Annotated in this window: 53 protein-coding genes, 2 tRNA genes, 5 pseudogenes and 1 other annotated feature (2 of these 61 running past the window's edge); of the genes and pseudogenes, 18 read left to right on the plus strand and 42 right to left on the minus strand. The window is 38.2% G+C overall.

The window, feature by feature from the left end; genetic code table 11:
* The 6 genes from ICI50_RS09645 to glpK form a co-directional block, all read right to left on the minus strand.
* A protein-coding gene (locus ICI50_RS09645; protein ID WP_188891623.1) for a glycoside hydrolase family 13 protein crosses the window boundary here: on the minus strand, nucleotides 1-1,261 show its 5' portion. 461 nt of this gene lie to the left of the window's left edge; the window shows 1,261 of its 1,722 coding nt (coding positions 1-1,261); it begins with the start codon at nucleotides 1,259-1,261; the stop codon falls past the left edge of the window.
* A 3-nt stretch (nucleotides 1,262-1,264) separates the two neighbouring features.
* Nucleotides 1,265-2,923 (minus strand): alpha-glucosidase, encoded by a 1,659-nt coding sequence (locus ICI50_RS09650; protein ID WP_056940966.1) that lies wholly within the window; start codon nucleotides 2,921-2,923, stop codon nucleotides 1,265-1,267.
* A 117-nt stretch (nucleotides 2,924-3,040) separates the two neighbouring features.
* On the minus strand, nucleotides 3,041-4,219 hold the full coding sequence (locus ICI50_RS09655; protein WP_056940965.1) for an acetate/propionate family kinase: 1,179 nt from the start codon (nucleotides 4,217-4,219) through the stop codon (nucleotides 3,041-3,043).
* A gap of 91 nt (nucleotides 4,220-4,310) precedes the next feature.
* Nucleotides 4,311-5,261 carry a LacI family DNA-binding transcriptional regulator gene (locus ICI50_RS09660; RefSeq protein WP_013854859.1) on the minus strand — a complete coding sequence of 317 codons (951 nt, stop codon included), beginning with the start codon at nucleotides 5,259-5,261 and terminating at the stop codon, nucleotides 4,311-4,313.
* A 7-nt stretch (nucleotides 5,262-5,268) separates the two neighbouring features.
* Nucleotides 5,269-6,042, minus strand: a complete 774-nt coding sequence (locus ICI50_RS09665; RefSeq protein ID WP_013854860.1) for a tyrosine-protein phosphatase — start codon at nucleotides 6,040-6,042, stop codon at nucleotides 5,269-5,271.
* Between the two features lie 87 nt (nucleotides 6,043-6,129).
* Entirely contained in the window at nucleotides 6,130-7,632 is a 1,503-nt protein-coding gene (gene glpK, locus ICI50_RS09670; protein ID WP_013854861.1) for a glycerol kinase GlpK, read from the minus strand.
* Nucleotides 7,633-7,756: 124 nt separating this feature from the next.
* On the opposite strand from glpK, the gene thiD reads away from it, so the two are divergent.
* The 3 genes from thiD (at nucleotide 7,757) to ICI50_RS09680 (ending at nucleotide 9,758) form a co-directional block, all read left to right on the plus strand.
* Complete coding sequence (gene thiD / locus ICI50_RS09675; RefSeq protein WP_013854862.1) at nucleotides 7,757-8,569, plus strand: bifunctional hydroxymethylpyrimidine kinase/phosphomethylpyrimidine kinase; 813 nt, start codon at nucleotides 7,757-7,759, stop codon at nucleotides 8,567-8,569.
* Between the two features lie 287 nt (nucleotides 8,570-8,856).
* On the plus strand, nucleotides 8,857-8,979 hold the full coding sequence (locus tag ICI50_RS10975; RefSeq protein ID WP_013854863.1) for a hypothetical protein: 123 nt from the start codon (nucleotides 8,857-8,859) through the stop codon (nucleotides 8,977-8,979).
* A gap of 95 nt (nucleotides 8,980-9,074) precedes the next feature.
* Complete coding sequence (locus tag ICI50_RS09680) at nucleotides 9,075-9,758, plus strand: type 1 glutamine amidotransferase (protein ID WP_013854864.1); 684 nt, start codon at nucleotides 9,075-9,077, stop codon at nucleotides 9,756-9,758.
* A 51-nt stretch (nucleotides 9,759-9,809) separates the two neighbouring features.
* On the opposite strand, the gene ICI50_RS09685 is transcribed toward ICI50_RS09680, so the two are convergent.
* On the minus strand, nucleotides 9,810-10,295 hold the full coding sequence (locus tag ICI50_RS09685) for a C40 family peptidase (protein ID WP_054640325.1): 486 nt from the start codon (nucleotides 10,293-10,295) through the stop codon (nucleotides 9,810-9,812).
* A gap of 408 nt (nucleotides 10,296-10,703) precedes the next feature.
* Between ICI50_RS09685 and ICI50_RS09690 the strand changes: the two genes are divergently transcribed.
* The 4 genes and pseudogenes from ICI50_RS09690 (at nucleotide 10,704) to ICI50_RS09705 (ending at nucleotide 14,701) form a co-directional block, all read left to right on the plus strand.
* Nucleotides 10,704-11,579: a helix-turn-helix domain-containing protein gene (locus ICI50_RS09690; RefSeq protein WP_013854867.1), complete on the plus strand. Its 876-nt coding sequence runs from the start codon at nucleotides 10,704-10,706 to the stop codon at nucleotides 11,577-11,579.
* A gap of 99 nt (nucleotides 11,580-11,678) precedes the next feature.
* A complete protein-coding gene (locus tag ICI50_RS09695; protein ID WP_188891624.1) occupies nucleotides 11,679-12,311 on the plus strand; it encodes a hypothetical protein in 633 nt (210 codons plus the stop codon).
* A gap of 125 nt (nucleotides 12,312-12,436) precedes the next feature.
* Nucleotides 12,437-13,737 (plus strand): annotated as a pseudogene (locus ICI50_RS09700) (UPF0236 family transposase-like protein).
* Nucleotides 13,738-14,509: 772 nt separating this feature from the next.
* A complete protein-coding gene (locus ICI50_RS09705) occupies nucleotides 14,510-14,701 on the plus strand; it encodes a hypothetical protein (RefSeq protein ID WP_054640608.1) in 192 nt (63 codons plus the stop codon).
* Nucleotides 14,702-14,723: 22 nt separating this feature from the next.
* Here ICI50_RS09705 and ICI50_RS09710 read toward each other — a convergent pair whose 3' ends face one another.
* The 5 genes from ICI50_RS09710 to ICI50_RS09730 all read right to left on the minus strand — a co-directional run bounded on the left by ICI50_RS09710 (nucleotide 14,724) and on the right by ICI50_RS09730 (nucleotide 18,378).
* Nucleotides 14,724-15,653: an EamA family transporter gene (locus ICI50_RS09710; protein WP_013854871.1), complete on the minus strand. Its 930-nt coding sequence runs from the start codon at nucleotides 15,651-15,653 to the stop codon at nucleotides 14,724-14,726.
* Between the two features lie 12 nt (nucleotides 15,654-15,665).
* Entirely contained in the window at nucleotides 15,666-16,586 is a 921-nt protein-coding gene (locus tag ICI50_RS09715; RefSeq protein ID WP_013854872.1) for an EamA family transporter, read from the minus strand.
* Nucleotides 16,587-16,676: 90 nt separating this feature from the next.
* Entirely contained in the window at nucleotides 16,677-17,321 is a 645-nt protein-coding gene (locus tag ICI50_RS09720; protein ID WP_013854873.1) for a hypothetical protein, read from the minus strand.
* Nucleotides 17,322-17,430: 109 nt separating this feature from the next.
* Entirely contained in the window at nucleotides 17,431-17,961 is a 531-nt protein-coding gene (locus ICI50_RS09725; protein WP_013854874.1) for a hypothetical protein, read from the minus strand.
* Nucleotides 17,962-18,048: 87 nt separating this feature from the next.
* Nucleotides 18,049-18,378, minus strand: coding sequence for a hypothetical protein (locus ICI50_RS09730; protein ID WP_143445831.1), 330 nt, complete (start codon nucleotides 18,376-18,378; stop codon nucleotides 18,049-18,051).
* Nucleotides 18,379-18,508: 130 nt separating this feature from the next.
* On the opposite strand from ICI50_RS09730, the pseudogene ICI50_RS09735 reads away from it, so the two are divergent.
* Nucleotides 18,509-19,540 (plus strand): annotated as a pseudogene (locus ICI50_RS09735) (YdcF family protein).
* Nucleotides 19,541-19,613: 73 nt separating this feature from the next.
* Here the strand turns inward: ICI50_RS09735 and ICI50_RS09740 are convergent.
* From ICI50_RS09740 to ICI50_RS09765, 6 genes are all read right to left on the minus strand, one after another.
* Complete coding sequence (locus ICI50_RS09740; RefSeq protein ID WP_013854877.1) at nucleotides 19,614-20,093, minus strand: hypothetical protein; 480 nt, start codon at nucleotides 20,091-20,093, stop codon at nucleotides 19,614-19,616.
* Between the two features lie 92 nt (nucleotides 20,094-20,185).
* Entirely contained in the window at nucleotides 20,186-20,545 is a 360-nt protein-coding gene (locus tag ICI50_RS09745; RefSeq protein ID WP_013854878.1) for a hypothetical protein, read from the minus strand.
* A 72-nt stretch (nucleotides 20,546-20,617) separates the two neighbouring features.
* Nucleotides 20,618-20,959, minus strand: coding sequence for a type II toxin-antitoxin system HicB family antitoxin (locus ICI50_RS09750; RefSeq protein ID WP_013854879.1), 342 nt, complete (start codon nucleotides 20,957-20,959; stop codon nucleotides 20,618-20,620).
* Nucleotides 20,946-21,206 (minus strand): type II toxin-antitoxin system HicA family toxin, encoded by a 261-nt coding sequence (locus tag ICI50_RS09755; RefSeq protein ID WP_013854880.1) that lies wholly within the window; start codon nucleotides 21,204-21,206, stop codon nucleotides 20,946-20,948. Before ICI50_RS09755 ends, ICI50_RS09750 begins: the two co-directional genes overlap by 14 nt.
* Before the next feature lie 128 nt (nucleotides 21,207-21,334).
* Complete coding sequence (purB, locus tag ICI50_RS09760; protein ID WP_095342143.1) at nucleotides 21,335-22,633, minus strand: adenylosuccinate lyase; 1,299 nt, start codon at nucleotides 22,631-22,633, stop codon at nucleotides 21,335-21,337.
* A 3-nt stretch (nucleotides 22,634-22,636) separates the two neighbouring features.
* Nucleotides 22,637-23,926, minus strand: a complete 1,290-nt coding sequence (locus ICI50_RS09765) for an adenylosuccinate synthase (protein WP_095342142.1) — start codon at nucleotides 23,924-23,926, stop codon at nucleotides 22,637-22,639.
* Nucleotides 23,927-24,124: 198 nt separating this feature from the next.
* Between ICI50_RS09765 and ICI50_RS09770 the strand changes: the two genes are divergently transcribed.
* The 4 genes from ICI50_RS09770 (at nucleotide 24,125) to ICI50_RS09785 (ending at nucleotide 26,129) form a co-directional block, all read left to right on the plus strand.
* On the plus strand, nucleotides 24,125-25,117 hold the full coding sequence (locus ICI50_RS09770) for a GMP reductase (protein WP_013854883.1): 993 nt from the start codon (nucleotides 24,125-24,127) through the stop codon (nucleotides 25,115-25,117).
* 362 nt (nucleotides 25,118-25,479) lie between these two features.
* On the plus strand, nucleotides 25,480-25,833 hold the full coding sequence (locus ICI50_RS09775) for a hypothetical protein (RefSeq protein ID WP_013855023.1): 354 nt from the start codon (nucleotides 25,480-25,482) through the stop codon (nucleotides 25,831-25,833).
* Nucleotides 25,834-25,973: 140 nt separating this feature from the next.
* Nucleotides 25,974-26,047: transfer RNA gene (locus tag ICI50_RS09780), tRNA-Arg, on the plus strand.
* Nucleotides 26,048-26,055: 8 nt separating this feature from the next.
* Nucleotides 26,056-26,129: transfer RNA gene (locus ICI50_RS09785), tRNA-Pro, on the plus strand.
* Nucleotides 26,130-26,229: 100 nt separating this feature from the next.
* On the opposite strand, the gene ICI50_RS09790 is transcribed toward ICI50_RS09785, so the two are convergent.
* A complete protein-coding gene (locus ICI50_RS09790; protein WP_013855065.1) occupies nucleotides 26,230-27,288 on the minus strand; it encodes a DUF871 domain-containing protein in 1,059 nt (352 codons plus the stop codon).
* A gap of 122 nt (nucleotides 27,289-27,410) precedes the next feature.
* Nucleotides 27,411-27,656, plus strand: a binding site (T-box leader).
* A 71-nt stretch (nucleotides 27,657-27,727) separates the two neighbouring features.
* On the opposite strand from ICI50_RS09790, the gene asnA reads away from it, so the two are divergent.
* Nucleotides 27,728-28,741, plus strand: a complete 1,014-nt coding sequence (gene asnA, locus ICI50_RS09795; protein ID WP_013855064.1) for an aspartate--ammonia ligase — start codon at nucleotides 27,728-27,730, stop codon at nucleotides 28,739-28,741.
* 44 nt (nucleotides 28,742-28,785) lie between these two features.
* Here the strand turns inward: asnA and ICI50_RS09800 are convergent, their stop codons facing one another.
* The 16 genes from ICI50_RS09800 to ICI50_RS09875 form a co-directional block, all read right to left on the minus strand.
* A complete protein-coding gene (locus tag ICI50_RS09800) occupies nucleotides 28,786-30,180 on the minus strand; it encodes an APC family permease (protein ID WP_095342233.1) in 1,395 nt (464 codons plus the stop codon).
* Between the two features lie 16 nt (nucleotides 30,181-30,196).
* On the minus strand, nucleotides 30,197-30,925 hold the full coding sequence (locus ICI50_RS09805) for a gamma-glutamyl-gamma-aminobutyrate hydrolase family protein (protein ID WP_054640435.1): 729 nt from the start codon (nucleotides 30,923-30,925) through the stop codon (nucleotides 30,197-30,199).
* Nucleotides 30,926-31,074: 149 nt separating this feature from the next.
* Complete coding sequence (locus ICI50_RS09810) at nucleotides 31,075-31,446, minus strand: PTS glucitol/sorbitol transporter subunit IIA (RefSeq protein WP_013855061.1); 372 nt, start codon at nucleotides 31,444-31,446, stop codon at nucleotides 31,075-31,077.
* A 16-nt stretch (nucleotides 31,447-31,462) separates the two neighbouring features.
* Nucleotides 31,463-32,476, minus strand: a complete 1,014-nt coding sequence (gene srlE / locus ICI50_RS09815; protein ID WP_095342234.1) for a PTS glucitol/sorbitol transporter subunit IIB — start codon at nucleotides 32,474-32,476, stop codon at nucleotides 31,463-31,465.
* 15 nt (nucleotides 32,477-32,491) lie between these two features.
* Complete coding sequence (gene srlA / locus ICI50_RS09820; RefSeq protein WP_013855059.1) at nucleotides 32,492-33,043, minus strand: PTS glucitol/sorbitol transporter subunit IIC; 552 nt, start codon at nucleotides 33,041-33,043, stop codon at nucleotides 32,492-32,494.
* Complete coding sequence (locus ICI50_RS09825) at nucleotides 33,027-33,560, minus strand: transcriptional regulator GutM (RefSeq protein ID WP_095342235.1); 534 nt, start codon at nucleotides 33,558-33,560, stop codon at nucleotides 33,027-33,029. The genes srlA and ICI50_RS09825 overlap by 17 nt, the downstream gene beginning before the upstream one ends.
* Nucleotide 33,561: 1 nt before the next feature.
* Complete coding sequence (locus tag ICI50_RS09830; protein WP_056941140.1) at nucleotides 33,562-33,990, minus strand: PTS sugar transporter subunit IIA; 429 nt, start codon at nucleotides 33,988-33,990, stop codon at nucleotides 33,562-33,564.
* Nucleotides 33,987-35,189, minus strand: coding sequence for a PRD domain-containing protein (locus ICI50_RS09835; protein WP_025084180.1), 1,203 nt, complete (start codon nucleotides 35,187-35,189; stop codon nucleotides 33,987-33,989). The genes ICI50_RS09830 and ICI50_RS09835 overlap by 4 nt, the downstream gene beginning before the upstream one ends.
* Nucleotides 35,190-35,426: 237 nt before the next feature.
* The gene (locus tag ICI50_RS09840; protein ID WP_054640442.1) at nucleotides 35,427-36,227 is read right to left on the minus strand and encodes an SDR family oxidoreductase; all 801 of its coding nucleotides are present in this window, start codon (nucleotides 36,225-36,227) and stop codon (nucleotides 35,427-35,429) included.
* Nucleotides 36,228-36,379: 152 nt separating this feature from the next.
* Nucleotides 36,380-37,489: an ATP-binding protein gene (locus ICI50_RS09845; protein ID WP_056941141.1), complete on the minus strand. Its 1,110-nt coding sequence runs from the start codon at nucleotides 37,487-37,489 to the stop codon at nucleotides 36,380-36,382.
* 111 nt (nucleotides 37,490-37,600) lie between these two features.
* Entirely contained in the window at nucleotides 37,601-38,974 is a 1,374-nt protein-coding gene (locus tag ICI50_RS09850; RefSeq protein ID WP_013855055.1) for an amino acid permease, read from the minus strand.
* 77 nt (nucleotides 38,975-39,051) lie between these two features.
* Nucleotides 39,052-40,341 (minus strand): amino acid permease, encoded by a 1,290-nt coding sequence (locus ICI50_RS09855; protein ID WP_013855054.1) that lies wholly within the window; start codon nucleotides 40,339-40,341, stop codon nucleotides 39,052-39,054.
* 163 nt (nucleotides 40,342-40,504) lie between these two features.
* The gene (locus ICI50_RS09860; RefSeq protein WP_013855053.1) at nucleotides 40,505-41,239 is read right to left on the minus strand and encodes a hypothetical protein; all 735 of its coding nucleotides are present in this window, start codon (nucleotides 41,237-41,239) and stop codon (nucleotides 40,505-40,507) included.
* A 109-nt stretch (nucleotides 41,240-41,348) separates the two neighbouring features.
* The gene (locus tag ICI50_RS09865; RefSeq protein ID WP_013855052.1) at nucleotides 41,349-43,469 is read right to left on the minus strand and encodes an ATP-dependent Clp protease ATP-binding subunit; all 2,121 of its coding nucleotides are present in this window, start codon (nucleotides 43,467-43,469) and stop codon (nucleotides 41,349-41,351) included.
* 280 nt (nucleotides 43,470-43,749) lie between these two features.
* Nucleotides 43,750-44,667: an alpha/beta hydrolase gene (locus tag ICI50_RS09870; RefSeq protein ID WP_095342236.1), complete on the minus strand. Its 918-nt coding sequence runs from the start codon at nucleotides 44,665-44,667 to the stop codon at nucleotides 43,750-43,752.
* Nucleotides 44,648-45,958 carry a PTS sugar transporter subunit IIC gene (locus ICI50_RS09875; protein ID WP_188891626.1) on the minus strand — a complete coding sequence of 437 codons (1,311 nt, stop codon included), beginning with the start codon at nucleotides 45,956-45,958 and terminating at the stop codon, nucleotides 44,648-44,650. The genes ICI50_RS09870 and ICI50_RS09875 overlap by 20 nt, the downstream gene beginning before the upstream one ends.
* Before the next feature lie 83 nt (nucleotides 45,959-46,041).
* Here ICI50_RS09875 and ICI50_RS09880 point away from each other — a divergent pair.
* The 3 genes and pseudogenes from ICI50_RS09880 (at nucleotide 46,042) to ICI50_RS09890 (ending at nucleotide 49,553) form a co-directional block, all read left to right on the plus strand.
* Nucleotides 46,042-46,681 (plus strand): annotated as a pseudogene (locus ICI50_RS09880) (ABC transporter ATP-binding protein).
* A gap of 9 nt (nucleotides 46,682-46,690) precedes the next feature.
* Nucleotides 46,691-49,270, plus strand: coding sequence for an ABC transporter permease (locus ICI50_RS09885; RefSeq protein ID WP_188891628.1), 2,580 nt, complete (start codon nucleotides 46,691-46,693; stop codon nucleotides 49,268-49,270).
* 46 nt (nucleotides 49,271-49,316) lie between these two features.
* The gene (locus ICI50_RS09890) at nucleotides 49,317-49,553 is read left to right on the plus strand and encodes a hypothetical protein (protein ID WP_013855048.1); all 237 of its coding nucleotides are present in this window, start codon (nucleotides 49,317-49,319) and stop codon (nucleotides 49,551-49,553) included.
* A gap of 42 nt (nucleotides 49,554-49,595) precedes the next feature.
* Here the strand turns inward: ICI50_RS09890 and ICI50_RS09895 are convergent, their stop codons facing one another.
* Nucleotides 49,596-51,212 carry a putative polysaccharide biosynthesis protein gene (locus ICI50_RS09895; RefSeq protein ID WP_082599020.1) on the minus strand — a complete coding sequence of 539 codons (1,617 nt, stop codon included), beginning with the start codon at nucleotides 51,210-51,212 and terminating at the stop codon, nucleotides 49,596-49,598.
* A 253-nt stretch (nucleotides 51,213-51,465) separates the two neighbouring features.
* On the opposite strand from ICI50_RS09895, the gene ICI50_RS09900 reads away from it, so the two are divergent.
* Nucleotides 51,466-52,434, plus strand: coding sequence for a GH25 family lysozyme (locus ICI50_RS09900; protein ID WP_013855046.1), 969 nt, complete (start codon nucleotides 51,466-51,468; stop codon nucleotides 52,432-52,434).
* A 68-nt stretch (nucleotides 52,435-52,502) separates the two neighbouring features.
* Here the strand turns inward: ICI50_RS09900 and ICI50_RS09905 are convergent, their stop codons facing one another.
* The 3 genes and pseudogenes from ICI50_RS09905 to ICI50_RS09915 all read right to left on the minus strand — a co-directional run bounded on the left by ICI50_RS09905 (nucleotide 52,503) and on the right by ICI50_RS09915 (nucleotide 54,796).
* The gene (locus tag ICI50_RS09905; RefSeq protein WP_013855045.1) at nucleotides 52,503-53,174 is read right to left on the minus strand and encodes a DUF975 family protein; all 672 of its coding nucleotides are present in this window, start codon (nucleotides 53,172-53,174) and stop codon (nucleotides 52,503-52,505) included.
* Between the two features lie 268 nt (nucleotides 53,175-53,442).
* The gene (locus ICI50_RS09910; protein ID WP_188891630.1) at nucleotides 53,443-53,841 is read right to left on the minus strand and encodes a hypothetical protein; all 399 of its coding nucleotides are present in this window, start codon (nucleotides 53,839-53,841) and stop codon (nucleotides 53,443-53,445) included.
* A gap of 101 nt (nucleotides 53,842-53,942) precedes the next feature.
* A pseudogene (locus tag ICI50_RS09915) lies at nucleotides 53,943-54,796 on the minus strand (IS982 family transposase).
* 626 nt (nucleotides 54,797-55,422) lie between these two features.
* Between ICI50_RS09915 and ICI50_RS09920 the strand changes: the two are divergent.
* Nucleotides 55,423-56,046 carry an Rgg family transcriptional regulator gene (locus ICI50_RS09920; RefSeq protein WP_280530476.1) on the plus strand — a complete coding sequence of 208 codons (624 nt, stop codon included), beginning with the start codon at nucleotides 55,423-55,425 and terminating at the stop codon, nucleotides 56,044-56,046.
* Nucleotides 56,047-56,106: 60 nt separating this feature from the next.
* Here ICI50_RS09920 and ICI50_RS09925 read toward each other — a convergent pair.
* From ICI50_RS09925 to dltD, 3 genes and pseudogenes are all read right to left on the minus strand, one after another.
* A pseudogene (locus ICI50_RS09925) lies at nucleotides 56,107-56,427 on the minus strand (DUF898 family protein).
* Nucleotides 56,428-56,521: 94 nt separating this feature from the next.
* Nucleotides 56,522-57,466: a serine hydrolase domain-containing protein gene (locus ICI50_RS09930; RefSeq protein WP_013855042.1), complete on the minus strand. Its 945-nt coding sequence runs from the start codon at nucleotides 57,464-57,466 to the stop codon at nucleotides 56,522-56,524.
* Nucleotides 57,466-57,671: the 3' portion of a D-alanyl-lipoteichoic acid biosynthesis protein DltD gene (gene dltD, locus ICI50_RS09935; RefSeq protein ID WP_013855041.1), read on the minus strand. The gene runs 1,081 nt beyond the window's last position; only the last 206 of its 1,287 coding nucleotides appear in the window; its start codon lies beyond the right edge, outside the window — the gene reads right to left on this strand; its stop codon occupies nucleotides 57,466-57,468. The genes ICI50_RS09930 and dltD overlap by 1 nt, the downstream gene beginning before the upstream one ends.

A 57,671-nucleotide genomic window follows, 5' to 3' on the forward strand; every position in this document is an offset into this window, starting at 1 on the left:
TGGTTGAATCACGATATTTCATTAACTGGTCGGTTAATCGTCTAGTCATTTGCAAAGCGGTTAACTTATGCTTGAAGAAATGATCTTCAATCTGCAAAGTATAAGGATAATTCATGACTCCAGTGAACTCATCGCCATTCAGCCATGGCCGAGCCGAGTGCCAGACTTCGCCGACGATGTAGAAGTCAGGCTTGATATCTGTGACAGCCTTGTGGAATCTCTTCCAGAAATGATGGTCTACCTCATTAGCTACATCCAAGCGCCATGCATCGATATCAAAATATTTTACCCAGTAGGTAGCAATCTCTAATAAGAAGTCTTGCACTTCTGGATTAGCAGTATTCAGTTTAGGCATATGCTTTTCAAAGGCAAAAGTGTCAAATTGCGGATTACCTTCGCCCTTCGCAGGGTTGCGATATGGCTCAACTGGATATTCATTAATATGGAACCAACTAGCAAAGCGCGAACTTGGTCCATTTTTAACCACATCCTGCCATTGCATTGAATGGTCACCTAAGTGATTAAAGACAGCATCCAACATGACTTTCATCCCGCGGGCATGTGCTTCATTAACAACTTTGGCAAACAAGTCTTTGTCACCAAAATCGGGATCCACTTGAAGGTAGTCGATCGTATCGTATTTATGATTAGAATGCGCCTTAAAAATAGGACAGAAATAAATACCGTTGACGCCTAATTTCTTTAAGTAATCTAAATGATCTAATACCCCTTGCAAGTCGCCACCATAAAAGTCCTCGCGACCCGGATGATCACTAGAATTCCAAGGCTTGGTACCCTTAGGATCATTGGATTTATCCCCATTAGCAAAACGTTCTGGGAAGATCTGATACCACACGGTATGCCTTACCCATTCTGGGGTCTTAGCCATATCAATGTCGTGGCAGTACGGCACCTTAAAGTAAGAACCGTCTTCCATCAAGGCCGACTCAACATCACTGCTAATTGCACGATCACCATAAACTACGCTAGTCCCATCTCTACCAATCACCTCAAAAGAATATTTCAAGCGGTGATATGGTGCTGTCAACGTTGCGCCCCAATGATCTTCAACTTGGCCTTCACCAATCTTATCCATCACGATGGTTTGCGCCTCAGTTAATGGCAAGTAATTGTCACAGTAGTGCACAATTACTTTTTCTACATCATTCTTAGCGCTATGGAAGCGAACGCGTACATGAGTAGGATCAATTACAAAACTATCTTCGCTTTCAGTTCGGTGCTTTAAAGCTGCTAATTGCATCTGTTAGTTCTCCTTTTTCAACACAACGCCTGCATAAGGCATCAAAGTTAACTTCCCATCAGTTAACTGATATTCTCCCGCTTTTAATTTTTCCTCGGTATATTTCCCGGGAACTGTAATCACTGTCTTTTGATTGCTCAATGATACGGCTACAATCGCGCTCTCATCGCCTAAGTCACGCTGATAGACATAACTATTTTTATCCGTTGCAATCATATAATAAGTACCATTTTGGAATAGCTTCTCTTTTTTCAAAGTCAGCATCTGCTTATAAAAGCTGTACATGCTGCCAGCAACATTCATCTCACTAGCAACTGTAGCATCGTTTTGACTAATGCCTGTTAACCATGGCGTGCCATCAGTGAAGCCGTGATTCTTCGTATCGTCCCAGCACATCGGACCCCGTGCCGGCAATTTATGATTATCGCTAAGCATTGCCATAGCATCTTTTTTGCTTAAAAATTGCTCCGCATCCTTTAGCCACGGCTTAACCGTTTGATCTTCAAACTGCTCTGCATGCGTAAAATGCAGGTTTTTCATTCCTAATTCTTCACCATAATAGATAATCGGAATACCGCGCTGCAAATACATCAACATCGCTAGACTCTTAGCCTGAGTTTGCGTCTTGGCAACTCGAGTCGCAATTCTAGCCATATCATGGTTATTCCAATACAAAGTTGGCTGCGACACCCCCGCTAAAGTCTGCTGCCAGACAACCTGGTTTTGCTTAAAGGCGGTGAGATCTAAATCCTTAGGTTGATATTGTTCTGAAAAACGTGGATCGATCTTAGACTCATCATCAGTAAAGTAGCGGAACGTGATAACGCTATCCATCAAATGATTACGCCGATTAGTGTAGTCAACGGCCAAATTAACGCTGGCACTAGCGGCTTCACCTAATAACAATGCATCTGGATAGTCCTGCTTGATTTGCTCGCAAAACGGCCGCATCCATTCTTGAACTTGGGGCAAATTAGCAAAAAATGGTTCCGCGATTACTGGCTGATCATCGTCAGTTTTAGTAGGATAATTTTGCCTTAAATCTGCCTTGCCAATATGAATAAAAGCATCTAGCCGTAAGCCATCAATGCCTTTTTTGAGCCAATATTCCGCTACTTCTAGCATGGCGTGGCGAACCTCTGGATTTTTCCAATTCAAGTCAGGCATGCGCTTGTCAAACAAGTGGAAATATGATTGCCCCGTTCCTGCTGGATCAGGATCCCAAACGCTACCGCCAAAGAAGCTGCCCCAGTTGTTTGGCCGCTTGCCATCATGTCCAGCAAAGATGTAGTAGTCACGGTAAATGCTATTAGGATTCTTGATTGCATCTTGAAACCAAGGATGTTGATCAGAAGTATGGTTTAAAACAAAATCCATGATGAGATGAATTCCTGCTTGATGCAGGTCCTTAATTAAGTTTTCCATATCTTCCATCGTTCCCATATGTGGATCAATGGCGAAGTAATTTGAAACATCATAGCCATTATCTACTTGAGGGGAAACGAAGACTGGGTTTAGCCAAACCGCATTGACGCCTAGATTTTGCAAATAGGGAATACGCTGGCGAATCCCATTAAGATCACCGATGCCATCACCGTTGCTATCTTGAAAAGACTTAGGATAAATTTGATAAATAATTGCATGATCGTACCAATGTGCCATAATTTTTTCCTCCATCCATAGTTTAGTTGAATAAAGAAACCGGTTTCAATACAATCTTGCCTGTTAGCGGTATCAAAAAAAGCATCCCCTTTAGGGATGCCTTTAAAAATAATCTTTTTATCGCGTTAAACGAATAACTTCACGTGCAATTATCAGCTCTTCATTCGTTGGCACAATCAAGGCTTTCACCTTAGAACGTGGTTTAGAAATAAACTTTTCACCATCAGTTCGGTTAGCCTTAAAGTCAGGATCAAGACCTAAGAATCTCAATGAAGCCATAATTCCCGCACGAATGCCAGGATCATGTTCGCCAACTCCAGCCGTGAAGACGATTCCATCAACACCATCCATCTCGGCCGCATAGGCACCAACATACCGAACGACTCGGTTAATAAAGATCCGGCGGGCCAACTTAGCGGACTTCTTCTTGCTTTCAATCAAGTCACGCATATCAGATGAAACGCCAGAGATGCCTAGTAATCCAGAATCATGGTTTAGCATATCGACAACTTCGTCAATTGACATGCCAGTTTTCTTCATCAGACGCTGAACAGCTGACGGATCAAAGTCTCCGCTACGAGTACCCATCGTTACCCCAGTTAATGGACTGAAGCCCATTGAAGTATCAAATGACTTGCCATGCTTAACTGCTGTAATTGAGGCACCAGAGCCTAAGTGACAAACGATTAGACGAACAATGTTAGGGTTTTTGCCCATCATTCTAGCAGCACGTGGAGCAACATAATCAATTGAGATGCCATGTGCACCGTACTTACGAATGCCATAATCCTTGTAATACTTATAAGGAATTGAATATAGATAATGAACTGGATCAAGGCTAGTATGATAAGAAGTATCAAAAACCGCTACTTGAGGCACATTAGGGATGGTTTCCTTAAATGCCTTAATTCCCATTGCTTCAGGAATATTATGCAGTGGTGCCAATTCACCTAGATCAAAAATTTGCTGCAGCTTTTGATCATCAATTATGGCAGAATCCTTGAAGATTTCACCACCATTAACTACCCGATGGCCAACACCAGCAATTTCTTTTAAATCTTTAACCACATTAAACTTTTGCAAGTCTTCCATTAACAGTTTCACTGCAGCTGCTTGATCGGGAATCGACGTATTCTTAATGTATTCCTTGCCATTGCTCAACTTAATTTTGAAAACGGCATTATCCAATCCCACACGATCAGCCATTCCCGATGCGATTACCTTTTCATCTGGGAATGAGAAGAGTTTGTATTTAAAAGATGAACTACCTGAATTGATTGCTAAAACTTTTTTCATATTTTTGACCTCTATTCACAATTCATTATCTATAATTTATCTCTGATTTAAGTATAGCGCTTTCATGTTGGCGATAAAAACTTTTTCTTAATTATCTGGTTGTTTGCCGTCTGATTAATTCTGGCTTAAGCATAATCTCGCCTTGAGGCGATCCTGATTGTTCAATCTTCTGTAATAGCATCTTAGCCAGCATTTCACCCATCTTAAAGATCGGCTGCTTAATCGTGGTCAATTTAGGATTGGAAACTTGATCCAAAAATACGCCATCAAAGCCGATAATACCGAAATCATTAGGAATTTTGGCTCCGCGATTTTGCAACTCACGTACTACTCCGACCGCGATTCGATCACTGGCACAAATAAAGCAAGTATCTTTTTTTAACTCAGAGAAATGATCATGAATAATCTGTTGCGCGCAATGACTATGATTAGGCACACGATAAATCTGCGGAATTAAACGATGCTGCTGCAGCGTATTGATATAACCAGCTTCACGTGAATATTCAAATGGCTCCTTAAGATCAATACCAATAAAAATGATATGCTTATACAGCCGGTCTAATGCGTATTGCGTTGCAATTTTCTCAGCAGTTTGATTGTCAGTATCGACAAAGTCATAACCACGGTGATTCTCGCCGAACAAGACAAAAGGCTTGTCCAACTTGTCAAACATCTCATAATCATCATTACGTGCACCCGTGATCAAATAGCCATCTGCCTGTCCTCTTTCAATATGCTCTGGATCAGTTACTAACTGCATGGCATATTGCTTAGTATTCAGCCCGCGAGCAAAGCCAAATAATAAATTCATGTAATACGGCTCAGTCGTATCGATATCTTCTAAAGTAACAAACTTCACCACATTAGTACGGTTATTGACCAAGGCTTGAGCGATAGAGTTAGGACGATAATTCAATGATTTCATCGCCTTTTCTACCATCCCGCGTAATTCCGGCGTGACCTGCTCCGGATGGTTGATTACACGTGAAACAGTCATTTTTGAAACGTTTGCTTCTTTAGCTACATCAGTTAATGTTGTCATTTTCTTCCTATTCTAAATACATCTTTCTAAAACGATCTAAATCGTGTTGACTAAAACCTAGTTCTTTCTTAAAAAATGCATCAAAACTGCCCCAGCCTTTACGGATGGTCTCAGTAATGCCGCGAATAGCTGGCCCTTCGCCCTTGGTGATATTCATCTTCGAGACCAAGCTTGCGATCTCATTATCATCGGGGAACTGCTTAGCTATGGCAAAATCATATAGCTCATTAGTCAATAAATAATCTCGTGCAATAGTATCATCATCTACACCTAATGCCGTCAAGATTAGGGCAGACGTCATACCAGTTCTATCCTTGCCAGCACTGCAGTGATAAACCAGTGCATCTTCAGGTGGCAACTCAATTAATTCCGCAAAAATTCTAGCAAATTCATGCTGGCTGTGCGTATTAAGCAAAACCTGCTGATAGATCTGCCCTAGCCAATTATCACCCATATCAGGAATATGATGAACGAAGCGATAGAGCTTGTTGTCGCCTTTATTCTTCTTGCGATCTTCAGAATAAATATGCGCGTCTACGTAGCGCACGCCAGGCCAAGAGACATCCGGAGATGCATTTTGTTCATATTTTGAACGCAAATCAATATCAACGGTGATACGACGGTCAGCTAATTTTTGTTCATCTTTTTCAGACAAGGAGCTAAGTGAATCAGAACGATATATTTTGTTCCACTTGACATATTGACCCTTGTCATTCTTGTAACCACCAATATCTCTAAAGTTAAGCGGCCCATCTAATGCAAGTATTCTATCATGCTTCATTCTTGCTCAACGCCTTTCTTTGTGAAAATGTTAATATAGTACTTTTATTATAGCAAAAAAGAGTTGATCTTGATCAACTCTTAGGATTTACTCTCCATGTGCAAAAACCTGCGTTGCTTTAATTGCCCGTTGCCAACCAGCATACAATTTAACTCGTTCCAGATTGCCCATCTTGGGTTCAAAGGCTTGCACAATCGTGAAAATATGCTTTAATTCAGCAATATTTTTCCAATAGCCTACAGCAAGTCCAGCCAAAAATGCGGCACCCATACTGGTTGTCTCTAAAATCTTAGCTCGTTCAATTTTAGTATTCAGAATATCTGCTTGAAATTGCATCAGGTAATTATTATTGCTAGCCCCACCATCAACGCGCAAAGTTGGAATTTTAATACCGGAGTCTTTCTGCATAGTATCAACTACATCCCGCGTCTGATAAGCCAACGACTGCAGCGTTGCCTTAATCATATCTTTATCCGTAGTTCCACGTGTAACACCAAAAATTGCGCCACGTGCTTCCGCATCCCAATAAGGCGCACCTAGTCCCGTAAATGCTGGTACGACATAGATTTCATTCTCAGAGGTTGATTCATAAGCCGCTTGTTCAGAATCTGGCGCATGCTTAATCAGCTTCATCGAATCGCGTAGCCATTGGATTGCACTGCCAGCTACGAAAATTGAACCTTCTAGAGCATAAGTGATTTTACCGTTGATACTATAGCCAATTGTAGTTAATAAATTATGATTAGAACTAGTAGCCTTTTCTCCAGTATTCATCACAATGAAAGCACCTGTTCCATAGGTGTTTTTAACCATTCCAGGCTTTAAGGCTAATTGACCAAATAAAGCAGCCTGTTGGTCGCCAGCCATCCCGGCAATGGGTACAGTACCACCGAAGAACATACAATCTGCCGTTTTGCCATACACTTCAGAATTAGAATGAACTTCGGGCAACATTTGCTTAGGAATATTAAGCAACCGCAGAATATCTTCATCCCATTTAAGGGCATGAATGTTAAAAAGCATTGTCCGTGAAGCATTGGTATAATCCGTCACGTGCTGCTTGCCATTCGTCAACTTCCACATTAACCAGCTATCAATTGTGCCAAATAAGAGTTTACCCTGTTCTGCTTTTTCCTGCGCACCAGGTACATGATCCAAGATCCAACGAATTTTCGTTGCACTAAAATATGGATCAATGATCAAGCCAGTTTTCTCCCTAATTTCTTCGCTATAACCCCTTTTTTTCAGTTGCTCAGCTAATCGTGTCGTCTGCCGTGATTGCCAAACAATGGCATGATATATTGGCTTGCCTGTATCTTTATCCCAGACAACTGTCGTTTCTCGCTGATTGGTAATGCCCACTGCAGCAATTTGACTAGGCCAGATGCCCGAGTTGATAAAGGCATTGGCAATAGTCGTTTGGACCGCTATCCAAATTTCATTAGCATCATGCTCCACCCAGCCAGGTTCTGGAAAATATTGCGTGATTTCCTTTTGAGCTACTGCTACTTTTCTCCCCTGATGATCGAAGATAATCGCCCTCGTTGAAGTAGTTCCTTCGTCAATTGCTAAAATATATTGTTCGGCCATTCCTATATCTCTTTTCTTTAAAAGCGTTTTCTTATAAGTTTACTGTTTTTTAGGTGCAGATCCTAGCAGTTCCTCTACTATCTAAGCTATAATTTTCATAACTACAATAATAAGAGGTGCAAGAATGATTAAAGATCAAAAAATTGTGGTAACTATTGCAGGTAACGACAGCGACGGCAGTGCGGGCATGCCAGCCGATTTGCATTCTTTTTATGCACGTGGCGTTTACGGCATGGGGCTAATGACTGCCGCAGTAGCTGGCAATACTAAGGGTATTTTTGCTCAACAGATTATGCCGGTAGACTTTATTCAAAAGCAGTTTGACGTATTAAATGACGACTTCAAGATTAATGCGACTAAGACGGGGATGCTAGCTAATAAAGAAATTATCGACTGCGTTGCCGACAACTTAGAAAAATACGATATGGGTAAAATCGTGCTTGATCCAGTGATTATCACCAAGCATGGGGCTACTTTGCTTGACGACGATGCTTATCAAACTTTTCTAGATCGACTATTGCCACTTGCTGACGTAATTACGCCTAACTTTTATGAACAACAAAAATTGACTGGTTTAAAGTTAAATAATATGGAAGAAATTCATCAAGGTGCTGAATTGTTGCAAAAGATGGGTGCTAAGAATGTTTTGATGAAGGGGCGTCATGACACGGATCAACCTGAAGTAACCGACATTTTGCTTACTGAAGACGGCGAATTTCATGAATTCACCAAACCGCACTTTAAGACCGACCGCGTGAACGGTACTGGTGACACACTCTCTGCTGTCATTGCAGCAGAACTGGCTAAGGGGAAATCAATTATCGATGCCGTCAAGATCGGAAAAGATTTTACCTATGAAGCTATTTCGCACCCGATTGATGTTGGTTCTAAGTGGGGTCCGATTAATCATTGGGCTGCGGAAGATAGTGTGGGATAAGAAATAATCATCTAGTTAATCAAAAAAACTAGATGATTATTTTTTGTAAACTATTTTCTGTTTTCAAAAATTTTGTAAAGGACAATAGCTATAATTGCACCACACAATGTACTCACTAAGGCATTAATCCAAAAATTAAACAAATGTGGTGAAACCAAAGTAGTATATTATCCTTTATGTTAGAAAATATTAGCTCTCTAATTCGAATTAACATATTCAAGCCATTATACCCTAAAATCTTTAGCAATTGCCTTTTACATAATATCTACATATTTTACATGAACAAAATGACCAAAGAAGAATTAGAAGCGAGATTGGCTAAACATGCAGAAGAAATGGATAATGGTAAAAGCCTCAGTACCAAAGAAATATTTAAGAAACTAGATAAGCAGTTAGGATTATCAAAATAGTGCTGATTAAAGCAAACCACTACTAATCCTTTGCCCCACTTTCGCTATTAAGCTATACTAGACAGAAGAAATCAAACGAATTAAGGGACAATAATATGAGCGATAAATTAATCAAAATTGCATATCTTTACGAAGACTTGATGAACACTTACGGCGATTCCGGCGACGTCAAGATCCTCAGTTTTTTACTTAAACGCGAAGGCTATGACACTCAAGTAGACAACATCTCATTAGGCGATCAATTCAATGCCTTTGCCTATGACTTTGTCTTCTTCGGCGGTGGCCAGGACTTTGAACAAACTGTCGTTGCTAAAGACTTACCACGCCACAAAGAAACATTGGAAAAGTACATTAATGAAGATAATCCAATGCTTTGCATCTGTGGTGGCTATCAATTAATGGGCAGCTATTATAAGACTAACTCAGGCGTTACTATTCCTGGGTTAGACATCCTGCCTTTGCACACGGTCTTCAAGAGCGATAAGCGAATGATCGACGATACGCGTTACATAACCGAATGGGGCGAAGTTAAAGCTTTTGAAAATCATTCAGGTCAAACTTACTTTGATAATAAAGATAAGCTGCATCCCCTCGGCGACATGATCGAAGGCTATGGCAACAACCCACAAGATCACGTCGAAGGCCTGCGCTACCGCAACTTCATCGGTTCATACTCACACGGGCCACTTCTAAAGAATACTAACGTAGCCAACGCTATTGTAAAAATGATCATTAAACGTCATGATGAACGCATGAAGCAAACTGAACCAATAAAATAAAAAAGGCGAAATCCTCAAATTTGGATTTCGCTTTTAATTTGCTTTTCGAAATTAATTTAACACACGCTTAGCAGCTGATGGGTAGAAGTAGCCACTCAATGCTTGCTTTCTTACGCCTTGGCTTGGCGTTGCAGCGTGAACGTACTTGCCGCCACCTACGTAAATACCAACGTGATAAGGAGAAGCAGCTGAGCCCCAGAATAATAAATCACCCTTCTTTAAATGATTCATTGAAACGCGTTTGCCTTTAGTAACTTGACCAAAGGTAGTACGAGGCAAGGTTTTCTTAGCAGCCCTTTTATAAACGTATTGAGCTAAACCAGAGCAATCAAAAGAAAATGGACCAGTAGCACCGTAAACGTAACGCTTACCGACTTGTTTATTAGCAAGCTTAACTACAGCGTTGCGTTTTTCCTTGGTGCTGGCTGCCTGAACAGTTTGTGTTTGATTCACATTAGGCACATTAATCAGGGATGTACCTGTTAAGAATAATGATAAAACTGCGACAACCTTAACTAAACTACATCTAAAACTCACTTAAATTTCTCCTTATATACTTTATCTGTAGTGATGTGTTTCATCACTCAACGGTTTATATAATACCGGAGAAATATTACAACTTGATGTTAAACTGACTACTATCTAATTAAGCAATGTAACAAAAAGCGGTAAATTTTGTAAATTATTGTATGATTAGAAAATATTCTACTTGTATTATTTTATGTTGCTTAAAGCCTTGCTTTGTTTTCACTAAACTTGTTACATTAAAAAGCAATAATGTAGTTGAACAAACCATGCATGGCGTATTTTAACATTAATTAAAATGCTAAATCACTTGTTCAAGCACAGGCAACACAACTCCAATTACTACTAATCCACCATTGAATAAAAACTTACTAATTTCTTTTTTAAAAAATACTTCATCATAAGAAAGACCTTTCTATTATGAATAATCAAATTTTCGGATCAAAATTCCGCCAATTACGCAAACAACAACATATAACTTTAGCCCAAGCTGCAGCTGGAATAACTTCAAGGCAATCTCTAGGCAACTGGGAAACTGGCAAAGGCGAGTTAGACTTTGCCAAAGTTCTTTTACTACTCAAAAAAATTAATGTCCAGCCAATAGACTTTTTAGAAAGTAGCATAAATAGTTACCTCAAGCAAACCACTTCACAAATTTCTGTCGCCTACGTTAACAATCAAATTGATAGATTATTGCATTATGCCAATAAATATCTTGAAATAAGTCATCGCAATCTCACAGACAGGATTAGCTTTTTACGTGCTGCTGTGGCATGTAATTATTATATGGATCTTACAGGAAAAGATATAACATCTACTTCCCATAAACTACGAATCATCTCCCATTTTAAAAGGATTTTAGATGGAGAAGAAATTTGGAATTTCGAAGATATTTATTTCTTCGGAAACACACAAAACTTAATGAGTCCCAGAAATATTTACAGTCTAGCCTATTCTCTAAATTACTATCGTCAAAAGCACAACATTAACAACAGAGAATGGATCAATGCCGTTTACAATACGCTGATAAATGCTGAATTTATTCTTATAAAGTCAGACATTAATTTAGCTACTAAGTTAGATCAACTTTTAAGACAAAAGTGGGATTTATCAGACAACTATGCTTTCGAAAAAATTCGACAAAATTTTATGCATCAGTTAATAGAATATATTTCAACTCAAGATGACAGTAAAATAATTCGACAATTACACATTCTCGAATTTGAGCAACTACTTGATCTAAAAGCTGGTTTTAAAACAGCATATGAACAAGTTAAAGAAATATATTTCTCTTAGCAATTTTGCCAATATTTTGGCATTTTTATTTTTACAAAAATTAAGCATGCTACTTTATATCCGTAAACCAATTAAGATTTTCTTGAGGAGGATATAAAAATGAAAAAATCAATCAAATTAATAAATATACTTTCTGTTAGTGCGTTAGCTTTAGGATTTATAGCACCTGTAACTACAGTTTCTGCTGATACTGTTGGTTCTGATACCTCTAAATCAATTAAAAATAATGAAACAACCTCAACTACATATACGGTCCCATCTCAATTTAAAGAAATAGATAAGTATGTAACTGTCAAAGATAATCAGTATGTACTCCGTCTTCCACAAAATTCAAATATTGACACACAGACTAAAAAGAATGCCCAAAATCAATTAAACATTGCAAATGGAGTAGTTAAAAATCAAAATTTAGTAATTGATCTACAAACTAAGTTTGCAGATCCAATATCTCTTGATACAAATTCTCCATTTATAGTACTAGCCAAGCGGCCAGCAAATGAGAATAGAACATATCCTTGGGGTGTTAGATCCATCTTTAGAAGCAATGCTGCTGTAAGAACACGTGTTAATATATATAACAACATTTACATTGGTGCTTTAGCCGTCGGAGATGTGTCAGGAACAGCTGGTATGGTTGGTTTCCCTTGGGCTTCTTTAATTGGAACTGTAAGTAGTGCTGCCGTATCAGATAGATGTCAAACTTGGGCTAATAGATTACAACTAAGTGTATAATTTTTTGCGGTAAGTTGAATAAATAATTAAAAAAGCTCAAGTCCTTTGAATTTGGACTTGAGCTCAAACAAAAAGACCAGTAGTCTGATGTTAAGAACAAAAAACACATTAGAAGCTGGTCTTTTATGGAATCTATTATAACTGATATCGTGAAAATTATTAAGTCTGAAAATAATGTTATTGCTCGTGAAAAGGCATTAATGTGCTACTTCTTTGATCTGATTAGAGAATTAATGAAATTAGCACTAGAAGAAGTTGATGCCGGCTTAGTTGAAGAGACTAAAAAGCAAGGCTATCAGATCGAAAAGAAAAATAAGCGCTCAGTTGTGACTGCCTTTGGTGAGATTAGCTATTGGCGCAGAAGATATGCTTGTCCTGGCAAAAAGGCTAAATATCCACTGGATAAGCTGATGGGCTATGACAAATATAAGCGTTACAGCGTTTTGGCAGTAAAAGATGTTTTGCAGGTTAGTGCTGTGGCTACTTACCGCAATACTGCTTTAGCAGTTAATACCCTTTCTTGTTTTAAGATTAGTCACAGCCAAGTTGGCAAGCTGATTGTGCAAGCAGGCAAACAGATTAAAGCACAGCAGCAGTCTGAGGAAAGATACGATGGCATTACCCAAAAGAAAAAGGTGCCAGTGCTTTATCTTGAAGGCGATGGCGTTGTGATCAAGGGCACCAAGAAGCGACTGGAATTTCATCGCTATCAAGTCTGCGAGGATATTATTAATTTAAGCAATACTTTAATCATCAGTAATGCCGATGGCGGTGCTGGCTATGCCAAGAAAGACTTTGATGAAATAGTTGGCTATTGCCGGCAGCACGAACCCTTCTTGGATGTCTTTCACTTGAATAAAAAGATCAAGGACCGTTTAGGCTTTATGCCGGCTATGCCAAGCAAATTGATCAGTGCAGTTGAGTTCAAGTATGATCGCCACTTGACTGACGTGATTTTAGACACGATTGAAAGCAATCTGATTGATGAGCTGAATACGCCAGAAAATCATGAAAACCTAAAGCGGCTGCGCAGCTATCTTCATCGTCGCTGGGTGGATATTAAGCCGTTTAAGATGCGTCATTTGTCCGTAATTAAGGCAATTGGCTGCTGTGAGAGCAATCACCGTAAATATACTTATCGCGTCAAAGGACAAGGAAAATACTGGTCAGAGAATGGCGCTGAGGGTATTTTGCGTGTGCTGACTTGATTAAAAACAAAGAGCTGGAATACTGGCTTAGCAGTGAGTTTGCAGGTGGACAGCTCGATATTGGTGATCAAAAAGACCTGAAAGGTGCAGTTCGTGCCAGCCTAAGAAAGACGCATGAAGCTCATCTGGGCATTCATCACGGCGCCATTGAAAGCTTAACAGCAGGTCATAGCTATTTGGATGATTTCGGCAGAAAATTAAGTCAAATAAATATTTAAGAAATTAAGGTCAGACTAATGGTTAATAGCCTACCGCAAAAATATTGACACTTACAGATTACAAAGTTATAATAATTCTCATAGAAAAAGTAGAATTTATCAGGATATAAACTGGGCGCTTCAGGATTCAGAAGGTGTATGTAACTTATAAAAGATATTATCCCTATCGAAAGCTGGTAATGGTGGCTTTAATCAGTCTTCCATGGATATTTTTAGTATTTCCATTTACTTTGGATTGGGGTGCCTATATTACCCTCGTAATAGTCAGGATCCCGTATACAATTATTTGGAGCTTATTAATTGCGGCTGGAATATATATTGATATAAAGATGCAAAATAAATATCAACATCATAAGGACAACAATAGACACTAAAACTTTAATAACAATCATTTTAATTATCGTAGCAATTGCACTAGCTTGTTTACCATTTTATAAAAGATACCAACTATTTTGCTTGACCAAAGTAGGTTACTGGGACATCTTAATACAGTTCCTAGTAATCGCAGGTATTAACTTATTCATAGGATTTCATAATGTAAATAAAGCAACTTCAATCATTGAAAAGATTGTTGGTGCATTCTTCCCGAAAACGGGAGCAGCTATTGGCTTATCAATGTATCAAAACCCTAGCTTTAGAAATGCCATAACTAAAGCATACCATTAAGGAAAAAGAGTAAAAATTGTATATAAGTCTGGAGCATCAATGTTTTTAAATAAAGCATATTATTATGTTATTAACTAGTAAATACTACTTTTAGGCGGTGATCCATATGAAAAAGTTTTGGCTTAGGCAGCTTGAGGTTATTATTGCCAAAGGAATAATATTAGTTTCTGATTACTACAACTCTTTGTTATCAACATGGATGTTATGGTTTACAGTAGCTGTAGTAATTATTCAATTTCCAATTGCCTATCTTTATGAAAAGCGCAAAATTAAGGTATCCGAGAAAACAAAAACTTAATAACTCAAAAAAACGAAGTCAATTAAGGCTTCGTTTTTGGATTGATCTTATTTTTCTTTTGTTTCGGTGTTAAATTTAATGCCATCGCCGCTACAACTACTAAGACCGAACCGACCCAATCCATCGGCATCATTACTAAGCCAAAGCACAGCACTGATCCCACCGTCGCTGAGAATGGCTCAAAGGCATCCAATAAACTTGCCGTAGATGGAACAACATAACGCAAAGCGTTCGCCATTAGTTGAAACGGAATAATTGTTCCAATAATAATGACCGCTGCAGTATATAGCCAGACAGATGGCTGATTAGGAATTGCTTGAAATTGCGGTTGAATAATCACCAAACTAATTCCAGCAAAGAGCATCCCCCAACCTGTGACTACTAAAGTCGACATTCTTTTGACAATATTAACGGGAATCAAAGTATAAGCCGCTTCCCCTAAAGCAGAGAGCAATCCCCAGAACAGAGCAACTGGCGTAATAGCTAAATGATCGAACTGGCCATGCGTCGATAGTAAAAATACACCCAAAAAGGCAAAAATTGCAGCCAAAATATCAAGCCGTCGCATTACTTGCTTATGCGTGATAGCTAAATAGCCGAGTACAAAAAACGGCCCAATAAATTGCAAAATCGTCGCAATAGATGCATTAGCCACCTGAATACACATAAAATAAAATAATTGCACGGGTAATAAGCCAAAAATTCCGTAAGCTAAAATAACTAAAGCATCATGCTTATTTTTTAAACTAGCGATTGGTTTTTGCTTCAATATGGCTGCTATTACTAACAAAACAATGCCAGAAATAATTAATCTGATCTGCGTCAGCCACATTGGTGTAATTTTAGGACTAATGTTAAACAATCCCTTGGCAAATAGTCCAGAGATGCCCCACATGACAGCTGCTAATGCCGCTAAAAAAGTCCACAGTCTGCGCGTCTTTGAATCAACCATGACATACCCTTTCTATGCGTGTGACTTTCTGCTCTTCTTTTTCTTAGGTGAAATATTCAAGGCCATTGCTGCCAATACAACTAAGATCGAGCCGACCCAATCCATTGGCGTCATTATTAAGCCAAAGCACAAAACCGATCCTACTGTAGCCGAAAATGGTTCAAAGGCATCGAGCAAACTGACCGTTGATGCCTTGATGAACCGCAACGAATTTGTCATTAATTGGAACGGAATCAAAGTTCCAATTACGATTACCGCTGTCACGTTTAGCCAAACATGTGGCGTATTAGGAATATGAGGCATCTGCGGATGAACCAGCATTAAGCAGATACCTGCAGATAATAATCCCCAGCCCGTAACGACTAAACTAGAGACGCGCTTTAACACATTAATGGGAATCAATGTATTCGTGGCTACTCCCACAGCCGATAGCATTCCCCAGAACAAGACAGCTGGCGTAATGGCAAAATGGTTAAAACGTCCGTGTGTTGCTAAGAGAACTACGCCAATAAATGCACAAATTGCGGCAATCACATCAATGCGACGCATAATTTGCTTGTGCGTAATTGCTAAATAAGCCATTACAAAAAATGGTCCTACAAACTGCAAAATCGTGGCAATTGAGGCGTTGGCCTTCTGTACTACAATAAAATAAAATAATTGCACGGGTAATAACCCAAAAATACCATAAGCAATAATCACCCACGCATCATGTTTATTCTTCATTGTAGCTAGCGGCTTTTGCTTCAAGAAACCAGCAACAATCAATAAGATAATGCCTGAAGTAACCATTCTAATCTGCGACAGCCACATTGGCGTAATATCTGAACTAATATTGAATAAGCTCTTAGCAAATAAGCCTGAAATTCCCCACATGACACAGGCCAGGGCAGCTAAGAATGCCCAAAGTCGACGTTGTTTTTGTGTAATCATTCTTCAATCCTTCATCTTTAAACTAGCTTCTTTATCATAACAAAAACAGACTAATTTTACCTAGTCTGCTTGGAAGTTTATGTAATGTTTTTACAGCTGATTCAAACGATAAAGGACATAGCCAGCCACGCTAACCAAAATACCACAAAGATAAATCCACCAATAGGTTGGCAAAAATGCAATTAATAATAAGGATAAAAATAATGAAGCTAAACTGGAATCACGTTCTAAGCGCTTTTTACCAAAAAGCAAGCCGAACATGATGCCGGACATTGTCAATAAATAAAAAACATCCCCATAAGAAACCACATCTTGGATAATGCCAGCAGCTCCACTAGCCGGCTTCAGTGCAATTAAGGCAAAGACCTGTTCACAGGAAAAAGCAGCAATTAAAAATGATAATACTATTGCAATGAAGCTAACGGTACGAAAAATTGACTTTTGTTTTTGAATTGGGGTTTCTTCCATAAAGGTTTTCAAAAAGAAAGCATGATCTTTTTGATTAGTAATTGCCTTGCCAGTTCTGCGATCATGCCGATCAATTAACCAGCCCAGTGCAAAGAAGACAAACAACACAACGAACTGAATGACTACCAAACGAAAGAAAATAGCAATATCATAAATGACTGCCAAAAACAATATCAGTGCATAAAGCAATTCGGCATAAATAATAAATCTGGTACGCCGCTTATTTTTGAAGACTTTTTGAAAAGTTTTACTATTCGGATCGATCATTTTCTCATCCCTTACACTTTTGCTCTGTAAGATAGCCAGATCCCAGCAATCGCAGTCAGGCCAGCTATAACAATTGCCACTAGCATTTTTTGCTGAAATACAGCCAGTACTAAATAGGTACAAAAGCTAACCAGCTAAGAATACGAATGGCCTTTTTACTACCTTGCAAAATACTAATAGCTAAGGCCAGCATTAAAAGTGCACAAATAAAATCTCCATATAGCCAGACGTTTTCAATTAAACTTGCCATTGATCCCTTCAAAGTCTTGCGAAATAGATCGGCAAACAACTCACGTGTAAAAGCGCCTGCAATTCCGACACTTGCAATGAAAAGAATCATTTCAAAGAAGCGTAAAACAAACATTTTCGTTATCCTAATACTAGTGACGCTTTCCCAGAAGGTATCCCGTTTACGATATCTAAAGATTGGATCACCCCTATCAAAGATCCAACCAATTACTAGATAAGCAAAAATAGCAATACCCTGGAACACAATTAAATGCATAAACAAAGAAAAGTTATACAGTAAGGTAATTAATAAAATAAACACATAAACTAATTCTGCATATAGAATATACTTTCTGTATTTTCTCATATGCATCCAATGCGTTAACTCTTTTTTATTCATATGTCCATCCATTATTCTCACCTGCTTCTCATTTTTAATTATTTCTTAAGTGATTATACAATATCCTTTTGAGAGATTCAAATGAAAAATAAACCAGTATTATTCTTTGGGATAAAACAAAAATTTAGCAAGTGCAAACAAGGCGGAAGCGATGATCAGCCCAGCAATAACTTGAATAAGCTGCCAAACTATTTCTGCACTAAAGCCTGGAACTAAACTTATATAGCCAGTTATACCAACTAAGGCAGAAACAACTGCAACAGTAATAACTACATATTTGTGGATCTTACTCTCAAAGCCAAGCAGAAAAAACATTACAACATACATAATGAAAGTAATATTGCCTGCAATGATTGTAATTTTCGATGCAGCATTACCCATACCAGCAATGCTGGCTATTAAGGTTCCAACTACTGAAATTGTAATCATCACATACACAAAATAATCAACTAAGAACCAAAAAGATACGTGCCTGTTTGCTTTTTCGTGGATTCATATTTTGCCTCAACTTTCTTAGCCTGTATAATTAGTTTAAGAATATACTACTTAGGAGCAAATTATGCCATACTCAATTATCTTTTCATTTTTATTTTTTCTAGTTTGCCTTGGAATTTTCATTTGGATCTTAACGCACGAACGGCGATCTTTGCGAGCTGGAGTCAGTCTAGTTATTACCCTATTTTCATTCGCCTTCTTTGACGCAGTCGTTCTGGTTAACGTTGCTGATCTTGATCCTCATTATAAAGACTGGGTTCTGCCATTATTTGTAATAGTTTTCGCGCTGATTGCAGTCGGAACAGTCATTTTTATTATCACTTTAATTGTGATGTTTTTATATGATGGGATTAAAATCATTCTTAAGGAAGGCAACCGCTTAACTAATTACCTATCATTATGTATGGGACTAGCCATTATTTTCTTCTTATTCATCTATCCTATAATTGGTCACGCCACTAAGAACCCGTGGCTAACTTATCCCTACGTCTTCTTATGGTTAGTTATCATCTATTTAGTCGTTATCATGATGATGTACACTTTAACCTCCTAGATCAATTTGATTAACTGGCGCGTACCTCATTTGGATTACATTGTTGTTCTAGGCGCTGGCATTATGGGGAAAAAGGTTACTCCATTACTCGCTGCTCGTATTTCCCGGGGAATAGAAATATACCAAGAGAATCCCGGTTCTAAATTAATCATGTCGGGTGGCCGTGGTCCCGGTGAGGATATCCCCGAAGCCGAGGCAATGGCTGCTTATGCGGAAAAATTAGGCATCCCTAAAGCCGACATCATTATCGAAAATAAATCTAGAACAACTAAAGAAAATCTACAATTTTCACATAAATTAATGGCTCCTAATAGCAAATTCTGCCTGGTTACAAGTTCATATCACGTTTATCGCGCATTAGTTTTAGCTAAGCATCAAGGCTTAAAATGCATTGGCTACGGTGCTAAAACTAAATGGTACTTCACCTTAAACGCATTTGTGCGTGAATTCATTGCCTACCTCGTAATTACCAAGAGAATGCAAATGACTGTCATCGGCTTCTTTGCCTTGATGACGATCATTGCAGCGGCTTTTCACTTTTAGAGTCTGGCTATAATTTTTTGAAGAATAGACTAAGTAAAAAGAATCGGACAAAATCCGATTCTTTTTATTGTACCTAATTTTCAACATCTAAATTAAGGAAAATCACATTTGGTGCTGCAGAAGTCTGCTTCGTCTTTTTGTTATACTTGCCACCATAATATTCATAGCGCGCTTTTCCCTTATCCAAAGGATCTGTATGACAAAGAAAAGCTACATACGTTGCCTTAAATTCCTCTTCCGGGCAACCTAATCCACCAAAAATGATTTCTTCCTGATAGCCATTGGCCACCTCCAAGATGTTCTCTCCTGGTTCTTGAGATCCCACTTGAATAATCAAGCCATATTTGTTGCGCGCTTTATCTCGCGCAACCACATGCACGATTGCTTTTTCTTCTATCACATTTCTGTTTGGATCATCAAGTGCATTGGCTTCCTGAATATCAAGGTTAGGCAGAACTCTTTGCACCGTTGACAGCAAATGCTCATTATGCTTCTTCATAATGGCTACAGCCATATGATCTGCCATTACTGCTGAAAATTCATCTTCTAACATCTAAAAATCCTCATTTCAAAAAATTAGAGCTTTTATCCCTCTATTATTTATTACGCAAAAAAAGCGCAAAATTTTTTGAAAATTGAATTTTTTTAAATTTCTTTTCTAAAGAATGGGCTGAGTAAGGCTACAAGTAAGCCGTAAATGAAGTACCAGCGGTAAATATCAGCCAAGTCTTGATTTTTTACCCATAAAATTAAGGCAATTACTGTCAATAGAGCACCTAAAAAGATAGTTGAACCCATATTTTTATCAGTGTAAAAACTAACACCAGCGCCTAACGCAATTAAGGCAATCAAGCTAAAGATGACAATAATGGCTGGACCTTTGGTTTGCACATCAACATCAAGTAGTGTAGCATCACTGAATAATTGCCAAACCATGAAACCTGCTAAGGCAATACCTGCAAGCAAAATAATTAGTCTGACGATAAATGAAGTGAATTTTTTCATAATTTCTTCCTCTCGTATTATGTTCTCATTGTACCAAAAAAGCGCTTGGATATTTACAAACGCTTTTCAATATTAAGCTAGCAATTTCTTGATAGCTTCTTCTACACTTGCATTCAAAGACTGATGCTTAGCTGCAGCATAATTAGCCAATTTTTCATGCAATGCGGGATCAATACGTACATTGAAATTGCCCTTGAAAGGTTTTTCTGGTGCGATGCCATCTTCTTTACAGCTTTCTAGGTAATCATCAACCGCACCTTGAAAGTCTTTTTCTAACTCATCTATTGTATTACCTTCGTAAGAAATAAGACTTTTAATTCCTTGAACTTTACCAAATAGAATCTTATCTTCTAAAGTATACTCAATAGAGCCTTCATAGCCCTTATATTTCATATATTGATTAGTCTTTTTCATTTTCGTTCATCCCTTTAATTTTATCTTGGATCTGCTTAATTTGATAAGGTAACAATTCTTTTCTAGGATGTGGTTTATGAAGAATGATACGATCACTACCTTTCTTGAAGACAATCCTAGATCCGCTAGTTTTTCCTTTATTATCAAGTTGATAATTTAGTTCTTGCAGTAGAGTCTTGGCATCTTTAAAATCAAATGTTTTTGGATGACTGTATAACTTTAATAATAATTTTTCTAGTTTACTCACGTTATCCTCACTTAAGTATATATTATAGTGTTTAAATTGTAACTAAATTTGCAACTAAAAATTATACCCTATTTCTGAAAATCAATCTACCAAAAAAGCGCTTGGATATTTCCAAACGCTTCTTTATTCTAATCATCTAAACCTAACTTCTTAAAGATATCATCTACATGACGCAAGTGATAATGATAATCAAACGCATCATCAATATCTTCCTTAGATAGATAGTTCATGATTTCACTGTTTTCAACTAGAGGTTTAAATTGCTTTTGCTCGTTCCATGACTTAGCCGTTAACTTCTGTACCATGTCATAAGCCTTTTCTCGTGATAAGCCTGCTTCATCAATCAGCTTAAGCAGCACACGTTGTGAGTAGATCAAACCATAAGTACGATTCATGTTCTTGAGCATCGTTTCAGGGAAGACGTCCAAGTTCGTTAAAATTCGATTGAAACGGTGCAACATATAGTCCACGCCAATCGTAGTATCCGGCAAAATTACTCGTTCAGCACTAGAGTGTGAAATGTCGCGTTCATGCCATAACGCAACGTCTTCATATGCCGTAACGATATGACCACGCATCACGCGTGCCATCCCGCAAAGGTTTTCAGAGCCAATCGGATTACGCTTATGCGGCATTGCAGATGAACCCTTTTGACCAGCACGGAAATGCTCTTCAACTTCATGAATCTCGCTACGTTGCAGACCACGAATTTCAGTAGCCCAATTTTCAATGCTAGTAGCAATTAAAGCCAGCATAGCAATATATTCAGCGTGCAAGTCACGTGGCAAAACCTGACTGGTAATTGGTTGTTGCGTCAAGCCAAGCTGCGTCATCACGCTAGTTTCAATTTCAGGTGGCACATTGGCAAAGGTACCAACGGCACCAGAGATTTTACCCGATTCTACACCCTTAGCAGCATGTTCAAAACGGTCGATGTCGCGGTTAATTTCGGCATACCAACGAGCTAATTTCAAACCAAAGGTAGTTGGTTCAGCTTGCACACCGTGCGTACGACCCATTTCTACCGTGTACTTGTACTTCTTAGCCTTCTCTGCAATCGTCTTTTTCAATTCATGCAGATCTTGTCTGATGATTTTATCAGCTTGCTTAAGTAAAAGTCCTTGTGCTGTATCAACCACGTCAGTTGAAGTTAAACCAAAGTGCACCCACTTCTTTTCAGGCCCAAGGCTTTCAGATACCGTTCTGGTAAAAGCAACGACATCATGGTGGGTTATTTGTTCTAATTCCGCAACTCGTTCAGCAGTAAAAGAAGCATTCTTAGCAATCTTTTCTGCGTCAGCTTCTGGAACTTCGCCTTGTTCAGCCCAGGCTTTAGTTGCCGCAATTTCTACTTCTAACCAAGCAGCATACTTGTTTTCATCAGTCCAAATTTTACCCATTTCTGGGCGAGTATAACGTTCAAGCATAAATTACATTTCCCATGGATTCTTCAATACAATAGTTTGTTCACGGTCAGGACCAACTGAAACAGTTACCAGTGGCACACCAACCAATTCTGAAACGCGGTTCAAGAACTTCTTAGCATTTTCTGGAAGTGCATCCCAAGTCTTAACGCCGGTAATGTCTTCTTCCCAAGCTGGAAGTTCTTCATAAACAGGCTTGCATCTGTACAATTCCTTCAAACTTGCTGGGTAGTAGTCAATCTTCTTGCCATCAAGTTCATAAGCAGTACAAATCTTGATCTTGTCAAAACCGGAGAAGACGTCAAGCAAGTTAAGGCTTAAGCCGTTAATGCCTGAAACACGCTTAGCATGACGCAAAGCAACTGAGTCAAACCAACCAACACGACGTGGACGGCCAGTAACAGTTCCATATTCATGAGCAGTGTCACGAATGCGGTCACCAACTTCGTCAAGAAGTTCAGTTGGGAATGGACCTTCACCAACACGAGTAGTGTAAGCCTTGCAGACGCCAATTACAGTATTCAAGCGGTTAGCACCCATACCGATACCGGAACAAATTCCCCCGGAAATAGTGTTAGATGAAGTTACATATGGGTAAGTCCCTTCATCAATATCAAGCATGGTACCTTGAGCACCTTCAAAGAGGACCTTTTCACCGTTATCAAGTGCGTCGTTAACCAATACTGAAGTATCAGTCACGTACTTCTTCATCTTTTGACCATATTCATAGTATTTGTCAAAAATATCTTCAAACTTAAGAGCAGGCTTACCATAAACCTTAGTGAATAATTCATTCTTCATCTTTAAGTTAAGACGTAGCTTTTCTTCAAAAGTATCTTTTTCAAGTAAATCACAAACGCGAATACCATTTCTTGAAGCCTTGTCCATGTAGGTTGGTCCAATACCATTCTTGGTAGTACCGATCTTCTTGTCGCCCTTAGCTTCTTCTTGGTATTCATCTTGCTTAACGTCGTAAGGCATAATAATGTTAGCACGGTTAGAAATTCTTAACTTGCTGGTATCAATACCATTCTTTTCCAAGTTATCAAGTTCGCCAAACATTACTTCTGGGTTGATTACTACGCCGTTACCAATTACGGCACCCTTGGAGGCAGCGAAAATACCAGATGGAATTAAACGCATCTTAAATTCCTTACCATCAATATCAATGGTGTGGCCTGCGTTGTTACCACCATTTGAACGAACTGCCATCGTGGCTTCCTTACTTAAGAAGTCAGTAATCTTACCTTTACCTTCATCGCCCCATTGGCTACCTACAACTGCAACTGCTGTCATTTGAAATTCACCTCATAAAAAATCTCTATAAATATTACGTATGCTAGTCTAGCAATTTAATAATTATTAGTCAATGCAAAATCCGAATTATTTCATTTTTATTTTCTTGCATAGTTCGATTTCTATATTGACAAACCAATTTATATCTCATATAGTAGGTCTCAGTTCGAATAATATGTTAACAAGGAGTTAATTAAAGTGAGCAATTATTTCAGTATGGAAGCCTTCGACTACGACAACATTCAACTTGTCCCTAATAAGGGAATTATCAAAAGTCGCCGTGACGCCGACACTAGCGTTAAGTTTGGGAAGCGAACGTTTAAAATTCCCGTTGTTCCCGCTAATATGGAAAGCGTAATTGATGATGGTTTAGCGGTTTGGCTGGCAGAAAATGGTTACTACTATGTTATGCACCGTTTTGAACCGGAGAAACGCATTCCTTTTATTAAGATGATGCATGAAAAAGGCCTATTTGCTTCAATCTCAGTCGGGATCAAAGACAGCGAATATGACTTCATCGATGAACTGGTTAAGCAAAACTTAAAGCCAGAATACATCACCATTGATGTAGCTCACGGTCATTCAATTTATGTCATCAAAATGATCAAATATATTAAGGAAAAATTGCCAGAATCATTTTTAACTGCTGGTAATATCGCTACGCCAGAAGCTGTTCGTGAATTAGAAAACGCAGGTGCCGATGCTACTAAAGTTGGTGTTGGACCTGGTCGAGCATGTATTACTAAGCTGAAGACTGGCTTTGGTACTGGTGGTTGGCAATTAGCGGCTTTGCGGATGTGCAGTAAAGCTGCATCCAAACCATTAATCGCAGATGGTGGTATTCGCCATAATGGTGACATTGCTAAGTCTGTTCGCTTTGGCGCCACCATGGTCATGATCGGCTCTATGCTCGCAGGACACGAAGAATCTCCTGGTCATATTATTAAAATTGATGGTAAAGACTACAAGCAATATTGGGGCTCTGCTTCTGAGGTTCAAAAAGGCGCCTACCGTAATGTAGAAGGCAAGCAAATGCTGGTCCCTTACCGTGGTTCAATCAAGGACACTTTGCGTGAAATGCAGGAAGATTTGCAATCTTCTATCTCCTATGCTGGCGGTCGTGATTTGAATTCTATTAAGCTAGTCGACTATGTAATCGTCAAAGACAATATCTTCGATGGAGATAGATAAGGCAAAACTAATCCAATATATTGCATTTCAATTATTTTCTTATTAAGAAATCAAAGATAATATAGTTTTATCCCCGTTTTTTCGATAAAATGGTAAAGGCCTAGTTACTGTAGGGTAGTCAGTAGCTGGGCCTTTTTGGTTTAAATTACAAAGTTTTTGTTTTCCATTTTTTAAATAATTTTTGCTTAAAAATCGTCATACTTGTTATCATAGCAAAGCTTTGAGCCATTTGAATTCTTTTTAAAAAAGTTTCAATTTTTCCTTGCAATTAATAACAGATGTTATACAATAAAGATGTAAGGAATGAGGGAACAAAAAGTTCCAATCAATTAAAGCGATATAGAAAAAACGAGGTATTCATTATGTTTGATTCAAAGAAATTAGTTAAAGTTGTTTCAGTTGCAGTTGCTTCAATGAGTTTGTTAGGTGTCAGCTCAGTTGCTCAAGCTGCCAGTTTCAATGCTCCAAAGCTTGGTGTTTCAGAAGTTGCTCCTACTAACCCTTCAATCAAAAAGGGCGACAAGATCTTTGTTACTGTTAAGGACACTAAGAACCAAAAAGTTAGCGTTTTAAACGCTAACGGCAAGAAGACCAACAAGAAAGTTTCAATGGGTTCAACCTTCACTGCTAAGGCAGTTAAGAAGACCAACGGCAAGAAGATCGTTAAGATCAACAAGAGCCAATGGTTGAACGTTAAAGACGTTGTCAAGGACTAATTCTTCTAGATCAATTTAAATTCAATTAACAATTCTTACATAATGAATATCATGAAGAAAGCGAGCTTAATGCTCGTCTTTTTTCTAAAAAATAATTGGGCATCACACGCTTTTGTGCTATACTAATTGAGTTGATAGATGCGCCCTTAGCGCAACTGGATAGAGTGTCTGACTACGAATCAGAAGGTTGAAGGTTCAAATCCTTCAGGGCGCACTTAAAAACGGGAAATGGCTCAGTTTGGTAGAGCACCTGGTTTGGGACCAGGGGGTCGCAGGTTCGAATCCTGTTTTCCCGATAATATATTTAAGCGATGGGTTTTAATTCCATCGCTTTTTTTGATATTTTCAACATAAAAAATACGAACTATTCCCTAGGAAATAGTTCGCGTCTTATTTCTACTTTTCTTTATTTGCTTTTCGAAAAATTACCCGTGTACTAGAGCCAATATGGTCTAATAAAGCTAAGTCATAATCTTTCACTTGTCCCAGTACATTAACTTTTTTATCACAAGGCAAATCACGCTTGGTAATTTCAATTTCACCTTCGTAGCGTTGATATAGACTATTATCAATCGTTACGCTGCCTTTAGGTCGAGCATAAATATTGTCCTGTGGTTCTGTAGATAGTACATGCTTCTTCCTGCTCTCCTGCAGTCTAACGACATCCCGGGCCACATCTGGTCTATTATGCCACTCATTTTCAAATAACTCAAGAATCTCAGTATCAAGATGCAGAGTAATGGCATCTTCCTTTTCATAATCTGTGATCGTCTCAATCGCATCCCGCGTTAATTGTGGATCACCGATAAAAACATGATCACAATCGTACTGTTGCAGCTCTAATATAGCAGCTAGTGGATTCTCATATCTCTGTTTTTCTAAAGTAGGCAGTCCAGCAAAAAGCGGACCACGCAATTTGCCATTCCCCGCAACAAAAGCGGCAGTCTTTAAGTCATATTGATGCAGCCACTTGTTACGCTTCTGCATCCAAGAAGCATCCAATCCAGTCTCGGGCCGCGGATAAAAATTATGCCCTGCCGTTAATCTATCAAAATTTGCATTGCTGTACTTTAGATTGTCAATATCCTCTTGTGTGATCGTGCTAGCATTAAGCACAATTGGCATTTCCTTAGAGAGCTTAGCGATCATCTCGATTGAAAAACCATCATCAACCCTCAAGCCAGTCAAATTCAGACTCTTGATCTGCTCCACGCTATTGACATTAATATCTAGTTTCTGCAGAATCTCTTCTGAGACATCTGCTCCAATTTTTAAATCTAACTTTTGACACCAATCAGTCAAGTTACTTAGCCGCTTCAAGATTGTTTCTCTATCTGTATCAGGTGCCTCAAGCTGCGTAAAGACGCACGCGAATCCACTATTTCGCATCGTCAGCAAATAATTATAATCTTCAGACGTTAATTCATGTCCGAGATAAACTGAAAATCCTAACATTTTTATCCTCTAAAATAGTTTAATTTCATTTATATCTATAACTAAAACGCTTTTCCATTTATCATAGCACAAATTTTTCTTGCTTTTTTGCGTAAAATAATGTTAAATACATATAAACAAATTAAAAAGCAATGAAAAAGACGAGTAAATAACCTATTTCTTTTCAGTGAATTAGCGTTAGTGCGAAGCTAATAGACCCTGGGTTATTGAACAACACTTTTAGCAGCTCACCGAACTAACAATTCTTATAGTAGGTTGAGACGTCTCCGGTACGTTACCACGCCGGTGGAGCATGATAGTGCTTCATGAGTAGGTCTAGATCTAGACAATATGGGTGGTACCGCGGAAAAGAGCCTTTCGTCCCTGGCAATTCAGGGAGTGAAGGGCTTTTTCTTTACTCTCAACTAAAAAAGAAATTATTTTTAGAAAGAAGATTATTATGGAACTTATTTTACCTAAAGATTATCATCCAACTCTAACTGTCCGCGACACTGAAGCAGCTATTGTCTATATCCGCGAAACCTTTCAAGATAAGCTGGCTTCTATTCTAGGCGTGCAAAGAATGTCTGCTCCAATGTTTGTCGAAAAAAGTACAGGTTTAAACGACAATTTGAATGGTGTTGAACGGCCCGTTGCCTTTGATATGAAGGCATTACCTAAGGAAGATACCATTGAGGTTGTTCACTCACTAGCTAAATGGAAACGGCTAGCATTGAAGAAATATGGTTTTGGCATGCACGAAGGTCTTTACACCAACATGAACGCTATCCGCCGCGACGAAGATCTAGACAACTTTCACTCCATCTACGTTGACCAATGGGACTGGGAAAAGGTCATCCGTAAGGAAGAACGCAATACCGATACTTTAGAAATCACCGTTAACAAAATTTTTAAGGCAATCAAAGAAACTGAAAAGCTAGCATCCGCGCGCTATCCTGGTTCTACTTACCGTCTAGGTGATCACGTTTCATTTATTACTACCCAAGAACTTGAAGACCGCTGGCCTGATCTTTCACCAGAAGAGCGTGAAAGCAAGATTGCTGAAGAAGAAAAGGCCGTCTTCATTATGAAGATCGGCGATAAATTAAAGCGTAGCGGCAAACCACATGACGGTCGTGCTCCTGATTACGATGACTGGCAATTAAACGGTGACTTGGTCTTCTGGTATGAACCATTACACCAAAAGATCGAACTTTCTTCCATGGGTATTCGAGTTAGTGAAGAAAGCTTGCGTGAACAACTGAAAAAAGCCCACTGCGAAGAACGGGCCAAGTTGCCATTCCACCAGATGCTTTTAAAGGGCGAATTGCCATACACGATCGGTGGCGGAATTGGCCAATCACGTTTGTGTATGCTTTTACTTGGTAAAGCTCATATCGGTGAAGTCCAAGCAAGTATCTGGCCAAAAGACATGGTTGAAAAATGTGAAGCTGACGATATTAGATTACTGTAATCAAAAAAGCGTTCTGAAACTAATCAGAATGCTTTATTTTTTATCTAATTTTTTCGTTCACTTCTAGAAATCCAAGCCATAATCAGTGGCAAAATTACGAAGCCAAAGATCATCATGGTGATGGCGTACCAGTTGACGCCAATGACTTGTCCGCTTGCATTCATCACACCAAATTGTGCTTTCCAGTTATACTCAATTAGCAAGAATACAACTACAATGATTGACAAAATTGGCGCAACGACATCCGTAACGACGTTTTTATCAGCTGGCAAAACATCTTCACTAGCCTTGCCGCGATAAAACTGAATGACAGCTAATGGTACTACGATAAAACCTAAAAATCTAACCATGGCACTCAAGGTAATCAGGTTAACCATATTGTATTCAAAGGCCATCGGAATTAAAATCGCCAAAGCAACTGAGATAAAGAATGTTCTAATCGGAAAATTATTTTTGGTTCTCTTGGTCAATGCTTTTGACATCTGTCCTTCACGGGCCATTGCCTCCAAGATACGTGGCGCATTAAAGCTAGAAGCAACATTGATCCCAAACATTGAAACCAAGGCACCGACTAAAATTATATCCCGTAAAATTTCATTGTTAAAAATTGCAGCTACAGCTACAACTTGCTTAGTAGTCATCAATGCCTTAGGATTAAGCACCATGGCTACCGCTACAACGCCGATATAAATCAGTGCAATAACCAAAATAGCCAATGGAATAGCACGCGGTAAATTCTTTTCCGGATCTTCCATATCTTCAGAACCTGAAGCTACAGATTCAAAACCAGTAAAGGCATAAAACGCTGAAACGATTGCCATTACGAAAGTGGTAGTAGTCAAAGTTGGCACAATCTTTTGTCCGTTTTGGGTAATTTGATCAACTTCAGCCATATGACTTGAAGCACCAGTGGTGATCAGCAATACTACACCAGCAACGATGATTAATACCAAGGCAGCCAATTTACCGATAGTAGCCAAGTTCATCACCCACTTTAAAACGCGTTGACCAAACAAGTTAATGATCGTGATAATTGCCATCAAGACTAAGAAACCAATCGTTACACTCATCGTTTTATTAGGGTCGCCACCAAAAATAGAAATAGTCGACTTGATAACCCCAACGGCCATTACACCCCAGGCAACACTAGCTGAGAAGTAACGCAACACGCCCATGTAAAAACCAACTTTTTTACCAAAAGCTGCCTTAGAATAAGCATATGCGGCACCAGACTTAGTAACATACTTTGATGCAGCCGCAAATGAAATTGCCAAAATAGATGCAAAAATGGCTGCGATTAAGTAAACAACTAAGGCCTTGGAACCTGCTTGCTGTACAACGCTACCTGGGGTCAAGAAAATTCCTGATCCGATAATCGCATTAATTGCCAGCAAGACAATTGACCAAAAGCCTAATTTATCTCCTGTTTTCTCATTCAATATTTAAAACTCTCCCCTATTTTGCATTATTAATTACAAACTTAAATAAATTGTTCATGAAAGCTACATCAGGATTACGATGCATCATCTCTGGATGCCATTGCACGGCGATAATATCGCCTTGCTTATTTTCTAATCCTTCAACTACGCCATCAGGAGCAGTTGCCACTGCTTTTAAGTCAGGCGCGACATCCTTAATTAACTGATGATGGAAGGAATTGACTCTAAACTCAGTCTTACCTAAAATTTCAGCCAACTTGCTATCAGGCTCAACCTTCATCCCATGTGTAGGCAAACTTGGCGTATGTCCCTGCATATGCTTTAAAGTTAAGCCTTTGCGGTATGACAAATCTTGGTAAAGCGTGCCACCATGCGCAACGTTGATGATCTGCGCACCGCGACAGATACCTAGCACTGGAATCCCTTTTTCTTCGGCTAATTTAAGCAGAAGCATATCGAAGTGATCACGCTCAGGCCAAGTGGCACCGATCTTTTGCAACGGTTCTTCGCCATAAAAATGTGGATCAACATCATGACCGCCTGATAAACTCAAGCCTTGAACATGATCGATCTGCTCTTTAATAACCTCGTCATTTTCCGTAAATGGAATGATATATGGCACTCCGCCATTTTGCACTACTGAATCAACATAGTCTTCATTCACATAGCTACGATGATAGCCAGGAAAAATCCCGCCATCGTCAATAATAACGGAACCCGAAATGCCAATAATTGGTTTAGTCATTCATATTCCTCCCTCTACTTACTTTTAGTATGTAGTTACTATTATAAATAAATTAGAATGAAACGTACAATCAAAAATACTTAGAGAGATGAAAAACACCAAGATCATTTTGATCTTGATGTCATTCTTGAGTATTAATATTGGAAATATTAGTATATTTCTACTTTAGTACCTACCTTGATTGTAGGAAATTCTCCTTTTTCTACATAAAGTGAGCCTGGCATGTCCGCTGTTGTTTCTCCAGTAAATTTCACAGCAGTATGACCAAGATTTCGTAGATTACGATTTACTTCATTACCTACAGCAGTAATCTTATATTGGGTTTCACCTATTTGAAGAGTCTGTCCCACTTCTATATCTTGCTTTAAATCATTTACTTCAATGATAAAACATGAAGATCGTAAAGCATCAGGTGCTTCATTGCCAAAGAAAATCAACATGTTTATTTCTTTAAATTGTTGAGCTTCTTTACCAATATCTACAACTTCCGTCTCATAAATTTTATTTTTTAGCGCATCCATTTAAATTTCCTTTCCGTTATTTACCACTGTAAAGACCAAAACTTGCAAGCCAAGCAATGAATACTCGTGGTACACCGTTTAAAAATCTTGAGTACAAAACAGAAGTTACACCAACTTCAACTGTTTTGGCATCAGCATCCATTAAGCCCAGTCCAACTGGAATAAAATCACACCCATTTTGAGTATTAATAGCAAACAAGGCTGGCAAAGCATATTGTGGTGGAATATTACCCTTACCAATTTCTACACCAATCAAAGTCCCAATAATCTGACCAATTACTCCTCCTGGTCCAAGTAATGGTGATAAGAATGGAAGTGAACAAATAAAGCCTAGAATCATTAAACCCCAAATATTGCCTGCAAGTGGTGTAATCAACTTAGCAAACCATTTACCAATTCCTGAAGCATTAATAATACCAATTAACAAAGATACAAAGGCCATAAATGGTAAAATAGTTTCGATAACAGTTTTAACTGATTTTTTAGCAGCTTGATTAAAGGTAGCAACTATTTTACCAACGCCAACACCGACTTTAGCTACCCAGCCACCACTTTTTTGTTGCGTAAGTGTCTTTTGAGTATCGATTTTTGTTGAAGTAGTTGATTTCTTATCTTGAATTTTACTCTCATTATTATCCGTCGTAGATGGGGCATCCCCGGATGATGAAGTAATTTGATCAACGTCTACTGCTGAAACATATAATTCAGGAGTAATAAAATCTGCAAGTGGACCGGATTTACCGGTAGGCAAAATGTTAATTGTCTTGATTTTCTTTTTAGGATAGATCCCACATCTTAATGTACCGCCACAATCAACGACAGCCACAGCTACTTCTTCATCAGGAATAGATGTTTTAAAACCATCCACTGCTTTCATACCTGTTAGCTTGCTTAACTTATCAATAATTGCAGGACGATTACCGCCGGTAACATATAAAATCTTATTCTTTTGGTCAGTAGGAGTAATCGTTATCGGACCACCCCAGCCGCCAGATCCGCGAACTACTTTTACGCTCTTCCATTTTGTCATAATAATTGCCTCCAATTACTTAGTTAAGTTGGTCTCTTTAGACAGCTTAATACCAGTAGTTTTACATACATATGCAGTCGTAAAATCAGTAATCCAACCACCAATAAAGTTCATAATTAAACCAACTAATAGATATCTAACTGCTAAGTCCATAGTATTCAAGCCTAATTTTTGAACACCTGCAGCTATCCCCATCCAAATAAAATATTCAGCGGGATTAATATGAGGGAAAACACCATTACTGGTATTACAAAATTGAGCACATGATGCATAATAGCTAGGTTTATAATACTCTGGCAAAAATTTTCCCATAGTATGAGCTAACGGATTGCCTAGCATAAATGCTGCCAAAAATGGTAAAATCATATATCTCATAATCGGATTGCTAGCTGATGCCTTAGCAAACTTGTTCATCTTTTTTTGACCAATTAATGCAATTAGTGCATTCATGAACACTAACATGATCAAAACCAAAGGAATAATTGTTGCTACCCAGTTAGCAAATTGTTTGCCACCAGCTTGAAATAACCCCATAAACCATGTGGCAAAATCAATTATATACTTCATAATTTACGCCTTCTTTACTAACGTTTTTTACTTTATTACTAAACTTATTAAAGCCAATTATCGCCATATCTTTCCACATACTAAATACGGGAAGAGAAAAGAAATTATTGTTTTTATCCCAATCTGCTTGACTCATTTTTCCAGTCCGATAATTAATGAAATTACGATAAGCATTCAGAATACATTCTCTAGTTAATGGATCAAATTGCTGTAACTCATAATAAGAACTAGCTAAAATTGGCAGTGATTTATTTTCTAGTTTCTTAAAACGCTTAAATCTAGCAAAAACTGTCACGCCTTTCATTAGACTGGCATTTTGAATATAAGCATCTTGATCTATATTTAACAAAAGCAAACTGCCCGCATGAATCTTTTTAGGATTCTTACCAATTAATACTTTACCGTTTTTACTCATTCGCCTAAAAACTTTAACGAAATTTTGTAATTGCAGAAAGCCTAATATACTTTGTAAAAGAAAAACTAGGCCAATTAAAATTGAAATAAACCAAATATTCATCTTAAATTCCTTCTAGCATTTGAATGAAAGATCTTTCATTATTATACTTTTCCGCATTTTCTAAAAGAACCTGATTACGCACAATCATCGAAACAAAATCATATAATTCAGAAGTTGCTTTAACTAATGAACTATCTAAATTCTCAGGAATGCCTAATAACGCAATAAATCTTAATTTCGTCTTCTTGTAAACTACTCGTTTTTTAATAATTCCAAAACTAAGTAGAATCCGTTCCCTACCAGAATTATCAACTGCATGAGGAATCGCAATTCCATTTGAAATTACATTATTTGATTTCTTTTTTCTTTCTGTCCAACGTTGATAAAAGTCTAAGGTCAATTCATTATCTTTACTAAGCAATTCCGCTAGTTCTTTAACAGATTTATAATAAGAATCTTCATTGAGATCATATCTTACAACCTTAATCATACCCTGGGTAATATATTTTGAATTAAAGAAATAGTAACTACCGCTGTAAATCTTTCCCTCTTAAACAACAAATTAGGATTAATTACAGGAATATTTTTATAAACAAATGGCATTTTTGAAATTACAAATAAGTAATCACCATTGTCTTTAAGCAAATCTTGTCTTTGATTAAAAACTACTATTTTTGCTTTAGGCAAGTTCTTTTTTATTATTTTAGCTAAATAATCATTAGCCGAATTACGAAGATCTTTTATAATTGCAATTTTTTCAGCAAAATTTATCTTTTCTGTATTCAATTCAGTAATATATTGCTGGAAGTACAGTACTAAGTAATTAATTTCGCCTAAGCTGACCTTGACATGATATTTAGTTTCAATTATTTGTGCTAAACTAAGTGCAAATTCAAAAGCAACAGGATATTTTTCAGCAGTTTCTTCAGGTAAAGTTTCATTAATCTTTTTCCTTAAGATACAGCGGTTAATTAAAAATAAAATATGCCATTTTATCTTGTAATACACTGTATCTGTATTAAGACCGTAGTTAATCACGCTTTTCTTCAAACTACTATAAACTAATTTGCGGTTTTCATTAAACAACTGATCAACTTTCGTTTCATTGGTATAGATATTTTTATCTAAATTCAGAGGCGATAACAGAAACATAATTTCTGTTGAGGTTAGACCCAAGAAATGAACTTCTAACCATGAAACCAATGCCTGAATCTCCACGTTTTCTTTATTCCACAAAGGCTCAAAAAATGGCATTTTATCTTCTACCTGACCATGACAATTTCTAATCTTTTCAAGCACAAGAATATTTAATATAATTTCCTTTAATTTAGTCTTATCTGTAAACTTCTTATCTAAAGAAGCATATATTGTTTTGAAACGATCTGAATCAATGTAGTTTCGCTTTAAAGTCATAATATTTCTCAGCAAAAGCAAAATCATGGCTTCATTTTTAAAACAAATTTTGATACCTTTTCCTTGCTTGCCAATGACCTTAGCTGAATACAATTGAAGATAATTTTCTTTACTAGCTATACTTTTACTAATAGAACGCCTATCAAGCGCCAGCTGATCTGCTAAGTCATCAATAGAGATATAATCTGTCTGCTTGATCAATTCATAAATAATGCAAATTGATTTTTCCTCTGGATCATCAATATCAAGCCCACTTTTTAAATACTTATATTGCATTTGATAAAAAACGTTGTAATTACAAATAGATAAACTATAAGAATTACCACGTTTAATTATTGATGCGATATTTTTAAGAATTTGAGATAGATTCTTTATTCTATTTTCAATGGTTCATCTGCTTACATTTTGCAAATAGGCTAATTCATCAATAGTTGTAGGCCCATTTTCCAGCAATATTCTAATAATTTTATATAAATCGCTGTTCATATCCTAGGCCTCCAATCTTTGATAATTTTATCCTCTTGATTTACCACCTGCTACATTGATAGTGACACCTGTAATGTAGCTTGCTCTTTCAGAAAGTAAATATGATACTAAATCCGCAACTTCGTATAAATGACCGCTTCTGCCCATTGGCGTAGTCGTTGTACTCTTATAACCCGCGCGAAGCTGATCAACTGTAATATTCCTAGTATAAGCCAGAGCATTTTCATAGCTTGGTGTTCTTAAACCTGTAGCTTCCATGATACCAGGAGCTACACCAGCTACTCTCACATTAAACTTACCTAATTCTTTAGCCCATGAACGAGTAAAGCCATTAATAGCACCCTTAGTAGCTGAGTAAATACTCTGTCCCTGAGAACCCTCAAGTCCTGCTTCACTTGACATATTGACAATTACACCATGTTTTTGACTAACTAAATGGCGACCTACTGCTTGAGACATTAACATTACGCTTTTAACATTAACTGCAAACATCTTAGCCCAATCTTGCTCAGTCATCTCATATTGACTTTCTGGCTTTTTATCATCGACTAACAATCTTGGCAAGTTAATTCCAGCATTATTAACTACACCATCAATTCTTCCTAATTCAGAAATTGTAGATTCAACTGTAGTTTCAACATCTTTTCTGTTAGTAACATCTGTATCGCAGAAAGTTAAGTTTTCATTTGCTTCCTTAGGCTCATTCAAGTCAGCATCCACAACTTTAGCACCGTGTCCTAAAAGTTCCTTAACAATTGCTGCACCAATACCAGATGAACCACCTGTTACAATATAAACTTTGTCTTCTAAATTTAACCAATCGTTCATTTTAAATACCTCTTTTCGCTTGATTCATTTTCTATCTTAATGAATGCGGTTACATTACTTAATAGCATGTTTTTCGAACCAGTTTGAAAAAGATGTATCTAATAACAAACAAAAAGTACTACCTAACAAATTAAATGGCAGTACTTAAATTTTTACTCTAAGCCTTGTTCAAAGCGATACTGCTGTAATAAGTATTCTTTGAAAAACGGTAAGGTAAAGGCAACTTCACCATAATTAGTAGATTTGATGACCTGATCATCTAACAGCCGTCGACGATAATTTGCAACAAAGTTACTCGGGCGATTTAATCTTTCACGAATTTTTTTGATTGAAACACGATGTTGGGAACTCTGAGCCATCGCCAAAACAAACTTTTTATCTTGTAGCGACAAGCTACTAAATATTTTAGTATAAGCATTCTGATCAAGTTCAACTAGATATTCCAGCTTAATCTCGTCTAACAAATCTTGATCAACCGTCTTGCTTTTTTGGGCAACGTTCCAAACTAAGTAGCCCAGCAGTTGAAATCCATATGCATATCCCATTGTCATTAATGCCATTTTACTAAGAGTATCTTCCGTCACTTGAAAACCAGAACGCTTAAAAACGTTGTTATAACTGATTTCAATTTGCGATAGATTTAAGGCTGACAAAGCTATTCTTTTTCCACGTAATAAGAAAGTCATTACGTCTTCATTTTGCAATTCAGAAATATTCTCAGGAAGGCCGGTCATCATTAAGGCAACAGGATAATCCTCTCTATTTAGGATCTGATAATAAGCTACAAAATTCTTTAATTCGGTATTAGATTTAGCCTCATCTAACGTGATCAAAACTTTAATCCCTTTTTCTCTTAATTTAGTAAACATATTAGTCAGAATCCCTTGATAAGTAGAAAGAGTGGGTTTACTTAGATCAGCGCTTAATTGTAATCCAACTGCAGAAAAACTAAGTCCACGAATGGATTCAAATGTTTTTTGTAAGTCTGAACTAGCTTTCATGTATAAATCGTCTACTAAAGTAGCCATTAGATTTGATCCCATTGCTAGATTAACAACCAACCAGTCTGGCGCTTGCTTCACTTTTCTGCCAACTTCTGTTAAAAAAGTGGTTTTACCTACCCCTCGCATTCCGTAAACTATAGAAACTTTATAAGGACTGTTAGGATTATTTAACTCTTCAACTACTTCATTAATTAGTTGACCACGATTCAAAAAGATCGTTGGAATTCTCCTAAAACTCGGATTAAACGGATTGTTCATTCTGCCACCTACTTGCTAAGATACATTTGTTCCATCTTATCATTTTTATGTATCTCTATGTATCTTATCCCACTAAAAAAGCAGCAAAGCTACTAACTTCACTGCCTAATTTTAATTTTTCCTGCCGTGCTTAATCACATAAGAGAGTGCCGCAATAATTAATACTGCTGCACCAACTGCTACGGAAATACGCGTTTCCGGGTTAATGAACATAAAAATGACGATCAGTACTAACATGATCAATGCAAAATAATTGGAATAAGGATAAAGCGGCAATTTGAAGGGATGCTTCTTCATTAGATCTAGATTCTTTTTCCTAAAGCGTAATTCCGCTAGCAAAATTACGAACCACGCTACCATCCCTGGCAAAACGGATGAACTATAAACGATTACAAAAATATTGCCAAGTGATTTACTAAAGAATTGCAACAGCACATTTAACATAAAGCCAATAAAAATACCCGAAGTAATTCCGATAATTGCATGACTAGGAACGATACGCTTAGAAACATAGCTAAAAGTCTTTGGTGCATATTCTTCGTGCGCCATTTTATACAGCATTCGACTAGATGAATAAATACCTGAATTTGCCCCAGATAAGGCGGCTGTCAAAACGACAAAGTTAATTACCGAAGCGGCAGCAGTAATTCCTACCTTGGCAAAAGTCGTTACAAATGGAGAACCAATATTGCCTAGTTGATCCCACGGATAAATTGTCACGATTACGAAAATTGCCCCAACATAGAAGATTAAAATTCGCCATAATACAGACTTAACGCTTTTCACAATTGCCTTGTGCGGATCTGCTACTTCACCAGCAGAAATACCAATTAACTCAATCCCTTGATAAGAACCAACAATAATCGCCATGGAGAATAAAAAGCCTTTAATGCCGCCGGTAAAGAAGCCGCCGTGACTCCACAAATTAGAAAAGCCTACCGGATGACCACCATTGCCAAAGCCAAACAGAATTACCATGAAGCCCAAGATGATCATCAAAATGATAGTAACCACTTTAATCATGGCAAACCAAAATTCCAATGTTGCATAAGCTTTCGCACTAGCTAAATTGGCTACTAATAAAAACAGAATAATTATTACCCCGGCAATCCAGTCAGAAGTACCTTTCCACCAGAAGCGAAGATATTCTGTCGTGGCTACCACTTCAGAAATACCAACCACAATATACTGAAAGACGTTCGCCCATTCAGCTAAATAGCCAGCAATCGGATGAACATGTTCTGTAGCGTAATCCGCAAAGGAGCCAGTACCTGGATCGACATACAGCATCTCGCCTAATGCCCGCATTACGATATACAAAATCACGCCGACAAAAATATAGGCCAATAATACTGATGGTCCTGTCCATTTAATTGTGGAGCCGGCCCCCATGAATAAACCAACTCCGATCGCTCCTCCAAGCGAGATCATTTCCATTTGTCCAGCCGTCATCGAACGTTTTAATTCAGGTGCCTTTTTCACCATACACAACTCCCTTTCTTTTGTATTTGTAAAAAATTCCCCTGGAAATAATTTAATTTTCCTCTAATTATTATACATAATTATGCTTTTCGTACAAAACTGTAGCTAATTGCTAAAACTACTACAAATAAAATTGAAATGATTAATGCTAACTGGGTTGTAGGAATAAAGAATAGTAACGCCAACACAGCTAAATAAAAGATAATCGTTACCCAGCTAGTTACAGGATAACCAGGCATTCTAAACTTGCCTAAACTAGCTTTATTCTGATTGCGATAAACAATATGCGCCCACATAATCATGAGCCAAACAATCACAAAACAGATCGTCGAAACAGTTGACACTACAGCAAAAATACTAGCTGGCATGACATAATTGAGAATTACAACGACAAATAAAATTAATGATGAAGTCGTCAGCGCATTCAATGGAATTGCTTTTTTAGTCAAACTGCTTAGCTTCTTAGGAGCATGACCATTGCGGGCTAAAGAATAAAGTGACCGACTAGTTGAAAAGATCGCACTATTGGTTGCTGACATTGCGGCAGTCAGAACAACGAAGTTCAAGATTCCAGCAGCGGCCGTTACGCCAATTCCCATAAAGACCTGCACAAATGGACTCGAGGTCGTCTTGATTTCATTCCACGGATAGACTGACATGATTGCCAACATTGAGCCGACATAGAACAGACCGATTCTTACTGGCAATGTGTTGATCGCCTTGGGAATGTCCTGTTCTGGATTGGCTGTTTCACTAGCTGTTTGACCAACAATCTCCACGCCTACGAAGGCAAAGACTACCATCTGGAAGGAGAGCAGGAATCCCCACCAGCCAGTTGGAAAGAAGCCACCGTGATTAACCAAATTAGTTAGCGAAACATTCCCACCTTTAACTGGAGTATGTAACACAATCATCACAGCGCCGGTAATGCTCAAAGCCACAATTGCGATAACTTTGATCATTGAAAACCAACTTTCCAATTCACCAAACAAACCTACATTAACGGTGTTAATCAAAAGGAGCAGTACAATAATCGCCAATGGTCCGACCCATTGTGGCAACCACGGAAACCAGTAGCGTAAATAAATACCAGTAGCAGTCAAGTCAGCCATCGCTAGTGTTAACCAGCAAGCCCAATAAGTCCAACCCGCAACAAACTCAGCTCGCTTGCCCAAATACTTCTTAATTGCTTCAAGAAAGGAACGACTCTCTGGATCAGCCAAGATCAGTTCGCCTAATGCTCGCATCATGAAGAAGGTGATAATTCCGACAATTAAATAGGACAAAATGATCGACGGACCTGCGCTATGAATTGCTGAGCCGGAACCTAAGAACAGTCCTGTACCAATCGCTCCACCGATCGCAATCATGGTCACATGGCGGCTTTTCAATCCACGTTTTAGTCTTGGCTTCTCACTATCGCATTCACATCTTTCCCCTTTAAGAAAAAAGCGTCTATTTCGGTAATGAAACAGACGCTCCATCAAAATTACTTTTGACTTGCATTATAACGGCAACTTACTTTTTGTGCAATTATTTTTTGCTTTTAATTCGATTATTTAGATAAGCTGTAAAAATCAAAATTGCAATTGCAATCAAAATGAAGGCAATCACGCTTAAAGTTGGCATCCCAAAAAGAGGCATACAAGCTAAAATTTCAATAATCATCAATATTGTAGTAATCCAAACCACTTTACCGCGATAGAATTTTAACCAATTAATCACAGCGTATGCAATATCTAAAATCGCTAGAACTAAGATCCCATATACTAACGCATATTGACCCCATTGGGGCAAGTACCAAATCATCGCGCCACTGATCTCCAACATTAGAATTAACATAATAGCAATAATATCAACTTCAAAGCTTAAAATAATCCGCATGAAAACAAGCAACAAATCCAAATTGTCATGTCGCGTGTTTAAATTAAAGTAGATTAAGCCTAAAATTCCTGGGGCAGCCAGTAAGACTATTATCAGAGAATGAAACATCTCTGCTTGATAAACACCCAGCGGAATTCCTGCTATTGCCTGGGCAATTGTCAAAATCACCGTCACTACAAATGAAGCCGTCATTATTACTTGCAGCCAGCCTTGTTTTTGCTGCAGCCATAGAGTTAAGGCAATAAGAAAATATAGAATTCCATAAATTGTCGCAATTACTGCTTCTCGACCTGGCCATTGCGTTACAAAGCAAAAAACGCCAGCAGCTAAGGCTAAGATCGTCAAAATTATTTTGATAATTAAATCAATTGTTTTTCTATCCATGTTCCTAATCTTTTTACTCGAATCGTATTAGTTAGATTATACAAGAAATCATGTATGTAAAAAAGGATATTCCCTGGGGAATATCCTTCAAACACAGACTAACTAAAAATTAGTCTTCTTTTTTATCTTCAGTTTTAGCTTCGTCTTTCTTAACCTTTTCTTCAATCTTTGGAGAAATATCATATATTGCTTCACCGTTTAAGTACAAGTGCTTGTCATCAGCAGTGAATTCAATCTTCTTAGTATCCGGCTTGCTCAAGATCAACTTAGCAGCTGGTGTCTCAAGATTTTGTTCCACCACTCTTCTTAATGGCCGAGCACCGAATTTCTTGTCGTAACCCTTTTCTGCTAAGAATTTCTTAGCTTCATCTGATACTTCAACCGTAATATCCTTCTTAGCAAGAACATGAGTCATCTTCTTTAAGTAGATGTCGATGATCTTGCCCATGTCTTTTTCAGTAAGTGAGTTGAATGGAACAATTGCATCAAGACGGTTCAAGAATTCAGGTCTGAAGTAATTTTCAAGAGCTGAGATCAACTTGTCTTGGTCAACCTTGCCGTCCTTCAACAACTTGTCTGAGAAGCCAGCATTAGAAGTCATGATCAAGATCGTGTCCTTGAATGAAACGGTTCTGCCTTGTGCGTCAGTCAAACGACCATCATCCATGATTTGGAGAAGTGCGTTGAAGACTTGTGGGTTAGCCTTTTCAATTTCGTCGAACAAAATCAATGAGTATGGTTCATGACGAACTTTTTCAGTTAATTGACCGCCTTCACCGTAGCCTACATAGCCTGGTGCAGAACCAATCAACTTGTTGACTGCCATTTCATCTTGATATTCACTCATGTCCAAACGGATTAAGTGATCCTTGCTGCCAAATAATTGAATAGCCAATTGCTTAGCAAGTTCAGTCTTACCAACACCAGTAGGACCAGTGAGCAAGAATGAACCAGTTGGACGATCATTGTCCTTGAAGACTTGCTTACGAGCAATAGCATCAGTAATGACATCAATTGCCTTGTCTTGGTCAATGACGTTTTGCTTTAATTTCTTAGCCAAATCAATATTCTTTTGCGCTTCGTCAGCGTGGAGTTCACTCATTGGAATCTTGGTCTTTTGCTCAATAATTGCGTAGATGTCCTTCTCAGTTACTTCTGGAGTATTCTTGGTGTCTACGTTCTTTAGTTGTGCTTCAAGTTCAGCAATCTTCTTCTTGATGTCAGCTGCCTTGTCGTAGTCTTCTGCCTTAGCAGCTTCAGACTTCTTAGCTTCAAGAGCATTAATTTGGTTCCTCAAGCTCTTTTCATCAGTTGGTTGTACAAGCAAAGCCTTCTTAGCACCAGCTTCATCCATCAAGTCGATGGCCTTGTCTGGTAAGTAACGGCCTTGGATATATCTTTCTGATAATTCAACAGCTAACTTCAGACTGTCGTCACTGTATTTTACGTGGTGGTAGTCTTCATACTTCTTCTTCAAACCTTCCAAGATCTTCACAGCTACCTTAGTAGTTGGTTCTGGAACTTGAACAGGTTGGAATCTACGTGATAAAGCTGGGTCTTTTTCAATTCTTTGGTATTCACTAGTAGTAGTAGCACCAATTAGCTTCAAGTCACCACTAGCAAGAGCTGGCTTCAAGATATTGGCTGCATCACCATTGTTGTTTTCAGAATCTGTTGAACCTGCACCTACAATGTTGTGCAATTCATCGATGAACAAAATAATGTTTGGATCGCTCTTAGCCTTGTCGATGACTTTCTTTAATCTCTCTTCAAAGCTACCACGAAGGCTAGAACCAGCAACCATGTCATTAATGTTAATTGAAATAATGTGCATGTTAGCCATCTTAGCTGGTACATTACCTGAAGCAATTCTTTCAGCTAAGCCTTCTACAATAGAAGTCTTACCAACACCAGCTGGCCCAATCAAGACAGGATTGTTCTTCTTACGTCTTGATAAAATCTCAATTACATTATCAATCTGTTCATCACGACCGATTACTGGATCGAAATGATTATGCTTAGCTTCTTCAACTAAGTCTACGCCAATTGTTTTTTCATTAGTTTGGTTAGGATTCTGTTGAATAGTCTGTGGAGTGGCACCCATATTGCTTGAGTAGTTCACTGGAATTGAGCCACCGTTGCTGGCTCTTCTGTTGCCAAAGTCATCGTTAAAGAATGAGCTGTTCAATTCGTTAAATAAGTTATCAAAATCATTGTCAAAGTATGCCATATTCGCAACACTCCTTATGTCAAATTTAGATCATTAGCACTCAATGGCTTTGAGTGCTAGCTCTTTACATTTATAAGTATAGCAGGTTATCCACAAAAAGCAATAGAAAAGCTAAAAGCTTTCCACATTTATTTTTATTTTTGTGATTAATAAGCAAAAAAGTGCCAAACATGTTGATATATCAACACATCTAGCACTTCACAAAATATAAAGAATTTCTTAAGATCACTATGAAAATTAGTTTTTTATCGTCTTATTATCAAAGTTTTCCACAATAATACTAATTTTGATCCTTTCTACCATTATTCTTATCTTTATTTTGATTTGCTTGATTTGGATTATTTTTAGGTTTCACAGGATTGAGCAAATGCTGTTCAATTACCTGAACAACCTGCTCATTTTGAGGCAAATCTGAGTGATCTGCTTCTTCACCCGTTACGATCATTGCAGTGAAGTTTTTAACCCGGTTTTGAAAGATATATTTGCCGGCAGCTACACTGGCCTCAGGCACAATTCCATCTGATTCATAGTTCTTACCACCAGATAATGAATAGACAACCAAATCTTTCGGAATCCTATTCCTATCTTTGATAAAGTCTTCCAACATCTGCGTTCTATGACTAGCATTGCCTTCACTAAAATTATATGGCGTACCTACCGTCATCAGTCGCTTCATCGTGATTTCATCGGAATACGTTGAATAATAATGCTCTAGCCAGTAGGTCCAGATCAAGCCACCATTTGAATGACCAAAAGCCTTGAAATTATTAAATCTATAATTCTGTGTCAAATCGTAAAAAGCCTGATCTAGCCAGCCTGCCTGCTTCTTGATATTGCTGTAGCCGTCTTTATTGTTTTGGAAACCTACTATAATAAAAGGCTCATTATCGTTTTTATCAATTGAACCAGAATAAGACAATACCCCTTTAGTCGAAACGTTAATCTTCAATACGCTGTGCTTAGTTGGCGTATCACGGTTTAGTTGGTTGACTAATTCATTGAAACGCTCGGTTGTTGCACTTGAGCCAGGAACCATAATTACTGGCGACAAGATAGACTTCTGCCGCTGAGCCCGCATCCGGTTGCCTTCCTTCATCCAGCTATAACCTGGAATAGCCAGCAGAATAATCAATGCTATTACAATGAGTAGCCACTTTAAGTTGGGATTTTTACCTAAATTACTTTGCTTTTTGCTCATATTCTTTCAGTCTCTTCTCAATCTTTTGTCCCAGCATGGTAGTTGGAACAAGCAATACAATATCAAAAATAAATAATAAGATAGAAAATACTAAATTCATCCAATTTCCGTTAGAGCCGAAAAACGAAATCAAAATTCCTGGAGTCCCCTTTAACACAGGATAAACGCAAGGCGGAATAAGATGAATGGCAATTGCACCAGCCGCAAGTAACACATTGATTAGAGGAATAATTAGCATCGATAAAAAGAAAACCGGATTCAAAATGATCGGCATCCCAATCATAAAGCCCCACGTCGAATTAAAGGCCGCTGGTAAAAGGTTTGCTTTAGCAATATTCTCACTTTCTTTAGAGTTTTTATTTGCTAATAAAATCAAGACGATTAAGGCCAGAACCAAGCTCGCACCACCCATTGCACCATAGGGATAAACTAGCGAGCTACCTAAGAATCTATGTGGTACATTCCAAGCACTGCCATGCCTTAATGCATAATTCAAATTAGCAGTTGCTGCAGCACCTGAAGCTGCGTTAGAGATTGATGATAAGGGGTAGCCAATACCAATCCAGCTTAATATCATTACCACCAACAATAAAGCTAAGATTTCCAGCAAATTATTTGAACCTTGCACCTGGACAACCAAGGTCTTGAAAGTGTCAGAATTAATAATTTTGATTTGAAACTCATAGATTATAATGCCTAATACCATCCCGCATCCAAGTGAAACTGACATTGGCAAAAACGAATTCCATGCTCGCTGCCGAATACGCTCGGTGTGTTCAAAAGAAATAGGTTGATGATCCTTACCTAGCCAATGAAAAATCTGCCCCACAACATAACCAATTAAAATAGCTAAAAGCAGTGCATTAATCTTTAAAATACTGGATGAAAACGGTGACCGATCTCCTGCACTGTTTGCTACATTATTTGCATACGCGCAGAACATAATGACAATCACCGCGGTCATGCCGGCTAAAGTTGAGTCCTTTTTATATAATCTTGCGGTATAACGAGCTGCAAAATATGCAGTATACATACCAAACAAGCCAAAGGTTACCCGCACAAAACCATTACTAATAAAAGCTCCAGCATACCAAAGATGATCCGACATTGTTTCATCAAAGCTAAAGATATTATAGATGAAGCTATCTGGTGAAAAAACTGCATCCCGCAATAACTCAAAGTAGGAACCAACAATGGCAATCGGCATTAGCATCATCAATGTACGCTGAATTATTCTAAAAATCGATAGCCTTCTAACGCGAAGGACAAAACCTACTACTTTATCTCCCATGGTGTTTTCCTTTACCTATCTTCCAAAAATATGATTGAATTAACTTAGATCTATTATACATGTATGCTAGAAAGTTGATCATTATGGCTTATATTGAATTAAAAAATAATACCAAAACTTATCAATCCGGTGATACAACTATTTACGCCAATAAAAATATTACATTTTCTGTCGCTCAGGGAGAGTTAGTCATTATCCTAGGCTCATCCGGAGCAGGCAAATCTACTTTACTTAATATTTTAGGCGGGATGGAACCAAATACTAGTGGCGACGTAATCGTGGCTGGCAAGAATATTGCCAACTATAATGCTAAGCAGCTCACCACTTATCGCCGCAATGACATGGGCTTCGTCTTTCAATTCTATAACCTTATTCCTAATTTAACGGCAAAAGAGAACGTCGAACTAGCGGCTCAAATCGTGCCCGACGCGATGAGCGTGGACAAAGCTTTGCAACAAGTTGATTTAGCCAATAGAGAGGACAATTTCCCCGCGCAACTATCTGGCGGGGAACAACAACGCGTGGCCATTGCCCGCGCAATCGCCAAGAAGCCAGAACTTCTCTTATGTGATGAGCCAACAAAATGGTTCAACCGTATTAATCGTTACCCACAACGCCGCTATTGCGCCAATTGCCGACAAGGTGATTCGCATTCATGACGGCGGTATTCAAGATATTAAAATTAACCATCAGCCTGCTGACATCAGTACAATCGAATGGTAGGTGATTATTATGCGTAAAACGATTTTATATAAAGACGCATTGCCAGCAATTACCCACTCGCTAGGGCGCTACATTGCTATTATTCTCTTAATCGGTCTGGGGACCTTTGCTTTTGTAGGGCTTAAGATGGCTGGTCCTGACATGCGTGCCACCGGTGGCAACTTTTTTAACAAGCATAATCTAGCCGACGTAACCATTACTTCCAACTATGGAATCAATTCAACCGATCGTGCTACTATCCGCAATTTGCCAGAAGTTAAAGAAGCCGCGTTTGGCTATTTTCAGGATGTACGCGTTAAAAATAGCCATGATACTCTACGCGTCTTTTCTCAATCTAACAATATTTCCAGTTACGAATTAATTAAAGGACATTTCCCGGACAATAAGCGAGAAATTGCCTTGTCATATTTACTAAAGAAGAAATACCATCTTGGACAACAAATCACCTTTAGCAAACCAGGTATTTTAAAAAATAAAACTTATCGCGTTGTCGGCTTCGTTAAATCCAGTGAATTTTTAGATAAAAATCAAATCGGGCAAACCAACATTGGTAATGGCCGCCTAACCGGTATCGCCGTAACCTCGCATAATGCTTTTGCTTCACCTGTATATCAGGTTTCACGTGTAACTTTTAAAAATACGGCTAGCCTAAGTCCCTTCAGCGTCGCCTACCGCAATCGTGTTTATCGCGACCAAGATAAGCTGCAAAAAGCACTTAATAAAAATCGCCGCGACAAATACAATAAGTACGTAGCTTTATACAAGGCACAATATCGGCAAAAAGCAGCACGACAATTATTAAAAAAAGGCATTCCAATCAATCCTAATCAAATTGAGGTGCCTAAAAATAAAATTAAAATTGCCTATCCAAGTTACACGATTAACGGCCGTGAAGAAAGCCAAGGCTATTCTTCCTACCGCGCTGATTCAGAACGAGTTGAAGTCCTCGCCAACGTCTTTCCTGTCTTTCTTTTTGCCGTAGCCGCGTTAGTCAGTTTGACAACCATGATGCGTTTTATCGAAGAAGAAAGAACCAATATTGGTACGCTAAAGGCACTAGGCTACGGTAATGGCGCAATTGCCATCAAGTTTTTGCTTTACAGTACCTCTGCCGCAATTTTAGGTGTAGTACTGGGCTCCATTTTAGGTGTAGTACTGGGCTCCATTTTAGGCTATACCTTTTTACCCGATTTAATCATCAAGGCATATCTGGCCTCTTCTACATTAGGGACTGGTTATCAGCTAAACTTTGCCTGGGGACCACTTTTAATCTCCTTAGCCGTTGCACTGCTTTCAACGACAGTCATCTCTATGCTTACACTTTGGCAAACGCTGCGCGAGCAGCCCTCAGCTTTGCTTTTGCCCAAACCACCTAAGAACGGCTCTAGAATTATGCTAGAACACATCCCTTGGCTCTGGCGGTACATGAGTTTTTCAGCCAAGGTCACAGCACGCAATATTTTCCGTTATAAGAGCAGAATGCTCATGACGATCTTGGGTGTAGCTGGCTGTACGGGGTTGTTAGTAATGGGCTTTGGTATCCGCGATTCGCTTCAAGGCATCGGCCACATTCAATATAATGATGTACAAAAAAATGATATTATCGCCTTGAAACCTAGCGATGTTACTAAAAAAGAAGAAAGAAAATTAACTCAAATTTTTAAAGAAAAAGCTATTACCCAAGTCAATGCGGTGCAGTATCAGCAGTTAAGCAAGCATCTAAAAAATAGCGGCTCAACTGAAAACGTGTCATTAATCGCGCCTAAAGATACTAAGACTTTTAGGAAATCAATTAACCTGTGGCAACGCCAAGATAAAAAGAAACTGATTCTACCCCAGAATGGCGTCATTATTTCAGAAAAACTAGCTACTATTCTTAATGCTAAAAAAGGCTCAACGATCTCTTTAAAAAACAGCCACGGCAAGATCTATCACTTCAAAGTTAGCGGTATCTGCGAAATGTATCTGGGTCACTATCTCTTCATGAGTCCGCGTGAGTATGAAAAGGCTACTGGCAAGAAGTATTCAGCTAATGCCTACTTAGTCACTACCAAGAAGCATGATCCTGCTTATGTGAACAAAGTCAGCAGGCAATTAGTAAAGACCGCAGCGATTGAAACCATCGTTTCTAATTCATCTAACAGAAAGCTCTTGGGCAGCTTTACGGGTAGTTTAAACGAGGTTATCTTTATTTTGATCTTAATCTCAGGGATGCTAGCGCTGGTTGTAATCTATAATTTAACCAACATTAATTTAACCAACATTAACGTAGCTGAAAGAATCCGTGAATTGTCCACAATCAAGGTCTTGGGCTTCTACGATAATGAGACGACGATGTATATTTACCGTGAGACCATTATCTTATCGCTGCTTGGAACTTTAGTAGGCTTTGGCTTCGGTTGGTGGCTGCATTACTTTATTATCACGAGCTTGCCGCCAGACGTCGCAATGTTTGACCCGAACATGTACCCGCTCAACTTTGTCTTTTCGGCATTAATTCCTGCCCTGATCACGGCTGCCTTGGCCATTGTAGTTCATCACAAGATTAAAAAAATCAATATGCTCGATGCTTTGTCATCTATTGACTAAAAGGCATTATGTTATAATTGCTTCATAAGAAAAGGTGGAGATAAAAATGCCAAGAAAGCACTTTGAATTAAATAGTGATGTCAGTAAGTTAATTGAAAAATATGATGAGATCAACGATGTTGATTTTAATAAGTTAGTCAACAAGGCCTTAAGATTCTACCTTGTTAATCAAATGAATTATAAAGATATCCAAGATGCTCTTAACGAGGCAGATATCGAAACTTCAAAATACGTTGATGAAGCAATGCGTTCCAGCATGGGCGACATCAATCGAAATTATTAGCATCAAAAAACGGCAAGTTCTAATCAACTTGTCGTTTTTGTTTTACTCATAATGCTTATAGCGATAATAACGGTAGCCAATCTTCTTCCCAAAAATCTTCTCGGAGATTCCCATGAAGTTGGCCAGCATAATATAAATACCTAGGAAGGCTAAGCCAAAGATAGCTAGATAAATGAAACTGCCCATGCGGCCGAGCGTGTTGAAGTGGCTGCCAATCAAGAGTTGATAGATAAAGAGTACAACAATGTAGATTTCATTAGCTACCACAATTGGCAATAGACTGCCTAGTTTAACGCCATAAGTATGATTCAGTTTATGATAACTAAGCAAGATCACTACTAAGAAGGCAATATCGCTAGATAAAATTGAACCGTCAGCACTTAACATAAAAGTCATCGGCACCTGTAAAATCAGCTTAATCACGACGCCCCATACTATGTAAATCACGGCTAGACGATTCATATTCAATGCCAAAAGCAAGGTTAAAGAGTTCATTACTAATCCAGCAAAGAGACTCTGGATAATATTTTCTACCAAATAATAGCTGCCAAAGCTGTCATGTGAAAATAATACCGTATAAACTGGCGAAGCCGCAAAAGCACCTAAAGCTACAACAGGCAGCAGAATAAATAAGAGTAGTCGATAATTCTCTAGGAGCAATTTTCTGATGCTTTTAACGCTATCCTTAGATTTATACTTAAGTCCAGCCAAAAGCGGCAGACTCGTCTCTGAGACGGCTGTAGCTAAAGAAATAATCACCGTTGTAATCTTGCTGGGATTAGCTGAGAAAATGGTATAGAGATAACTAACATAAGTTTTATCCATATGGTTGAAATTAATCAGAATTTGCTTAAATAGCAGCTGATCAACTAACTGCGTTACCGTAATAAATGAACCGAGCATCACAAATGGAATTGAAGCATACCATAAGTTAAGCAGATTGCGCGAAACATTGTTCAGGGAACGAGGCAGACTATTATTAATTAGCTCCCGGTAATCCCCCCATTGCTTACGCAAATAAGCAAACAAATACAGATAACTAGCAATTGCCCCAACGCAGGCGCCAAATACGCTGAAGTAAACCGCAATTACATAATTACGGTGAAAGACCTCGATGATTAACAGCGTAGCCAGCAAAATAAAGAGAATCCGGGCAAACTGCTCCCATAATTGGGAAATACCGTAAGGCTTCATATCGTTATTACCTTGGAACCAGCCACGAACCATGCTCATTGAAGGCAGAATCACTACGGCTGGCACTAATACCCGAATAGAAATCGTCGCGCTAGCCACCGAATCGACTGGGCTATTCTTGGCAATCAAAGGTGCCGTCACATACAGCAAGATCCCACAAGCAAGACCCATCACCAGCATAATAATCAAGCCTAGCTTAGTGATGTACAGACTATCTTTATATCTTTTTTGTGAATTAAGCTGTGATACTTCCCGGGCAATAACTGAAGGCAGTCCCGCTGCCCCAATGGACAAAAAGAGCGCATAAGGCGTGTATGACGAATTAAATAGCGCCTGCGCATTCAACTGATTGTGATAGCTCCCTAACATGATCAGCCAAGGAATTAAATAAACTACTCCTAGAATTCGTGAGACAATACTACCAAACGATAGCCAAAACGAACCGGATAGGATTTTTTTATTCAAAATAAAAACCTCAAATCTACGTTATCTCATTGCCTTCTTATTATACGTGGATTTTTTATTTTATGGGTAAAAAGTTGATTTTTTACCTCATAATAATACAAATCCGTTACATTATTTACTATATTATTACTCCTCGTTTAATTTTTTATTAGTCCCCTTGACCTTCTCTTTTATTATTATTATCCTTGATATGTTTCTATGCAAAGTTAACTAATTATTATTGGTTTAAAAAAATACATTCGGGGGACTTAAGTTGTTATTTAAGAAGAGATTTATTACAAAATTAGCATGTGTTGCTATGCTTTCAACTGCTGGAATTGTTGCAGCTCATTCACAAGTATCAAGTCATGAAACTGTGCAAGCTTCAACTACTTCAGTTGCGGCACGTTCATTGGGGATTGACGTTGCCAGCTACCAAAGCGTAGACTTATCAGCACACGCTAGATCAGGGGCTAAGTTTGCCGTTGTTAAGGTAAGTGAAGGTACCAGCTACCGCAATCCTAAGGCAAGCAGTCAGATTGCTAGTGCTCGTCGTCAAAACATGATGCCAATGGCTTACCACTTTGCAACTTTCAGCGCTAACTCTGGTGCAGCTAAGCGTGAAGCTGATTATGCTATTGCCTCAGCTAGAGCCATGGGCCTTACACCAGGTTCATACCTTGCTTGTGATTACGAATCAGGCGATGGTAACAACGTTAACATGGGTAAAGGCGCCACTGCTAATGCAATTATTGCCTTCATGAAGAAGGTTAAGGCAGCAGGTTACAAGCCATTGTTATACGCAAGTTCATCAGTATTGAGAAACAACATTAACACTAATGCTGTAGTCAACGCATTTCCTAATTCATTATGGGTAGCTTCATATGCCATTTCAGGTCGAATTGACAATCCTAACTTTAACTACTTCCCATCAATGAAGGGCATTTCTATCTGGCAATTTACTGACAACTGGCGCGGCCTTAACGTAGATGGCAACATCAACGTATTACCACTCCATGCTTCAGCTGGTGCTGTTTCTCAAGCTCCTAAGAAGATCAAAGGTAAGGCTCGTTTGTTAAAGCATAAGGCTGCTATCTACAACAAGCACGGTAAGCATACGCACCACAAGGCTTTGAAGAAGCATGCTTCAGTTACTACTTACGGTAAGAAGAAGACCATCCACGGCAAGAAGTACTACCGGATTGGCAAAAACAAGTACATCAAGGCAGCTAACCTCTATTAACCAATAATTATAGTCAGAAAAAAGGCACCGGGTAAAAAATTACTCGATGCCTTTTACTATGCTCACTTTTATTTTAAGAATTGGTTGCCAGCTAATTCGCGGTAAAAGTTAGCCTTGGCAGTCTGATAATATGGCACAACCCATAGCATCCCAATTACGCTAATTCCGCCCAATAAGAACCAACCGATGAAGCTGAGATCAAAGACGAATAAATCCATCTTATGTCCATTCATTAACTCCCTACTAGCATTGATTCCGTCAGTTGCACCAACTTGCTTGCCACTAGCTACCATGTCCTTTACGATGTAAGGCGTCATTGCGTAGGAGTAACTCTTAATAATCCCTGGAATGATCAACAGCAATGTCCATAAGAATGTAAAAATACTGGTCATGACAAAGTTAATACATTCAGGGCCGAAGCGATTCTCCGTAAAAACTGAGAACGCTGAAACATATGGCTTCTCTAGCTTATCGTTATCTCTTAGCTTCAAGAATGAAATAACTAAGCTTAAGGCAATAAAATCGCCAATCCAAGCTAGAATCGTACCCAGTGGACTAAGCAATTGCATGTAGAAATTCGTGCCTTCATAATCCATATAGATCTGATCAACCCGGTGACCGCCGCCAGACAAAATCGCTACGATTATCATGTTGATCAGACACATCAGTACAGCCCAACCCCAATTGCCACGCAGGGCAAGCTTGGCATTATTCTTTAATTCTCTTCTAGTAGTCGACATAATTCTTCCCACTTTCTACTAAATAAAGATATTTTCACCTAATTAATTACAATTAGCAACACGAAAATTAAGATCAAAAAAAGCCTAATCCCACAACACGGAACTAGGCTCACACAGTGTTGACCGCCACTCTGACCACATATAGAAGATGACATTTTCGCTACCGGAGAAAATGACCACAACTAGTGGCGGTACATGAAAATCTTAGCATTCAACTATCTAAAAAACAAGCAAAAAAACATGTTGAATTAACTGAACAATGATTATTCTAAAGAATCAAAATCAAACCTGAAATTACAGCTGCTACGACGATTATATAAACTGTTATAACTTGCCATGAGCTACCCATTGTTTTGCCATTGACAGGCTTTATCTTTTTCCTCATTTGATTAGCTTTAATTAATGCAATAGCCGCAGCTACCCAAAATAAAATAGCACTAAAGATAGAAAAGCCACGACTAATATCCGAAGCTCGGCCCGCGAACACCATTAACGAAATAAAAATTACACCTATTCCAAATACTACACTACTCCAGATAGCAAAGGGAGCTGTTAATGCATGATTTTTAATTTTCTGGACATTCTTATAATAACGATAGGTCAAAAATAATTGCAATCCACCTAAAAACATCAAGACTACACCGATTAAAATTCCAGCTGTATCCATTTTTATTACACTTTCTGTAATCTAAGTAACCGCTTTCTTTACTGAACAGCACTATAATAATTGGTATAAACATTAAAAAGTATATAATTATACGCGTGGTGCTAGTTAAATCGTTCTAGACAATATGCCATATTGTAAGCCAAAACTGCGACTTCAAGACGTTCTTGAAAACCTGTTAAGCTCCGGGCACGATTGTTTTCAGCGTTGTAGTAGCTAAGCAAGGAAAAGTCGCTCTCGATTGTTCTTCTGATAGCCATTAGCTGATGATCGTTATGCTCTTTAGCACCTTGCATGTTTTTGCGGTATGGCGTCCAAAGCTTATAGCCCATTTGTTTTAGCTTAAAAGCTAAATCTTTGCCGAGGTAGCCTTCATCGCCTAAAAGATAATGGTTGGCAGGATGGGCATTGGCCATCAGCTCTGTGGTTTCCTTGGCATCATGCACTGATGCTTTGGTGACTGCATAATCAAGCAAGTAGCCGTCATCACTTACAATGGCATGAACCTTAAAGCCATAATAGTAGACTTTTTTGGTTGCCTTATAGCCAATGTCAGCTGAACTGCGAAAGATTCGCGATAATTGCGAACTGGCTGACAAACTGGTACTGGAAAGCTATCAATAATCAAGATTCTGCCTGAAAGATCTACCTCCTGGTTCAGAATATGGCGGATCAGATAGATTAAAGGTAAAAGCTAATGGGCTCTGCGATTAAAACGGGAATGGGATAGTCCTACAAAGAACTTACAGAATCTTCTTTGTGATTCGATTCCTAATTCCGCTTGCCAGATAAGCATGGCCAATATTGAGCTGTCAGATAGCCTGGTTTGATCAGTATTTCTGCGATGCTTCAAAGAATCCGGTGCATACAGTTGATACCAAGAACGACAGATTACATTTAAACGAGTAAAGCTAACTTGTAAATGGTGAGAAAAACGCTTAAGCTTGAGGTAGTTCAATTGGATCAGACTCCTTTTTATTACTACTTACAACTTGAGTCTAGTCCGATTGGACTTTTTATTTAACTAAAACGATTTAACTAGCACCACGCGTATTTAAATATATATTTAATTATCTTCATAATTTCTTCTCAAAATATGCAAATTAAAAGGGATTAAAAGCATTGCCTTCAACCCCTTCTAACCTAGTTAATCACGATCTCTCCATGAGCGATGATGACGTGCTCTACCTTCAAATCCATTTTTGAATCCCCAGATCCAATCTCTGGCACCTTTCCAATTCATTATAAGTAATTCCTCTCCTATAAATTCTAAGGAAATTTTACACCCGTATCATCTTTAATATGATAAAATTCCTAATATTAGGAATTTTTTTGAAAGAATAAATACAAATAAAAGATAAAATATACGGACCCAAGTTTCGAAAACTTAGAAAAAATAAAGACATCACATTAGTAAAAGCCGCAAAAGGAGTAACTTCCAAATCTTCCCTGTCATTATGGGAAAAAGGTAGTGATAATCTATCATTTACTCAAGTTCTGACTCTTTTAAAAAATAATCATATTCAAGCAATTGAATTTATTGATAATCCTATTTTACCGGAATTACTAGCAGTCACACATAAAATTAATACACTTTATGTTAACAACAACATTATCACCTTAAAAAAATTTACTCTTGAAAAACAAAAAATAGCTAAGAAAAATCCTCAAAATAAAATTTTATTTCTGGAATATTGTTGTGCTTGTAATTTTTTTCAAGATTTAAGTCAAAATACTATTTTTTCAAGCAGTGATCAAAAAAGACTAACTTTTATTTTAAATCATGTTTCAGACTGGCAGTATGAAGATATATTTTTCTTTGGTAATGCACTTGGTTTATTACCTAGCGAAAAAATTTATCAAATATCAGAAATTATAATCCTACATGCTATCAAGGTAAATCTAAGTACTAAAAGATGGTACGATGATGTTCTTGACAGCTTACTGAATGCTATCTTCATTCTCATAAAAAAGAATTATAATTTAGCACAAAAATTACTAAACCAATTCAAAAAGCTTCCTTTAACAGATAGATATACTTTCGAGAAAATCTATATTCAAGCCTTTCAATCGTACATTGACTATATCAAAAACAAGAACGATGCAAACTTTCAAGCAATAATTCAAATTACTGAATTACTTGATTTACCTGATCTCAAAGACGGATTCATAACCGGATTTAAGCAAGTAAAACAAATTTATGGATAAGAAAAAATGGCCTCGCTTTTTTATTGAAATGCAGCATCATCGTCTTGATACATTGCCTATTTACTTAACAAATACCGTATTCTTAGCTTTCCAATCCAGCAGCTTAATTCTCACCCAGAAAGAATAAATTCCTAAAGTAATGATTGATAATAGTAACCACTTAACCCAATTGCCAAATAAACTCCAAGCACTACCGACAAATCTCATTCGCTTACCTTCAATCACCGTATGATTAATTTGCCAACCATAGATCATACAAACAGCCCAAGGTTAGCAGATTCCCAATGTTAGAAAAGTAACTAAAAATCCTAAAATATGCCAGCCAATTAATGCAAACAAGCCGCCATCAAAAAATGAATTGCGTCCATGCTTTAATTCCATAATATCCTCCATCATCAAAAAGAACCAAGCAGCCATTTTACTAACTACTTGGTTCTATTCATTCACTCCTGATCAACAAAATTAATCAAAAGTCTTAATTGAAATGCAGCATCATCGACATGATACTGTTAACTTTCTTTTTAATCCTACCAAATTCACCATGGGTAGTGTGATTATCCTGAATAATAATCATATCTTTCCCATGCTTGGTGCTACGCATGAAAGTATAGTATCCTGCACCAGCACCATTAGCTGCTTTATACCTTTTCAAGTTATAAAGACCGCCATTGTAATAACTCGGTGCCTCGCCTTTGAAGAGAACCGCTCTACTCTGCTTGGTTAATAACTTGCCATGCAAAATATAGTTCATCGTCTTCGCAAGATCCGCGTTAGACATCACAATTGAGCCTGCACCTAATTCATTATGTGCATCCTGTACAGCAGCCGCATGCTTAACTCGCACGTACTTACCATCTTTTTGTTCATAGCCAGGAACCCAGTTAGCAGCACGAAGCTCAGCTTTGCTCGACCATAGAAATTCGGTTTGCTTTAGCTTTAACGGGTTAATATAAGTCTCACGGAACAATTTCTCATAAGACTTATGCTCTAATTTAGACAAAATACCACAGATATAGATGTAGTTCACTGCCGTATAATGCCATTCGCCCAACTTTCTAGCATCGAAAACCGTATATTTCTCAACATGCTTCAAGTTAGCCTCATCAGAAATGAATTTCGGCGTGCCTAATGGTTCACCGACTTGAATATCAAAACCTGACGTCATGGTAAGCAAGTTGTGAATCTTCACGGAGTCAGCACCAGCAACCTTAGGGAAGAATTTAGCAAGTGGATCATTCAGACTCATCTTGCCCTTTTGAACTTCCCGCATCAGCATTGCCGCTGTCATGGACTTTTGCACCGAATTGATTAAATAGCTAGTGTCAGCACTATTATTAGTAGCGTATTTAAGGATCGGCTTTCTTGAGCTTGTAACCAAGACTGATCCCTTAACGCCTAAATGATTAATAGCCCGGCGCACTACTTTGCTTTTAAACGCTCTTTATCCGTTAAGTTAATTCGCTTAACATTGTCCTTATTCTGCCACTTCTTAGAGAAGTAGTAGTTAGACAGATCGTAGTTGTAGCGTTCATTCGGCTGCTTCATGAATGGTCTAACGGCTTGATCAACTGCTACCCAGCCTCTCCAGCCGAGGTGAATCGTATCTTCCATGAAGTACTTTTCAC

This window comes from Lactobacillus kefiranofaciens (assembly GCF_014656585.1).
Classification (GTDB): Bacteria; Bacillota; Bacilli; order Lactobacillales; family Lactobacillaceae; genus Lactobacillus; species Lactobacillus kefiranofaciens.

What these genes read in the sequence shown, in the direction of transcription:
- ICI50_RS09810 (WP_013855061.1), bottom strand. Translation starts at nt 31,446, where the DNA reads ATGGATGCGCTAAAAAATAAAATTTATGAGACGGAAGTTGTAGATATT.
- ICI50_RS09825 (WP_095342235.1), bottom strand. Translation starts at nt 33,560, where the DNA reads ATGAATATTTGGTTTATTTCAATTTTAATTGGCCTAGTTTTTCTTTTA.
- ICI50_RS09650 (WP_056940966.1), bottom strand. Translation starts at nt 2,923, where the DNA reads ATGGCACATTGGTACGATCATGCAATTATTTATCAAATTTATCCTAAG.
- ICI50_RS09765 (WP_095342142.1), bottom strand. Translation starts at nt 23,926, where the DNA reads ATGACAGCAGTTGCAGTTGTAGGTAGCCAATGGGGCGATGAAGGTAAA.
- ICI50_RS09740 (WP_013854877.1), bottom strand. Translation starts at nt 20,093, where the DNA reads ATGTTAGAAGATGAATTTTCAGCAGTAATGGCAGATCATATGGCTGTA.
- ICI50_RS09665 (WP_013854860.1), bottom strand. Translation starts at nt 6,042, where the DNA reads ATGAAGCATGATAGAATACTTGCATTAGATGGGCCGCTTAACTTTAGA.
- ICI50_RS09710 (WP_013854871.1), bottom strand. Translation starts at nt 15,653, where the DNA reads ATGGTTGATTCAAAGACGCGCAGACTGTGGACTTTTTTAGCGGCATTA.
- ICI50_RS09745 (WP_013854878.1), bottom strand. Translation starts at nt 20,545, where the DNA reads ATGAAAAAATTCACTTCATTTATCGTCAGACTAATTATTTTGCTTGCA.
- ICI50_RS09835 (WP_025084180.1), bottom strand. Translation starts at nt 35,189, where the DNA reads ATGCAATATAAGTATTTAAAAAGTGGGCTTGATATTGATGATCCAGAG.
- ICI50_RS09730 (WP_143445831.1), bottom strand. Translation starts at nt 18,378, where the DNA reads ATGATTACAATTTCAGTAGTTGGAACCTTAATAGCCAGCATTGCTGGT.
- thiD (WP_013854862.1), top strand. Translation starts at nt 7,757, where the DNA reads ATGATTAAAGATCAAAAAATTGTGGTAACTATTGCAGGTAACGACAGC.
- ICI50_RS09790 (WP_013855065.1), bottom strand. Translation starts at nt 27,288, where the DNA reads ATGTTAGGATTTTCAGTTTATCTCGGACATGAATTAACGTCTGAAGAT.
- srlA (WP_013855059.1), bottom strand. Translation starts at nt 33,043, where the DNA reads ATGAAGTATATAATTGATTTTGCCACATGGTTTATGGGGTTATTTCAA.
- ICI50_RS09690 (WP_013854867.1), top strand. Translation starts at nt 10,704, where the DNA reads ATGAATAATCAAATTTTCGGATCAAAATTCCGCCAATTACGCAAACAA.
- ICI50_RS09750 (WP_013854879.1), bottom strand. Translation starts at nt 20,959, where the DNA reads ATGAAAAAGACTAATCAATATATGAAATATAAGGGCTATGAAGGCTCT.
- ICI50_RS09830 (WP_056941140.1), bottom strand. Translation starts at nt 33,990, where the DNA reads ATGATTAAGGTTGTAAGATATGATCTCAATGAAGATTCTTATTATAAA.
- ICI50_RS09850 (WP_013855055.1), bottom strand. Translation starts at nt 38,974, where the DNA reads ATGGTGAAAAAGGCACCTGAATTAAAACGTTCGATGACGGCTGGACAA.
- ICI50_RS09910 (WP_188891630.1), bottom strand. Translation starts at nt 53,841, where the DNA reads ATGGATACAGCTGGAATTTTAATCGGTGTAGTCTTGATGTTTTTAGGT.
- ICI50_RS09840 (WP_054640442.1), bottom strand. Translation starts at nt 36,227, where the DNA reads ATGAACGATTGGTTAAATTTAGAAGACAAAGTTTATATTGTAACAGGT.
- ICI50_RS09655 (WP_056940965.1), bottom strand. Translation starts at nt 4,219, where the DNA reads ATGAAAAAAGTTTTAGCAATCAATTCAGGTAGTTCATCTTTTAAATAC.
- ICI50_RS09660 (WP_013854859.1), bottom strand. Translation starts at nt 5,261, where the DNA reads ATGACAACATTAACTGATGTAGCTAAAGAAGCAAACGTTTCAAAAATG.
- asnA (WP_013855064.1), top strand. Translation starts at nt 27,728, where the DNA reads ATGGAACTTATTTTACCTAAAGATTATCATCCAACTCTAACTGTCCGC.
- ICI50_RS09725 (WP_013854874.1), bottom strand. Translation starts at nt 17,961, where the DNA reads ATGGATGGACATATGAATAAAAAAGAGTTAACGCATTGGATGCATATG.
- ICI50_RS09890 (WP_013855048.1), top strand. Translation starts at nt 49,317, where the DNA reads ATGCCAAGAAAGCACTTTGAATTAAATAGTGATGTCAGTAAGTTAATT.
- ICI50_RS09885 (WP_188891628.1), top strand. Translation starts at nt 46,691, where the DNA reads ATGCGTAAAACGATTTTATATAAAGACGCATTGCCAGCAATTACCCAC.
- ICI50_RS09865 (WP_013855052.1), bottom strand. Translation starts at nt 43,469, where the DNA reads ATGGCATACTTTGACAATGATTTTGATAACTTATTTAACGAATTGAAC.
- ICI50_RS09805 (WP_054640435.1), bottom strand. Translation starts at nt 30,925, where the DNA reads ATGACTAAACCAATTATTGGCATTTCGGGTTCCGTTATTATTGACGAT.
- ICI50_RS09695 (WP_188891624.1), top strand. Translation starts at nt 11,679, where the DNA reads ATGAAAAAATCAATCAAATTAATAAATATACTTTCTGTTAGTGCGTTA.
- ICI50_RS09705 (WP_054640608.1), top strand. Translation starts at nt 14,510, where the DNA reads ATGAAAAAGTTTTGGCTTAGGCAGCTTGAGGTTATTATTGCCAAAGGA.
- ICI50_RS09905 (WP_013855045.1), bottom strand. Translation starts at nt 53,174, where the DNA reads ATGTCGACTACTAGAAGAGAATTAAAGAATAATGCCAAGCTTGCCCTG.
- glpK (WP_013854861.1), bottom strand. Translation starts at nt 7,632, where the DNA reads ATGGCCGAACAATATATTTTAGCAATTGACGAAGGAACTACTTCAACG.
- purB (WP_095342143.1), bottom strand. Translation starts at nt 22,633, where the DNA reads ATGCTTGAACGTTATACTCGCCCAGAAATGGGTAAAATTTGGACTGAT.
- ICI50_RS09875 (WP_188891626.1), bottom strand. Translation starts at nt 45,958, where the DNA reads ATGGGAGATAAAGTAGTAGGTTTTGTCCTTCGCGTTAGAAGGCTATCG.
- ICI50_RS09860 (WP_013855053.1), bottom strand. Translation starts at nt 41,239, where the DNA reads ATGGATAGAAAAACAATTGATTTAATTATCAAAATAATTTTGACGATC.
- ICI50_RS09715 (WP_013854872.1), bottom strand. Translation starts at nt 16,586, where the DNA reads ATGATTACACAAAAACAACGTCGACTTTGGGCATTCTTAGCTGCCCTG.
- ICI50_RS10975 (WP_013854863.1), top strand. Translation starts at nt 8,857, where the DNA reads ATGACCAAAGAAGAATTAGAAGCGAGATTGGCTAAACATGCAGAAGAA.
- ICI50_RS09720 (WP_013854873.1), bottom strand. Translation starts at nt 17,321, where the DNA reads ATGATCGATCCGAATAGTAAAACTTTTCAAAAAGTCTTCAAAAATAAG.
- ICI50_RS09870 (WP_095342236.1), bottom strand. Translation starts at nt 44,667, where the DNA reads ATGAGCAAAAAGCAAAGTAATTTAGGTAAAAATCCCAACTTAAAGTGG.
- ICI50_RS09845 (WP_056941141.1), bottom strand. Translation starts at nt 37,489, where the DNA reads ATGAACAATCCGTTTAATCCGAGTTTTAGGAGAATTCCAACGATCTTT.
- srlE (WP_095342234.1), bottom strand. Translation starts at nt 32,476, where the DNA reads ATGACAAAATGGAAGAGCGTAAAAGTAGTTCGCGGATCTGGCGGCTGG.
- ICI50_RS09775 (WP_013855023.1), top strand. Translation starts at nt 25,480, where the DNA reads ATGTTTGATTCAAAGAAATTAGTTAAAGTTGTTTCAGTTGCAGTTGCT.
- ICI50_RS09680 (WP_013854864.1), top strand. Translation starts at nt 9,075, where the DNA reads ATGAGCGATAAATTAATCAAAATTGCATATCTTTACGAAGACTTGATG.
- ICI50_RS09855 (WP_013855054.1), bottom strand. Translation starts at nt 40,341, where the DNA reads ATGATTGCGATCGGTGGAGCGATTGGTACAGGACTGTTCTTAGGTTCC.